The following is a 50,876-nucleotide window of genomic DNA, read 5'->3' on the forward strand; positions in this document are numbered from 1 at the left end:
CAATTTAAATTAGTAGAAATTAAAACAAGAAGTAGTAAATATCAAGTAGTTGCTGAAGAATTAATTAGTGGTAAAAGATACAAATTCACAAAAACTAGTGTATTAAATGCATTGAGAGGTGAAAGATAATGATGAAAATAAATTATCAAGTAATGACTGAAGACATGAAAAATGAAAATGGTAAATACATTCCTAATTGGAAAGAATTAAAAGCTAAAGTTACTTCAGCTGATGAATTTAATTACATAGTAGAATGTGAACAAAGATTTAAAGATTGGGAAGATGATGAATTCATGAAAGATTGCATTGGTTTTATATTCAATATGGTTTATATAACTCAACAAAAATGTGGACATTACGAAATGTTTCAAATACCAATGAATGAGAATTTTATCTTAGAAGAAAAATTAGAACAAGCAAAAGAATATGCTTACAAAAGCTTATGCACACATTGTTCATGCAGAACAATATAATTAATAAAATACAATTTAGAAAGCTAGAGAACCTAATCTGAGAATTAGGCTTTTCTAGTTTTTAGATGCACTATATAGATAACATAAAATTTAAAATAAAAAGGTCCAGCCTCACCTAGAGCTGGTCAAATAAAAAGGAGAAAACAAAATGAAATTTATAAAAATAATTCCAATTATATGTAATTCATTTATTATAATAAAGGAAAGAGGTAAAAGAGATTTAAAAGGTTTTATACAAACAGATTCAAATAAATATATTGTGGTAAATTCATATTTCTCAGATGAAGTGAAAGTTCAAATCACTGATCTCTTAAATCATGACATAATAAGTGTAAAAGCTAAAGCTTATGACTTGGTTATTGAAATAGCTAAACCTATCGAGTATGAAGAGATTGAATTTGAGGTCTAATTGAATTTAGATGTAATATCATACAGCCAATCATACAAACGATCACTAGGGGATACAGAGAACATAAGAAATGCATATTTAACGTAATAGAATAGGATAATCTAAACCAATATATAATATAGCATAAAGTGACGTACCTGAAGTCTTGGTTATATTGTGTATTGGTTTAGATTATCGTATCAAAAAGGTCCAGCCTCACTTGGAGCTGGTCAACCAAAAAGGTCCAGCCTCACTTGGAGCTGGTCAACCAAAAAGGTCCAGCCTCACTTGGAGCTGGTCAACCAAAAAGGTCCAGCCTCACTTGGAGCTGGTCAACAGCTAAACAAAAATAAAACTAAAATAAAAACTTAAAATAAAAACTTAAAACCTTAAAAAACCAATAGTTTATAGTGTAAAAGAAATTAAGGAGGTAGGTATAATATGATAAGAACTAATAAAGTAAAAGCAAAACAAAAAACTAAATCTGATCCTAATAAATATAAGACAGAAAGACTATTAAGTCTATTAGAAGAGTATACAGAATCAAATGATATACCTATCCTAAAAGAGTTCTGTTATATCAACAGATTGAGCTACCAGTACCTAGTCAATCTTAGGAATAAGCAGGCAGATGCTGGAGACAATAGGCTGAGTTTATCTATAAGTCAATTAATGATGAAAAAAGAATCTCAGATAGAGAGAAAAGGTTATAGGAATGAAATAAATACTTCTATGGCAGTGTTCAGTTTAAAACAATTAGGATGGAAAGATAAGCAAGAACTAGAGTTAGGAATAAACAAAATAAACAACCTAAAAATAACTTTAGTTAAAGCAGAGTAACATATTATGGTAAATGAACAAACAGAAGTTACTACAGAGGTAAAGTTAAAAGTAAATAATCACTTTATGGAATTTGTTAATGACTGGGATTATAGAACCTATCTATTAATAGGAGCTTATGGTAGCTCAAAGAGTTATGAAGCTGCTACAAAGATAATATTAAAGCTATTAAATGAAAAAAGGAAATGTCTAGTAGTTAGAAATACATATGAACAGATCAAAGAGAGTTGTTATGACCTAATGTATGAGATTATGGATGGTATAGGAATAATAACAGAAGACAGAACAGCTGGAAATGATACAAGATATGTAATAGCTTATAAATCACCATTAGAGTTTAGGTTTCCTAATGGAAGCAGAATCATATTTAAAGGTATGGATAGACCAAGTAAAGTAAAATCAATAAATGGTGTTACATTAGTTTGGATAGAAGAAGCTGCTGAAGTTAGTTATCCAGCATTTAAAGAGTTAAATCTTAGATTAAGAAACCCTAACTTAGCAATATATTACATCTTGACAAGTAATCCTATTGAAAGAAGCAATTGGGTATTTACCTATTATTTCGAAAGAATAGAAATTACATCTAGTGGTAAAGAGAAAAGAGTAGAGATAATTAATGAAGAAGATTTCTATAATAATAGAGTAATAAAGAACAAGAAGAATAATACTTATTATCATCATTCAATACCTGAAGATAATGCATTTATAACAAACGAGTATATACAAGAATTAGATGATTTAAAGAAATACGATCCAGATTTATGGAGAGTTGCTAGATTAGGTAGATTTGGAGTAAATGGAACCAAGGTTTTGCCTCAATTGGTTATTGCTAAGAATGCTACAAAGTTTAGAGAAGCTGTTAGTCGCAGTAATATTAAAAGAAATGGTATGGACTTTGGTTTTGAAACATCATTTAATGCTATTATAAGATGTGCAGTTGACCTTGACAAGAGTTATCTATTTATATATGATGAGTACTACAGAAATAAGATGACAGATAAAGAGACTGCAGAGAAACTTCCTGATTGGAACACAGATGTTAGGAATATGTTAGTCAAATGTGATTCAGCAGAACCTAAGACAATAAAGTTTTATAGAGATGAAGGTTTCATGTTCAAAGCTACAAAGAAAGTATCAAGAATACAGCAGATCAAAAAGATAAAACGATTTAAGCGAATCATAGTTAGTCCTAAATGTAAAAATGTTATTAGAGAGTTAAAAGATTTAGTATATAAAGAAGACTCTAATGGCAATAAGATATATGATGAATTCAATATTGACCCTCATACATTCTCAGCTATATGGTATGCTTTAGATGATATCTCAGTAGCTAATGTTAAAGAACGTAAGAGTAATAGTATTAAAGGAGGATAAGATATGGCAACAACAATTCAAAAGTTTAAATTCATAAGCTTAGAGTTCCCACAGTGGTTTAAAGAGCTATTACTACAAAAAAGGATAGAGATAACTGTAATAAAGTATGGAACACAGTTAGTCAGAATAGAAATTGGAAGAAAAGATGAGAAGAAAAAAGTAGTAAACATAAATGACTACATTATCTTAGCTGATGATAACATTATAGTGGTAAAAGATAGCAAGATAGAAGAATTCTTAGGAGGAAATAGTTAAATGGTAGCTTTAGAAGATACAAACTTAATAGTTTATTCAGCATATGCAAACCTTCCTTATAGTGTGATAAGTGAAGACCTAGAGAATGCATTAAAAACAGATTTCATGAATGAGTTAGACAAGATACAAGAAAGATATATAATATATCATCAAGGAATGAAATTTACAGCTGAAGGTGCTAACACAGATTATGTGCCCGCTGAACTAAGATATAAGAAAGCTAAAAAATTAATTAATAAGGAAGCTAGATTCATGTTCTCAGTAACACCTGATATATTGATAAATAATAATGTTACAGATAAGACAAGTAAAAGCTCAGACTATCAAGAGTTCATTAATGAAGTGTTAGATGCAAACAGCTTTAGTAAAAAGTTATTGCAGTCGACAAGAGATTGTTTGATAGCTGGTAGAGTATTAGCATTAGTTAATTTTGATGAAGATTCAGGAATTGAATTAATGTTTCTAAATGCTAAAGAGTTCTATTATGAAATGTCAGGTTCAGAAACATTAGAAAGATTAATCGTTTTCTATATAATTACTGATAGTACAAACACAGCAGAAAAAAGAGTAAAGAAAAAAGTATATACAATGCAAAATGGCTATTGTCATATCAAAGAAATTATATATGATGGAGCTGGTAGAGAAATAGAGATCCTAAATGAAGATTTAAAAACATTATTAACAGTTATACCTGCTAAAGTTATATTCAATGATGGATTATCTAATGATATTGTAGGTGAATCAGAGATTGATGACTTAAAAGATTATGAAGCTTATTATAGTAAGTTAGCAAATGCAGATATGGATGCTGAAAGAAAAGGAATGAATGCAATAAGATATACAATTGATGCTTCAACTGGATCGACTCAGAGTTTGAGTTCTGCTCCTGGTGCTTATTGGGATCTACAGTCAGATGATAATGGTGTCGAACAAAAATCAGCAAGTGTTGGCTTAGTCGAAAGCACAATGGGATATTCAAGTCCATTAAAAGTTACATTGGATAGAGTTGAAACAGCAATGCACGACCAAGTGTCAGTTCCAAACATCAGTAATGAAAAATTGCAAGGAATAATAACATCTGGAAAGACATTAAAAGCTATATATTGGGACTTAGTGGTAAGATGTGATGAGAAAATGCTAACTTGGAAGCCAGCAATCAAATTTTTATCAAAACTAATTATAGATGGAAGTTTCTTATATCCTAAAACTCAAAAGATGTATATACCTAAACCATTAACTAAAATGGACTATAGAATAGATGTAGTAAACAATTATCCATTGTTAGAAGATGAAACTGAAGAAAAAGGAACAGATCTTTCTGAAGTTGCAGCAAATACAATGAGTAAGAAAGCATATATGAAAAAATGGAGAGGTTTAACTGAAGACGAAGTATCTGAAGAGTTAAAACAAATCTTATTAGAGAAGAATATGTTTGAAGATTCATATTTATCAAGCATGGGTTCACCAGTGAGTAAGTCTGAAGATTAGATTAAATATAGTGACTCTCAGGTTCACTCTAAGAAATATATATATAATTGACAATAAAATATATAGGTAAAAGATAAAGAATCATTAGAATCACATATCATTAACTTATGAAAGGAGTATATATGACTGATTTAAAGTTTGCTAAAGCAGAAATGGCTAGAGAAGCTATCACTGCAGTTCAACAAAACGAAATAAGAGACTTATATACTGACTTACATAAAACAATGGCTAACAAAATATTTAAAATAGATGAAACAAAAAATATATCTTCACTTATGAAGAAAACTTATTTAAGAGATTTTGAAGATGTACTTAAATCAGAGATAAAGAAGATGGATATAAAAGTTGAGTCAATTATATCTGGAAGTGTTAAAGAGATGTGTGATGAAGTCGATTTAGATGCAATGAAGCTATTATCTCCAGCTGGGGTAAAAGCAGCAATGGCAACTGCTACCTCATCGATAAATACAGATGCAATAGAGACTATAATGTCAGGTCAATTGTACGGAAAAGATTGGTCATTAACTAAGTCAATATGGACGGGATCTCAAAAGACTCAAAAAGATATTCAATCAGTTGTAGCTAAAGGAATACTAGAGCAAAAGTCTACACTTGATATAGCTAAAGATTTAGAGAAGTATGTTGACCCATCAGCAGCTAAACCTTGGGATTGGGGTAAAGTTTACCCAGGCACAAATAAAACAGTTGATTATAATGCTCAAAGATTAGCTAGAACAATGGTTAATCATGCTTATCAGGAATCATTTCAGAGAGCGGCAGAGAAGAACCCATTTGCTGATGGAATTAGATGGTTAACTACTAACTCTCATGCAGGAGCTTGTGAAATATGTGCTGGAAGAGCTTCGGCTGATCAGTTCCTTCTAGGAGCTGGAGTATTTCCAGCAAACGAAGTTCCACTTGACCATCCTAATGGCAAATGTACATTCTCAGCTGTAATACATAAGAGTTTAGAGGATGTAGCAAAAGAAGTTAAACAATGGGGAGAAGATCCATTTGGAATGAACCCACCTTTAGATGATTATGCTGCAAGTTTAGGGTTTGATTTGAGAAAGTTAAAACCTTTAATGGACAAAGCAGCAAAAGCAGCTGAAGCAGCAGCATCTAAAACTTCTATATGGGATAAAGCAGTAGCTAAATCTTTGGAAAGTGTAGACGATGTAGACAATATAGCAAAAGCAGCAACTAAAAAAGTTAAAGTGCCTAAATGGACGAAAGACCAAGAGAAGTTATTTGGTAAAACAGCATTAAAACCTGGTGATATAATATCATATGATGATTGGCATGCATTAAGTTCTGTAGATGATAATAGTTTATTCTGCAAAAGATGGGTAGAACATAATAAGTATTTATCCGGTAAAGGTAAACCTAGATTGGCTATAAGAGATTTTTTTGACGATCATTATGCTAAGATTAAATATACTACAATGGATGCAGATGATGCAGCTAAATTAGGGGCTAAAATGGCTTCTGATGCAGCAGATAAAGCGATCATGTCTAAAGCAATTCCTATAGCTGGCTATACAGATGATTATGTGGATGATGCTCTTGCTAAATTAGTAACTAGGCCAACTAAAACAGTTAAAATTCCTAAATGGACAGCTGAACAAAAAGAATTGTTTACAGGATCTAGTCTTAAGCCTGGTGATACAGTTACCTATGATTTATGGGAAAGATTAAGTACATCAAAAGCTTATAGCAAATTTAATAAAGATTATTTGGATTATGCTAAGAGTAGAATGAGTGCTGGTAAAGATTTTTTAAGTACAGATGGCTATTTTAAGAAGATGTATGGAAAAATTAAATATGAGTCAGTTGTAGTCGATAAGATTACTGGAAAAGCAGCTGTTGCTTCATTAGATGATATTGCAACTGGTGCAGTTAAAACCTACAAACTTAGAACTCCAACTTGGTCAAAAGCTCAAGAGAAAATGTTCACAGGAACTAAGTTCAAACCTGGAGAATATGTTACATATGATGAATGGATGGCTGTCGTTTCTAGGGAAGATGACAAACTTGTCCATGCATTATGGGAAACAGCTAATAAGAAACTAATAGCTAAAGGAAAACCTTCAACAACCTTTGGACAATACTTTGCTAAAAATTATTCTGAGGTTAAGGTTAAAATTACAACTGTTAAAGATTTAAGAGGAGCAATCAGTCATGGAATAGATGATATCACTCAAGTTCCTCAGAACTTAGAAGGAATGTTTGGTAAAATTAAGCAAGCTTTAGCAAAAGCTCAAGACGATCTTCTAAAAGGTGCCGGTGGCCAACGTAGATTAACTGAAAGTTTAGAAAAGACACAAGGATCAGTGCAGAAAGCATTTGATAAAGTTGAAGATTTTTGGAAACATAAAATTGATGAATCAGATGTTGGTGTTAGAATAACAAACACTAATTTCAAAAGTGTTCTTAGAGATGGTCGATTTAAAAATCAATATGAATCAGGAAGTTCAAAAGGAATGTTCGATCCAACTTACAGAAAACAAGCCGAAAATGCAATGTTTAAAACAAGTAGTTTAGACAATAAACAAAGAGCAATCTATGGAACTATCTTCGATGATGAAAATGCACTTGATAAAATTGCAACTCAGTATGGAGATATAGTAGTTAAGCTAAAGAAAGAAAATGTAATCAACAGATCAACATTTACTGCAATGGACAGCTTAAATGATAATCGACAATCCGCAAGTTTGCTAACTAATCCTAAATTCTCGGGAGATGGCAAGATGAGAGAAGTTTTAACAAACAAAGCTTCACTTGGAAAAGATGTAAAACTAACAGATATCTATACTTATGGAGGTGAATACCCAGAGGTTCAAATATATAATGGAGTAAGCGTTGGAGACATAAAAGAAGTTATATTCTCTAACCCAGATGATATGAGAGGATTAGCTGCCCAATTGGATGATTTAGGAATCGCTTATCGAACTAAGTACTAAATAAACTGTTTACATTTTTAATAAAACATGATATAATTAAATTAGAAATAGAGGTGAACAACATGAGTGCAAAGTATTTAGATTTAAGTAAGACTACGAGAATCATTGCAAAAGATGATAATCTAATTTTAATGACAAACTATCAAAAAGATGATTATGCAAATGACACCGAGGTTGCTATAGCTAACACAAGAAGTAAAGTGATGTTCTATATAGTAAAGATGGGAGCTGTTCTTAGAAGAGGCCAATGGGTTAACTTGGAAGATACAGATACAGTTACTATTGATGAAGTCAAAGAATATGATAAACGCTAATAAAAAGAATTTACAAAAACTGTTTACATTAATTGAAAAGTATGATAATATATAAATGTAATTAAGATATGCTACGGAGAATGATAAGCTAAGAAAGGAGGAAATTAATATGAAAATTGTAGAACATCATATTACTAAATATGGTTTATTTGATAATAAAGGAACTGATGACAAATTTATTGTTGAAGCTTGGACACAATTAAATATTTTTGGGCACGACTATTGCTTTAACAAAAGAAAAGTAGAAATCACAAAAGGTTTATATGAACATGTGGTAAAAGAATTACAAGATGGAAGAGAATACTTGTCAAAAGAACGTGGCAAAGCTTTTTTCAAAACTCAAAATGTTTATTTAGATTTGTAACATTATAAATAAAATTAGTCGAAACTCTCATTAATTTGAGAGTCCTGGGTAGAGTGGTAATCTTCCAGCTGAAAATGACAAACCTAGATATAGAGGAAAATTCATGATTAAATTACATGATCCGAAAGTATTGGCACCAACAAAATTGAAATATAAAGTAGGTTCAAGAGTTAGGGTAAAATCACTTAACACAATGCCAAAAGAATATTTCGAAAGTGCATTCCTTTATCCCATGTTTAAATATGCTGGGACAATTGTAACTATTGCAGAAACAGATGAAAGAATGAAAACGTATCATATTGAAAATGATGAAGCTAAATTTGTTTATGATGACAACATGTTGGAGGATATTTACTCACATGAAATTATCAAAAATGTAAGAGCCCATCTTGATTTAAAAGAAGGTGAAGACCCATTTAATATTCAGATCAGTGAAATGACTAAAAGCGAAGTTCTCGAATGTGTATTATGTTGGGAAGGATTAATCCATTATAGTGATTATGTTATAGATTGGATTAAAGACATTTACGAAGTAGATTTAAATGAACATGAAAATAAAAATAAAAAGGAAGAGGTAAACTCAAATGAATAAGGAAACTGAAGTAGCTCTAAGACTTAAACTAAAATTAAGTGATGATACTATTATAGAAAAGGTTAAGAACGTATACGATCTTGGAATGAATGATGATTTTAAGATAGGAATAGTAATTTGTGAATCAGGTTATTGGGTAGAAAATGGAAAGCAAAAGTATAGTGAGATTGAGAGAACATATACATTCAGTAGCAATAATAAACACTTCATTCATGGAATGGGTGGAAACTCAATATTCAGCCAATGCTTAGGAGATGAAAATGATCGCCCAAGATTGGATTGGTATGTCTATGGAATGGGTGGCAAAGACTGGGGTATTGTTGAACTATTCAGAATTGTAGAAATTAAATAAAAATAAGAGCAGAAGCTATCCGAAATGGATGGCTTTTCTTATCTTCATAAAAAAAAACTAAAAGAATTTACATTTACTGTTTACAAACTCTAAAAATTGGTGTACAATATAATTAGTTAAAGAACAACATTAACTGAAAATGTCTAGGAGGACAACCATATGAAATTAGAAACAGTAATCTCAAGAATAGAAAATCAAAACAAAACAATCAAAAGAACTTCAAACATTATCTCAAAAGTAACATTGAAAATTCAAAAGTTAGAAAACAATTTACAAAATGAAACTGATGAACATGAAATATATTATATTGAATGTGATATCAGATCAGCAAAAGACCAAATCAAAGATAATCAAAAAAAATATGAAATTGCAAAACTTAAATTAAAAGAATATCAAGCAGCATTTGAAATTGAAGCAGCAAAACAAAAAGAATTAGAAATTGATTGTGAAGTCATAGAACAATTCTTAGAAGATTGGAAAACTTCAGCTAGAAGATATTATACAGAACAACATGATTTATATATTGCTTGTGATAGAAAACATTATGAAATAGTTAATCAAGTTGGATATTTTGGAAAATCAAATGCTGAAAAAAGAGAACTTAGCAGAGAATATCGTGAAGAGATGGAAAAATTCCCAAGATTATTTGAAAATGGTGGTTTCCATGATTTAGAAAAACATTTAGAAAATGAAGTTGCTAGAAAAAAAGAAGATTTATTAATTAGAATAACTAAAGTAATTGGTAAAATTACAGATGCAAGTTATTTATATATAGCAAATGATGCAAACTTAAATGGAACAATTATTGGAGAGACTGGAAAAGCTGAAATAAGAACAATCTTAGCTGGTGGTTACAATATCCAATGCTTACATTATAGAGTATTAGTTAATAAGCTATCTTAATCGATAGCTTTTCTAAAAGATCTTATAAAGTAAAGTCGAGGAGGACTAACCGCATGCAGAGAAAATTAAAATTACGAATAAAAATATTGCTTTTTTTAATATCTATATTAGTTATAGCTTTAATTAATATAAACACAAATCTAAAAATCGAAGAAGTAATAAATAGCTATGAATCTAAAATAGAAGTTCTAGCTCAAAATGAATTACAAAATTCTGAAGACCAAAAAAATTTAACAATAAAAAATAACAAACTTGAAAGAAGTATAATTGATGAAAGTTTGCAAGAGATAAAAATTACATCATATTATCCAGGAGATCCTTGTGGTTCTTCAAACCTCACATATTCTGGATTAACAACAGCTGACTTCGAAATTAATGAAAATGGTTGGTATACATATGATGGTAAAATAGTAATAGCTGCAAGTATTAGAAGATTTGAAAATGACACTCAGGAAGACTATAAGATATATAATATATTCGATGAAGTATCAATCATCATTAATGCAACTGTTTACCAGGGCATTATTCTAGATGTATGTGGAGCATCTTATAGACTAAATGAGAAACAAATTTACGATATCTATGTTTCAGATGAATTTAGTATGGTTACAGGTTCTGCAGTTGTAATATCTATCCAATAAATTAAAACTTAAAAATTAAAATTAAAACAAAACAGTCAGAGAACGATAATTAAAAAGATACTTCCTATTTACTTAATTCTCGTAGCAAAAGTTCTCTGATTGTTTTGTTTTAATTTTTTGGCATTACACCAATAAGCCATAAAAAACTTGGATATAGTTACCAAACTTTAAATGGAGTAAAAGGAGAAATAAAATGGAAAAAGATAACAAACTGAAGTTAGATTTACAAATGTTTGCTGAACCAGATGCAGACCCAAAACCAAACCCAGATGCAGATCCAAAGAGTGGGGACACTGATCCCAAACCTAATGCAGATCCAAATGGGGATGATGATAAGGACGGCAAAAAGTTTACACAAGCCGAATTAAATGCTCATCTAGCTAAAGAAAAGAAACAAGGCAAAAAGTCTGCTCTTGCAAGTTTAGGTTTTAAAACTGAAGCCGAAGCTAAGGAAGAATTAGACAAGTACAATGCTTGGAAAACATCACAATTAACTGATGCTGAAAAAGCAACTGCAGCTACAAAAGCTACAAATGAAGCAGTTGATTCTGCTAATAAAAGAGCTGCTATAGCTGAGATGAAGTTATCTGCAATCAATATTGGGGTAAAAGCAGACAGCATTGATGATGCAATTGCTATTGCTAATTTAAAAATTACAGATGACAAAGATTTAGATACAATATTGGCAGAAATGGAAAAAGATGACAAGTACTCTAGTTTTTTTACAGATTCTAAAAGCTCTACAGGAGGCTCAAATTCTCATGGAACTAAAGCTGATGTAAAAGCTGTTAATTTTGGTAAAAGATTAGCAGAGTCTGCACCGCAGACTAAGACAGCAAAATCATCATTTTTCAAGTAAACAGAAGGAGGAATAAAGAATGTTAAATCAAACAGTAGTAACTACAACAGTAGGAGCAACTCGTAAAACTATATTAGCTGAAACTAATTTAGCTTATTCAATGGGTTGTAAATTAAATGCAACAAGTTTTGGAGCTGATGCAGTTGTATTAGCGGGAACTCCAGTAGCCGGAAATTTAGGGGCTAGAGAAACAGAGTTCACAAAAGCAAATGTAACAGGAGCAGATGTAGTTGGAATATTATTACATGATGTAGACATGAGTAAAGGAAACAACGCAGCAGTCTTAGTATTTGGTTTTATAGATGAAACAAAATTAGACGCAACTGTTGTGACTTTATTAGTTGCAGCAATTAGAACAGCATTAACAAAGATTACGTTTGTAAAGTAATAGAGGAGGATAAATAATGAATATATTTGAATTAGTAACTGCAGATTCGATTTCTGCATATTGGACTACACTATCGCAAAATTTAGCCCCATTCTTAGGAGCTGAATTATTTCCATCACAACAAAAATTAGGATTAGACATCAAATGGATTAAAGGAGCTTCTGGATTACCAGTAGTCTTAAAACCATCTGCTTATGATGTTGCATCTCAAAAAAGAGATCGTATTGGTTTTGAAAAATTATCAATGGAAATGCCTTTCTTCAAAGAAGCAACTTATATTGATGAAGAATTAAGACAACAATTGAATATGGTAATTGAGACTGGTAACCAATCTTATATCGATTCAATCATGAATAGAGTTTTCAATGATGAAACTCAATTATTAGAAGGTGCATCTGCACAACGCGAAAGAATCAGAATGTCAGTGTTAACAACTGGAGCTGTTTCGATCTCAGCAAATGGACAAGATTATGATTATGATTATGGGTTAAAAACCGATCAAAAATCTACAGTTACTGTTTCATGGTCTACAGTAACAGCCGATATTATAGGTGATATCCAAGCACAGCAAGATTTATTAGAAGATCAGACTGGTGTTAGACCAACACGTTCAATCTGCTCTCGTAAAACATTTGGTTATTTAAGAGCTAATACAGCTATTAGAAACTCTATCTTAGGAAATGATACTTCAGCTCCAGTTAGTGATTTAAAAATTCACCAATTTATACTTGATACTTTAGATTTAGATGTAGTAATCTATGCTAAAAAATTCAAGAATGAATTGAACCAAACTAAAGCTTATGTTGCCGATGATATATTTGTAATATTCCCAACTGGAATATTAGGAACTGGATGGTTTGGTACTACTCCAGAGCAATCAGATTTAATGGCTGGAACTACAGCTAATGTCTCAATTACAGATGTTGGTGTTGCAGTTACAACTACTAAAAAAGTTGACCCAGTTAATGTTGAAACTAAGGTTTCAATGATTTACTTGCCTTCATTCGAAGCTGCTTCTAAAATTCATATCTTCGATATAATCGCATAATTAAATGTTAACTAAAATAACAAAGAATAAACAAGTCCTAATAATTCCGTTCAGCACTTATAAGAATTTTTATAAGGCTGCGGGATGGGCTTTAGTTGAGGAACCAAAACCGGTCGAACCTGAAACTGAAATATTAGAAGATGAAGACGAATGGGACGAGGAAGAAACTGAGTTTGAAAAACCAGAGGAAGAAGACTTAGCAAACATGAAACTTGAAGACTTAAAACTTTTGGCGGTAAAATTAGAAATTGACGTTGAAAAATTTAAGACAGTTGCAAAGTTGAGAGCAGAGATTAAAAAAGTTAGAGGTGAATAATTATGGATTATTTGCAAGAGATAAAAATGATACTGAGAGAAAAAGATTGTCCGTTCTTTGATGATGATGAGATTGATTATTATTATGAGAAAAATAATTATGAAATTAATGCAACCGTATTCCAATGTTTTATTATTAAAGCTGAAGATACAACAGTTGCATTAAGCGGATTAAATTTACAAGATACTAGCAAATATTTTAGGAGATTAGCTCAAAACTATCGACCAAATAATTCTGGAACATTGTCATAATGGCATCAGCAGAATTCTTAAAAGCTAGGATCAGTAAACAAATCAAATCTCGAGGTTCAAAATTTACATTTTATATAGTTGAATATGATATATATCACAAAGTAATTACTCCCGCAACGGAGGTTATCCTAAGTGGTATTTACCATGAGACAAGTTCATATGTTACTGAATCAGTTTCAGATGCAACGAAGTCTTATAGCAAAAAGATACCTATGATTTTGTGTTTAACAGAGGACGTAGGGGTCATATCAAATGATGACTATATAAGCATTAATGAAATTCGTTATCGTGTCACAGGAGTCACAGATATTAACAATCTTAAGGCAATTACAGACATCTCGTTAGAGGTGGTTCAAAATGTCTAAATCATTTGAAGTAGATACAGTAATTTTGTCTTCCGCAATTCTAAAGCTTGATTTATTAAAAGATGCAGAATTGTCAATGTATTTGAAAACATGCGCAGCTAAGCTTGAATCAGATGCAAAGGAGAATAGAAAGTGGGTTGATCGTACATCTGCAGCAAGAAACAGGATGACCGCAAAAAGTGAGAAAAAAGCTTTTGGTTATCGGTTAACTTTAGCACATGGGGTTGATTATGGCTTATGGCTAGAATTAGCAAATGAAGGAAATTATGCAATATTAGATGAAACAATTAAGAAAAATACGAACGATATCATCAATGGAATAAAGATACTAAGTGGAGGGTAAAATATGTTTAAAAAGATATTTGATTTTTTAATAGGAAAAGCAGTGAATGTGTTTATTCCTGGAACTCATGAAGGTGATTGCACTCAAAAATATTGTGTGCTAAAGACCGGAACGACTGTCCAGCTACAAAACTTCAGTTCACAGCGAAAATTCTACCTTATTTATGTCTATGTTCCAGCTGGTGAATATATCGATTTAGAGGATTATGTAAATGAAATTAAGACTTACTTGGATGAATTATATCCAATGTTAATGTTTACCGGAAATGAGACGTCACCATTCTTGGAAACAGGAATAAAAGCATATATGATAAGCTTAGAGTATCGGGTAAATATACGTAGAGAAAGACTATAATAAAGGAGGAATAAAACATGGAGAAAGCTACTGAAAGAGCAACAATTGATGTAGTTGCAGTTACAATTACAACTAAAATTGATGATGTTGTCGATCAAGAGATATACATTGATACTGCAAACAAAATTGGAGTTGAAGTTGCATCAGAAACTACAGATGCAGTTAAGCTAATTATTAAAGGAGTTTTAAAAGCTCAAAAGAAAGCTCTTGTTACAGTTACTGGGCATACAATCACGTTAACTGATAATGTTATGAATTTTAAATTAGCTAAGATTTTACAAGGTGGAACTATTACTTATGATACATTAGAGCCAACATTAGAAATAGGGTATACACCACCAATCGTTGGAAGTGTAGTTGCTAGTACAGAATTTGAATTAGCTGCTTATTCTGCAGTTTATGATACAGGTGGAGATATTATTGAATATGAAAAAATTGTATATCCAAACTGTACAGGTAATCCATTCTCAATGTCATCAGAAGATGGAGCATTTAGAGCACAAGAATTAGTAATTAATTCGGCTCCGAATACTGGAGAAGCACCATATACAATTTCAATTGTAGCAGTATTGCCAGCATTAATTTAATTGAGGTAAAATAAAATAAAGGAGAAAACTAAAATGAAAGAAAAAGATTTGAAGGTAACGAGTATTGAGAGCTTAATAAGTTTCTCAGAAGGAACAATAATTGAATTACCAGATTTTGCAGACGGACAAAAGTTTGTAGCTAAGTTAAAAAGACCTAGTTTACTAATGCTAATTAAGCAAGGAAAAATTCCAAATGCTTTATTAAATACTGCAAATGATTTGTTTACTGACGGAGTACAAGCAGCAGCTAAGTCGAAAGACACTGGATCAGAAAAACAGCTAGCAGATTTATTTGATTTGTTTGATGTTTTATGTGAAGCTACATTTGTAAGTCCAACATATAAAGAGATTAAAGATGCTGGAATTGATTTAACCGATGAGCAGTTATTATTTATTTTTAGCTACACTCAACAGGGGATTAAAGCGATAGAAAACTTTCGTTAGTTCTGGGGAGATATTAAATACAATCAGTATTGCTCAACTATACAAAAAATTACCGAGTGAAATTCTATTTATCAATGACGAATATACTGCTTATTGTTTAAATGAATGTTGCTCGGTTATTACTTATAGACTTCAAAATGGTGAAAAACCGATTCTGAAACGTAAAGAAAAAGGAGTCCATAAACCTTCTGATCTTTATAAAAAGTATGGCAGTTAGGAGGTACTAAAGCAATGAATAATGTTGGTTCAGCAATGGCCCATCTTGACCTGGATACGACGAGATTTACCGCCGGCCTAGGGAAAGCAGCGGCCGCATTAAAAGTATTTAAAAATAGTTCTGAAACGTCTATGAGCAAAATGGCAGCAGCTTCTGCACTAGCAAAATCTACTGGGACAGCTTTAACTCTTGGTGTTACTGTTCCTTTATTGGGAATGGCAGCAGCAGCTGTAGCAACTGCAACTTCATTTGAAACTTCATTAGCTAAAGTTAGTACTATAGCTGATACAACAGTTATGTCAATGGATGATATATCACAAGGAATTTTAGATATGTCAGCAGATGTTCACGCATCTGGAAATGATTTAAATGAAGGATTATACCAAGTAATTTCAGCGACTGGAGATACAGCTAATGCTCTTGGATATTTAAAGATCTCTGCTAAATTAGCTAAAGGTGGTTTTACAGATGTAACTTCTGCAGTAGACGGAGCAACATCAGTAATGAATGCCTATGGTTTTGAAGGAGAAGATGCTTTCCAAAAAGTAGCTGATATGATGATAATGACTCAGAATTTGGGTAAAACAACAGTTGATGAATTAGCTAGTAGCTTATCAAATGTAATTCCTACAGCTTCGGCTATGGGAGTTGGTTTCGATCAAGTTTCAGCAGCAATGGCAACTATGACAGCACAAGGTACTCCAACTTCAAAAGCAACAACTGGTTTAAATCAGTTATTAGCTGAACTTGGAAAACAAGGAACTCAAGCTGCAGTTTCATTAGAAGCAGCACTTAAGAACACTGAATATGAGGGTAAAGGTTTTCAACAATTAATTGCTGAAGGCATGAACTTAAATGAAGTCTTAATGTTAATGGATGCAAGTACTGAAGGAACAGATAAAACATTATTAGATTTATTTAGTAGTATTGATTCTGGTAAAGCAGCACTGCAATTAACTGGAAATGGAACTGAAAAATTTATTTCAGCTTTAGATGGAATGCAAACAGCATCTGGAGCAACTGAAGAAGCATTCGAAAAAATGTCTGCAACCTCAGGAACTTCATTCACAGATCTTAAAATTTCATTAACAAATTTAGCGATAACATTTGGAGAATTAATTCTTCCATATGTGAAACAGTTTGTAGAGTGGTTAACAGAATTAGCCACCAAAGTTAAAGGAATGGATGAAAAAACTAAGAAAATGATAATTACGATTGGAGCGGTGTTAGCTGTTCTTGGTCCAGTATTATTAATTACTAGTAAGCTCATTTCTGCATTTATGAATGTTAGAAAAGCTATAGCAATCTTTACAAAATTTGGAGGGGTATTAAAAGTTCTTAAGATAGCATTTGCTGCCTTAACTTCTGTTCCCGGGCTTATAATTATTGGGATTATTGCTTTAGTCTTAGCATTCAAATATTTATGGGATAATTGTGAGGCATTTAGAAACTTTTGGATAAATTTAATTGATTCTTTAGTCACAACATTTAGTGCTTTACCTGGACAAATATTAGGAGCTGTTGAAGCTATTAAAAATTTCTTTATGGTTAGCATCCCTGAAGCACTTGACAGTTTTAAAGAAAAATTCTTTGAATTAGTTGCATCAGTAAAAAATAAGTTTATAGAGTTTAAAACTAACTTTATAGATTTAATCGTCTCGTTAATTGATGGAATTAAAAACATAGTTAATAATTTCCCATATTATGTTGGGTTTATTCTTGGCTATATTCTTGAATTAATTTTAGAACTTCCAGGAAAGATATGGACAATTTTGTGTGATGTCTTTAGTAGAATATACGAATTTGGGGTAAGTGCAAAAGATGCAGCAATAGATATTGGAACTTCATTTGTTGATAATATAGTAACCTTTTTTACTGAATTACCAGGTAAAGTCTGGAATTTGCTTTGTAAAGTTGTTTCAGCAGTCTTCGATTTTGGAGCTGATTTAAAAGTTGCAGCAACAAATACAATAACAGCATTTATTGATGAAGTTGTAAGAATTGCCACAGAATTACCTGGCAAATTTGCAAAATTTCTTGATGAGCTACCTAAAAAAGTTGATGACATAAAAAGTGATTTATATGATGCTGGTAAAAATATTATTAATGGATTATGGGATGGATTAAAATCAGCATGGGAAGATGTATCGAATTGGTTTGGAGGAGTCATGTCTTCAGTTGGAGATTTCGTCAGTGGAATAAAAGATGGAATGGACTCAGCTAAGGACAAAACTTCAGGTTTCTCAGACGGATCGCATGCAGATGGACTAAACTATGTTCCATATGATGGATATAGAGCAACATTGCACAAAGGTGAAGCAGTTATAACAGCTAAAGAAAATGAAAGAGGATATTCCTCAAATAGTGGACTAAATGTTACAATTAACTCGCCAAAAGCTCTTGATGAGAGAGTAGCAAACAAAATATTTAAGAAGACATTAATTCAAATTGATAAAGGTCTTCTAGGAGGTTAAAAAATGATCGAAAGTTTAGAGCTAAAAAACTTAACGACAAACGTTTCGTTATTATTTGATCGGGTTGGACGTACAAATTATGTGATTGATGATGATGGCTTATTTATTGAACCAGTATCAGCTTCACATAGTTTGTCTTCTAACATAAATCAAGTTGGTTCTGATATTGTGGTAACAAGACTTGAAGAGAGATCAGTGATTATTACTGGTTATGTATGGGACTATGATTTGAATGGAATTGAAGCAGCAAAGAAAACGTTAAGTAAATTGGTTAATCCAATGAATTATATTGAAGTTATACTCGGTGATTATTATTTGAAGGGTAAACCTGAAGAGAGTGTAAACTTCAGCACAAATTGGAGAGAAAATAATGAAATACTTTGCAAGTTTATGATTAGTTTAAACTGCAATTATCCGATGTTTAAAGCATATAGTCAGCAACAAAAGTTGCTAGCTGAAACTGCACCAAAGTTTAGATTTCCACTTGTTTTTCTACCAACTGTAGGAATAATAATGGGAGTAAATGTTTTTCTTAGATTGTTATTAATTGACAACCCAGGTGATATTGAAACTGGATTGGTTATAACTATTAAGGCAATTGGAGAAGTTATAAACCCAGTAATTTCGAACATAAACGAAAATGAGTCATTGACTATATTAAAAACAATGACTACGGGTGAAACAATTGTAATAAATACTAAAGCTCTTGAAAGAAATGTTGAAGGCGGATTCGGTGATGATTTAGTCAAATATTTTGAATATTGGGACTATAACAATGTATGGCTACAAATGCCTGTTGGACCATCATTAATTGGGTTTAGTGCTGAAGGTGAAAGCTATAAATACCTAAAAGTTACAATCGAATTTGGAGAAGAATTATTCTCTCTAGGAGCGATGTAAAATGGGTAAAATAATTTTAGATGTTTTTGATTCAGACTTCAAAAGAGTTGGTGCAATCAATAAGTACTCATCCCTAATTTATACTGAAAAGTTTAATGGGGTTGGGACTTTCCAACTTCAAGCTTCAAAAGAGAATATGGATGTTATTGAAAATGGAAGATACATTCTTATTGAACAAGAAATATTAGCGGAAATTCTTACTCTAGAAACTGATTCTAGTGTTGGAATTGTTTCATTATCAGGAAAATTTATTGAGCATATTCTTGACTCGAGAGTTATCCTTGAAATGGAATCATTCTCAGATACAAGCACAAATATTTGCAGAAGTCTTGTCAATTCGAATTTTATTAATCCGACGAGTTTAGATCGAACGATTGACAAGATAAAATTAAGTACAAACACTGATTATATTCCAGTGAATAGTGTTATAAGTAAACAAATATCTCAAGGATCTGTTGAAGGTAAAATTCAATCAATTTTAAGTCCAATAAATTGTGGCTATTCTTTAGTTCCAACAATTACTGCTTATGTTGATGGTTCAAACATTAGTGATTTGAATTTTAGGATATTAGAAGGGCTTGACAGAACAATTAACAATATAAGTGGTAATAATCATGTTGAGTTTAGTTTTGAACTCCTGAACATCCTAGAATCACAATACACATTTGATAAAACTGTTTATAAAACAGACTTCATAGTTCTTGGTGAAGGTGAAGGAACAGCAAAAAAGAGATACATTTCAGAATCAGGAGTTTCTGGGTTTGATCGAAAAGAATTATCAGTTGAAGATTCTGGGATTGTTGCAACAGATGCCAATGGAAACCCTATCTCTGATGCAGCATATTTGCAGCTATTAAAAACAGCTGGAGAAGAAAGAATGGAAGACTATAAAATCTTTGAATCATTTGAGGTTACAATTAACCCAGATAGTTCATTATTTACTTATGAAGAAGATTATTCTTTAGGAGATATAGTAACAATTGAAGATATAATAACAGGATTAAAGTATGATGTAGTTGTAAATGAAGTCCAAAAATCTAATGGTAAAAATGGTTTTTACATTGATATTGTATTAGGTTATGAGAGACCATTAACAATTCAAGTACTAAAAAAGGAAGGTGATTTATAATGACAATTAAAAGCGGATTTTTTAACTCAGAAGAAATTGACGATGGCTTAGGAAATATAACATATTCGAAAGAATATTTTGCTGCTGATTATGCAAATTATTTTGGGTTATTTGTTACTGATGGAATATTTATTAATCCGGCTGATCAGTTACGAATTTCAGTTTATTCTGGGCTAACAATTAAAGTTTCAAAAGGATGGGCTTTTATCAAAGGATATTGGTTTCACAATGATAGTGATTATTATTTAACAATAAGTGCAAATATGGGTTCTGTAGTACGAAAAGATTCAATTGTAATTAAATTGGATACTGGTACTGAGGAATTCACTCTTGAAGTTAAAGAAGATAATATATCTTATGACCGAGTTTCTCCAATATATGAGCTACAATTAGGCATAATAAATGTTGGGGTAGCAGCACCAGAAATATTAGGCTCAATGATTATTGATAATCGTGGATTAGCTGCAGAATGTCCATTTATTACGGGACTTATGGAAGTGGCAGATATCGACAATATTTGGACTCAATATCAAGCAAGCTTAGATGAATTTTTAGCTCTTGTAGCAACAGCTGTTGATGAGACTTTAGCTGGTAACTTGCAAACACAAATTGATAATTTATTAAATGGAACAGTATTAGCTGGAGATAGTTCAAGGCTTGGTGGAGTATTACCAAGTGGATATGCAACTGCAGCTCAAGGAACAAAAGCAGATGCAGCTCTTCCAAGTGGTTCAAATGCAGTTTCTGCTACCAAACTAGCAACTGCTAGAACAATTAGTTTAAGTGGAGATGCTGATGGATCTGTTAGTTTTGATGGAACTGCAGATGCAGCTATAAATATAACTGTAGCTAATGATTCTCATACCCATGACACACGATATTATACAGAAACTGAATCAAATGCAAAATATGCTACAGCAGCTCAAGGAACAAAAGCAGATGGAGCTCTTCCAAGTGGTTCAAATGCAGTTTCTGCTACAAAATTAGCAACTGCTCGAACTATAGATATTACAGGAGATATTACAGCAGCTGCAGTTAGTTTTAATGGTACTGCAAATGTATCAATTTCAGCTACAGTAAACAATGATTCTCATACTCATGATACACAATATTCAAAACTATCACATTCTTATAACCTAACATTATCATCAGGTAGTTGGAGCTCAGGAGTTTACTCGTTGGCAGTAACAGGAGTTACAACAACTTCAAATCAAGAGGTAATACTTAGAACGACAGTTACGGATGCAGAAAGGATTGCATTTAAAAACGCAGGGATTGTTGGAACAGGTCAATCTGCAGGGCATATAACTTTAAAAGCCTTCGAGGATGTGCCTACAATTTCGATACCAATCACAGTAATAGTAAGAGGTGATGCATAATGTCAACTGTAGTATTAGCAAGTACTGGTAAAGGCAGTGAAGGTATTACTGGAAAAATGGCAGTTTGTTCTTCCAGAATCTATCCTGCAAATATAAAAAAGGCTGACGGAAGTATTGTATATATGCATGCTGAAGTTATGGGTTATGGGTTAAATGCTGCTGGTATTTGTAGATTATATTTTTATTGTGATGGAGTCTTAAAGTCTGAACAAGAGGTACTTTTAAACTATAACAATGGTATTCAGAAGAAATCACGTTCTTATATGTTTACAAACAATAATTATAGTAGTTTTCAAATAACTGCTTCATTTGATAATGAACGTCCTGGATATTCGCATTTTGTACCATTCTTTGTTTATACGGAGGTGATAGGATAATGGCAACATTAATAAAAGCAAGTGACGGAAAAGGTGGAGAAGGAGTATCTGGAAAATATGCAATGTGCTCGTCTAGAGTTTATCCCGCAAACGTAAAAACAGGGCCAGGAGCCAATATATATATGTACTGTGGTTGGCAAGGATATGGGCTAAATATGGCAGGAACTGCTACAGTAAAATTCTATGGTGGTGGTGTTTTATTAAAAACAGAATCAATAGCTATGGGTTACGATTATGGGGTATTGCACAAATCTTTTTATCATACAATTACAGATAATCCATACACAGATTTTCAAATAGTTTGTGCATATAGTAGTTCAAGAGTCGAATATCAACATGATGTTTCGATGGTTGCTTACACAGAAGATGCTTAAAAAATAAAGGAGGATAAAATATGAGAAGAGGAGAAACTTCAACAGTTACAATTAACACTGGCTTAATTTTAGATGGAGCTGAGCTTATTGTTACAACATTTAAGCAAGGTGACACAATTATAAATTTTACTGGTGAACAATTAACTATTGATGGTAGTTATATCCAGCTTGATTTAGCTCAAGCTGACACACTTCAATTTGATAGTAAAAATACAGTTGAAGTTCAAGTTAAAATTAAAGCCTTTGGAAAAGTAACTTTAAGTAAAATAACAAGATTTAGGGTTGAAGAAGCTTTGAATGAGGAGGTGATTTAGGTGGCTGATGAAATTGATGTTGTATTTGGAACTTCTGCCTTTTCATTAGATACCACTTTTGAAAATACTGGACTTGATGTTGCAACTGAGATTAAGCCTTTAATTGTCACTCAAGATTATATGGCATTAACTAGCAAGCCTAAATTAAATGGGGTAGAATTAATTGGAAATTTAAGCAATGATGATATTGGAATTCTTCAATCAGATTTTGAAGAAATTGATAGTTCAAAAAGTAGTTTTATAAAAAATAAACTAGAGTCAATAACAAATATTGATATTCTAAGTTTATTTTAAGAGGAGGATAAAATATGGCAAAGTTTTTAGATTTAGATCAGCTAGCTTTATTTGCGGATAAAATTAAAGTTTTAATAGGAAATAAAGTTGATAAAGATGGAACTAAAGTTTTATCAGATAAGAATTTTAGTTTAGCTCAGGAAACAAAATTAACGAATATTGAAGCTGAAGCAAATAAGTTTGCTGAAGCTGTTGATGTAGTTCATGATATTAATTATGTTGCTACTCAAGAAAATTATACAACTGTTGAAAAAACTAAATTAGGTAATTTAGATAGTAGTTTGGTTGGAATTACTGCTGGTGATTTAGGACAAGTAATGGATGTTACTGTTGGTGGAATTTCAGTTATTAATGCAAGTAAAATTGCAGTAGTTCCTGCTATCCCAACTAAAACAAGTGATATCTCAAATGATTCAACTTTTCAAACAAAAGTATATATTGATGGTGCTGATGATATTATTGATGGTAAAATCACAGATTTAACAACACAGGTAAATAATACAAACTCTGAGAAGATTATGAATCTTGGAATTATTAACATATTATCTTCAACAGATATTCAAATAGCTTTAAATGATTATATGATGACAAATTATACTAGAGCACCATTGTCATATGAGGCGTTAATTGTTACAATTACAGACAATGCAAATGACAAGATAAAGTATCTATACAGTCCTAATTCTAGTACTTGGATAGATGTAGGTAAAGCTGCTGCAGAAATTGCAACTGCAACTTCAACTGTTAAAGGTATTGCCAAATTATATACAATCTCAGGAGCAAATACAGATGGAGCAATGAGTCAAGCAATAGTTACTTCGTTGTTAGGCGGAAAGCAGCCAACAATGGCAGCAATAACAAATGCAGAAATAGATGCATTATTTGTATAAGAATTAAGGAGGTAATACAATGGCATATTTAGATAGCACTGGATTGACAAGAATTTATGATAAAATGAAGACCTTGTTTGCGGCAACAGTTCATACTCACGTAATAGAAAACGTGACTGATTTAACAGATGTCTTAGCTAATCATTGGACTGCTATTAGTGGCAAAGCACCAACAGTTCATACTCACGACGATAGATATTATACAGAAACTGAAATAAATACATCATTATCTGGTAAATTAGGTTCGACCGCTACTGCTGCAGATAGTGATAAATTAGACGGAAAACATGCAAGTGAGTTTGCAACTTCTGCTCAAGGAACTCTAGCAACAAATGCTTTACCAAAAACTTCGAATGCAGTAAGTGCTACGAAATTAAATAGTATTCAAACTACTTTTAATGGAGTTTATCCAATGACTGTTAATGTTGGTGGTGTTATTTATAGTCATACAGGTATAAATTATACAGGTTCAACTAGTTCTTTAGTTGTAAATGGTAATGTTACTGCATATTCAGATATAAGGGTAAAAGAGAATTTAGAAATAATACCGAACGCATTAGATAAAGTGAAAGCTATTAATGGATATACGTTTGACAGAACGGATATGAAAGTACCAAGACAAACGGGAGTAATAGCACAAGAATTATTAGAAGTATTACCAGAAGCGGTTGTAACAGATGAAAAAGGTATGTATTCAGTTGCTTATGGTAATGTTGTGGGGCTATTAATCGAAGCAATAAAAGAGCAACAAATACAAATAGATAATCAACAGAAACAAATAGATTATATTCTTGCTCAATTAGGTAATAGATAATGGCTTTACAAGCAAGCGGAGCAATTAGCATGGCTAATATAAATACAGAATTAGATAAAACTCTTACAGGTACTATTAGCTTAAATGATGCAGATGCTAGAGGTTTAGCAGAAGTATTATCTGGGTCTATATCTCTTATTGATTTTTATGGAAAAGCTAAATGGGAAGCTATGGTCGCAACTGGTGGTGTAATTACTTATAGTGGTGATTATAAAATACATACATTTAACTCTTCGGGTTCATTTGCAATATCTTCTTTAGGTGTTGGAGCTGGTGCTAATTATATGGAATATCTGATTGTTGCTGGAGGCGGTGGCGGAGGTACTTCCAATACTGAAGGAAGAGCTGGCGGTGGTGGAGCAGGCGGATTAATACCTGGAACTAAACCTATCACTGCAACAGGGAGTAATCTTGTTATCGTTGGACGCGGAGGTGCAGGCGGTTCTACAGGAGGAACTAGGAGAGGCTCTAATGGAACTTCTTCTAGTGTATTTGGTGTTTCTACAGTTGGTGGAGGTGGTGGAGGTGCAGCTGGTTCTCTAAACGGTGCTTCAGGTGGTTCTGGAGGTGGTGGTGGAGAGTACTATGGTGTTGGTTCTGGTGGTGCCGGAACTCCAGGGCAAGGATATGCTGGAGGTGCAGGCAGCTCTTACGGAGGTGGCGGAGGTGGCCATAATGGTCCTGGGTCCAATCTTTATTGTGGCTCATATTATCCCTCATATATTACCGGAGCTGGTGTAGCTTATGCAAGAGGAGGTTATGGCTCTCTTGTGGATGTTAATCAAAGCAATGCTTACTATTCAGCTAATTGTGGCTACGGCGGTAGTGCACAAGACTCAGTAAATGGAGGTGCAGGTAGCCCCGGAGTTGTAATAATTAGATATAAAGTAGTTCAATAAAAGGAGGTAAAGAAATATGATTAAAATAGCAATCTCTGCAGGACATGGATTAACTACTGCAGGCAAAAGAACAATTCAAACTCCAACTACTCATGAGTGGGAAATGAATAGCAAAATAGCTACAAATTTAGAGAATTTATTAGCCCAATTTAGTGAGGTAAAAGCACTAAGATTTGATGACCCAACTGGAGCAATTGATATCCCATATCAAGATAGAATTGAAGCTGCAGTAATTTGGGAAGCTGACTTATTCATTGATATTCATAATAATGCTGGAGGTGGTTCAGGATCAGAAGTTTATACACCAGTAAATGGGACAATGGACACATGGGGAACTGAACTAGTTCGGAAGATGTCAGAATATAGTGGACTACCAAATAGAGGGTTAAAGCATAAAACTTTAGATAGTGGAAAAGACCATTATTATACAATCAGATTTGCTGTAGCTCATAATATAGAATCAGTATTATGTGAATGTGGTTTTATGGACACATGGTCAGATTTAGAGGTTATTACAACTCCAAAAGGCCAAGCTGCATTTGCATTAGCTATCTTTGATTCTTTGGTAGAAAAATTTAATTTAAAAGGTGGAGTTGAACAAAACTTAAAAGAAGGATTAAATACTATTAAAGCAAGTGGAACTGATTTAAAACTTGTCATTAATAAAGAAGATGAAGTTATTGATACAATGCCATTAAGTTGGAAAGAAGTTGCAACAATTGACACTTTCTTAGGAGATGGAGTTGTAGCTGCAATTAATGCAAATAATTTTGTTAACAAACCACTTCTTAATGCATATGGCCAAATACTTGGAAGATATCAATCGCAAATAAAACAAGTCGATCAGAAAAATGATGCAGATGGATTAATTGATGTTGTAGTTGATAAAACAGATCAAGTTTTAACAAAAGATTATATGTCATGGGACTTATATTTAGCTAACATTAAATGCGGAATGAGTTGTACTTATTGTATTGTTGATAAAGGTGAAAATGTTCACTATGAGTCAACTAGCAATCCTAATGGAATTGATGTAAAGAACAACCAAACGTTTATGGTAAAATTTAAAGATGGAAAATTTGGAATAGGAGTCTCAACTGGAGATCTTTACTCTATTGAAGTCAAAAATGCTTTAAATATCTATAACGGAGGAATTGAACATTTATCATTCTACGATCGTGGAGATTCGACTCAGTTAGTTATGCTAGATAATGATGGAAATATCATTAAAGTTGTGTACACTGGCCGAAAACTTCCAATGACTATAATTTTAAGAAAAATGACTGAACTTGAATTAGCCGCTAAAACGGACAAAGAGCCAGAATCTCCTATAGTGGGCAATGGCGAAAGTAATGACCAGGACTGCACTTCATCCGCCTCACAAGATGAAGAAAATGAAGGTGAGCTGCAGGCGGATGAATATCCATATAAAGTTAAATTTAAAGTGAATTTAGGTTCATTTAGATTTGAGAAAAATGCTATAGATTATGCAGATTTAATGAAGAGAAAAGGAATTGCTGCATATGTACATTTTGAAGGCAAGAAACTGTAGTAAAAGGTCCAGCCATCACTGGGAGCTGGTCCATTAAAAAGGTCCAGCCATCGCTGGGAGCTGGTCCATTAAAAAGGTCCAGCCATCACTGGGAGCTGGTCCATTAAAAAGGTCCAGCCAAAGCTGGGAGCTGGTCCATTAAAAAGGTCCAGCCATCACTGGGAGCTGGTCCATTAAAAAGGTCCAGCCATCGTTGGGAGCTGGTCCATTAAAAAGGTCCAGCCAAAGCTGGGAGCTGGTCCATTAAAAAGGTCCAGCCATCACTGGGAGCTGGTCCATTAAAAAGGTCCAGCCATCACTGGGAGCTGGTCAAATAAAAAAAAGGAGGAACAAAGTTATGAATGAGATCCTACAACAAGTTTTACCGGTAATATTTTTTGCAATCATTGTCTACATGCTAATGCCATTAATCAAATTAGCATTTAAAAAAATTGATGATTTCCAAGAACAAAAAGTAAAAAATAGGTTAGTAAATAAAGCAATTGATACAATACAAGATGTTGTGCTAACTGTTACACAAACCTATGTAGATGCAGTTAAAAAAAATGAAAACTGGAATGACGAAACTCAAAAAGAAGCTTTTGAGCTAGCTAAAGGAACTGCAAATAGAGTAATTCCTGAGAAAACTAAATTAATTATCACAGAAGAATATAATAATTTAGATGCATGGCTAGCTATCCAAATACAATTAGCTGTAAAAGAAAGCAAAAAAGAGGTTAGTTAAAAATGCTATATAGTTATATACAACCTATTCTTTTATTTCTAATTACTACACTTTTAGCTCTAGCAATTAATGGAATCTTAGGGTTTAGAAAAGAGCAAGAGAAAGTTGTAGAAGATAGAATTCAAAAAGAAGTAGAAAAAGATAAAAAAGTAGCCAAAACAAATGATTTGATTATAGAAGGTTTAAAAGCTTTGCTTCATGCTCAAATTATTAAAGATGGTGAACAAATATTAGCGAAGGATATAATCACAGAAAATGATATACATGAATTAAAATTATTATTTAAACCGTACAGTTCTTTTAATGGAAATGGGACTGCTAAAGCAATTGTAGCTCGAGCAGAACAAAGATATATTGAACGTTGTGCTGCTAACTAAATGAATATTTTAAGAAGATAGTCTAATCACTATCTTTTTATTATGTTAATTCTTGGACAGCTCTAAGAACTTTTATATATACTGCTAATAAAATATACATAGTATTTGCTAATGTTTCCTAGAGTGACTTATTTTAAACAATAAACTTTTAAAAACAACTGTTTACAATTTAACCTCTTTATGATATTATAATCTTATAAAATTAATATATTGGTAAAAAAAAAAGAATTAAAAAGAATTTACATTTACTGTTTACATCTACTAAATACTAGTATATAATATAATTATACTTAAACAAGAAACAAAACAAACGTCTAGGAGGACAAACATATGAAAACAAAATTCTATTTAAACTACAACAAAACAACTAAAGCAAATGTAATCGAAATCGTTGGAACTAAAAGATTTAACCAAATGATTAAAGAAGCCAAAGAAGATTATTCAAATGATTCTAATATTCAAATAGAATATTCAACTTCAAAAGGACAATTAGTTATAGAATTTAATTAAGATTTTAAAAACAGAGGGAATGAAAGTTCCCTTTCTATATATACTTAAATAATCTAGGAGGATTAAAAAAAATGATATTTATAAGATAAGCATCAAGCCAGATAAAAATGATGTTTTCTTATTGATATAAATGTACAGGAGGAATAAAAATGGACAAAGTAAAAGAAAAGTACATTGAGAATATGACAGCTGGAATGCTGGTCTGTTTTCGAGAAGACTCAGGAAAAATGCAAACAGCAGCATTCTCATCAAGAAATTTGATCGATCGGATGCTAACAGTCGAAACACAATATGGAAGAGTTTATATTGTAAGTTATGACAAAGTTATTTGGGTAAAAGCTCCAAATAAGCAATGGCCATCATTTGTTTACAAAGAATTAAAAGGTGAAAAGGTGGATGATGAAAATGTTGGATAAAGATACAATGGTCAAACAATTAAATCGAAATTCATTTAAACTTTATGAATTAAATTTAGCTCATAAAATGTATGAAGACAATTACAAAGCTGAAAAAGATGATTTGACCAAAAAGATTTTAAAAAGTTTAGGAAAAAAGACAGAAGTCAAGTGCTTAGATGTAGCAGAAGATGGGGAAGAAACGAGGCTAAAAGTTTTAAGAATTGAGCCAGAAAGAATTACATTTAATGCTAAGGAATTTGCAAAGTATTTTGAGAAAGAATTATGTAACGAGATTATAGAAAAAGAATATGAAATAGGGGATATGAAAGATTTAGTGAAATATTTAAAATCATGTCATGTCAATCCTAAAAAGTTCAAAAAGTATTTAAATGTCAAAGAAAGTGTCAATGTTAAAAAAATAGACCAGATGATCGAATTAGGAGATTTAGATGAAGCACAGATCAACAATTTAAAATATTGTTATACGTCAGTAAAATCTAAGCCTTATCTAAAACTAAGTTTAACTGAAGATGACGAATAGTGGCAGTGTATTATTAAAAGTATTATGGTATTATAATTTAATTCCAAACAATAATCAAGCTGAATATAAAATTGTTTGCCCATTCCATGATGATGTTAATCCGTCAATGGCGTGTGACATTTTAAATAATTTTTATTTATGCTTTGGGTGTAATGCATCTGGAAATGCACAAAAGTTTGTGATTGATTTTGAGAAAAAATATAATGGCTTAAGTGATTTAAAAGCTCTGGTAAAATATCATGAGATCCTAAAATCAGATAAGTGCTCGGATATAAAATTATCAAAGAATTATAAAACCAAAGTTAAAGACACACAATTGTATGCAGAGGCATATGATTATTACCACGGGTTAAAGAATATTGATTGGATGATAGATTATACATTCGATGAAGTTCAACACTCTCGTGGGTATATGGAAGCACGAGGCTTTAGCAAAAAGACATTGAACAGATGTAAAGCTAAGGTAACATTTAACAAAAAATATCCAATAATATTTCCAATGATGGATAACGGTAAATTTAAAGGATGGGTTTGCAGAACTGATAGCCCTACAATTGAAAAGAAACGAAAATATTTATATAATACGGGTTTCTCAAGAGCCACAACTTTAGTTGGCAATTATAAAAATGCTAAGATTCTTTATATAGTTGAAGGTTATATGGACAGATTAAAGTTAAAACAGTTTGGATGTAAAAATGTCGTAGCAATTCTTGGTTGGAAAGTTTCACAACAGCAAATTAACAAGATTAATGAGGCAAATGTTGAGATTATTATTTCAGCTTTAGACAACGATATTTCTGGTAAAAAAGGTAATAAATATTTAAAAGAAATGTTCGGAGATAAAGTGATCAGATTTAGTTTTTTATCGGGAATAAAAGACCCAGGAGATATGACTAAAATTAACTTTAAAAAGATGAACGAAAAGACACTAAAAAAAATAGAGGAGAAAAAATAAAATGAGCTTATTAGACCAAATTAAAAAGGAATCACAGAAATCTGGAGCAAGTAAAGGTAAATTTATTTATTTTAGAGCAGATGAGAAAAAAAGAGTAAGATTTTTGACAGATGTAGAAGATGGAATGGAAATAGTTTTTCATGATTCATTTGATAGAGGAATTAATGTTCCATGTCAGGAAATATTTGGAAAAAGCTGCCCACTTTGTGGAGATGATACACTAAGAACGAGATCCTTATATGCTTGGACTGTTTATGATTATGAAGCAAATGAAGTTAAAATTTTGATGCAAGCTGTTAACAATTGTACTGCAGTTCCTAACTTGATTGCAATGTATGACACATATGGTACATTAAAAGATCGTGATTATGTTATTCAAAAAACTGGAAAGCAACAAAGTACTAATTATACAGTTATTCCAATGGATAAAGAGAAATTTAGAAATTCGAAAGTAAAACCATTAAGCAGCAAATCAATTTTAAAATATTTAGAAAAAGCATGGCCAGCAGATGACACTGATGAAAATGATGAAGATGGTTTTGAAGCTGAAGAATCAAAATATGAAGAAATGTCAGCAAAAGAATTATATAAATTATGTAAAGAAAGAGAACTTGAAGCAGAACCTAGAAAAACAAAACCATTTTATATTGGAATTTTAGAAGAAGATGACAAAGCTCATGATGACTGGGATGAAGAAGATGATGCTCCAGCAGATGAAGAAGAAGATGATTGGGATGATGAGGAAGATGATGAATAATTTTAATAAACTTTATAAAACTCAAGTTGACTTCCAGCAGTTAATTGTATATAAAGGAAGTTATAAATTTGAGGTAGAAGCTATTTTGCCAGCAGATAATATTGATGGGTTTAGTTATCATATTCAGCAGCTTATTTCGGAGATTGGTGAGGTATTAAGTTCTGATAAAAGATGGAAAAGCCATAGAAATAAAAAGTTAGATGTTGAGAATAAAAAAGAAGAGATCGCAGATTGCTTTATTGTATTAATGAATGTAGCTATCTTCTCAGGTTTTGAAGCAGAAGAAATATATAATATGATTGAAACAAAGCAAAAAGAGAATGTTAATAGATTGAATAAGTAATGTCTTATTAACTTAATTGGATAGCTGAAAATGCTATCCTTTTCTTGCAATTAAAAAGGTCCAGCCCCAGGTGAGGCTGGTTCACAGCCAATCAATAAAAAGGTCCAGCTCCCAGAGTGAGCTGGCCCATTCTCAATCAATAAAAAGGTCCAGCCCCAGGTGAGGCTGGTTCACAGTTATTCAGCTTCTAACTGTCCAGCCCCAGCTGAAGCTGGTACATGGCTAATTAAAAAGAATTAACAATATTCACAGAAACTGTTTACATTTGCCAGAAAACAGTGTATTATATAAATGTAAAGAGAGACAAATGTCTAGGAGGACAATAACATGAATAAATTACAACAACAGTTTTTAGAAGATTATGGAAACAAAGCAGTTAAGAAAAATCAAGAATTATTCACAGTATTAGGAACTATTGAAAATGAATTTACAGTAACATTTAGAAATGGAACAAAACATGCATTCACAATTGATAATTCAATGGATATGGAAAAAGGATTAATTGATTATAAGCATTTAGTTCCAAATTTAAAGTTATGGTTATCAAGAGATTTAGAAATTGAGGTAAAATAATGAAAAACGAAGAAAAGACTTGTCCAATTTGTGGAAACAAATATTACGGATATCCAGCAATAAGCAGAATTGATAATGAAACTGAAATTTGCCCAAACTGTGGCACAAAGCAAGGAATTGAAGCAATGCAGAATTATTACAGCAAAAAACCAGAGAAAAAAGTAAAATGATAATAATAGTTGAAGGAATAGATCGGGTAGGTAAAACTACCCTTTGTAATAAATTGCAAAAAGAATTACAACTTCAAATCTTTAAGCATAAAAACAAAGATTTTGACTATAAGAAAATGGATAATGAAAATGAAACAGATAAAATGCTTCAGCTTCTACAGTTAAATTCTTATTGTAAAGAAACAGCTATAATTTTTGATAGGTTTTGTTGGAGTGATATTGTTTATGGGACTCTTGAAAGAAATTATGATATGGCTGAAGCAATGAGGAATCTTGATAAAATTGAAATTGAATTAGTGAAACAAAATGCACTAATAATTCTTATGGAATCAGAGGATCTCATAAGATCGTCTTTAGAGCATGGAGCTAATCTAAAACAATATGATATTTTATTTGAAAAAATATATAAAATTAGTAGGGTAAAAAGAGTTAAATGCTCATATACTAAAATAAATGAAATAGCAAATGCTATTGCTAGAGGAGAACTATAAAATGAAAATTGAAACTAAAAAATTAGGAATTAACTACTATATTCATGATGGAAAAGCTGTTGATAAAAATGGTGGTTTATATGAATATGGCTTGATTAAAAATGCTTTAATAGATTTAGAACCAAGATTGTCTAACAATGTGTATATTTTAGTTAATGGATTAGTTGAAAGTCAAGAAGATGAAATTGAAATAATCAATCAGAAAAAAGCTGAAGGAGCAAAGGTCTTTTTTATCATGACAGATACAATGGCTTTAGAAACATCAGCAGATATTATAAACAATTGTGATATATTATTACACCAGATGCCAATGAATTCATTTAAGCAATTTATACACATTCCACAATTTTATAGCTATGTTCCAGAATTATTTTATAAGAGAAAGTTAGAATTTTGTGAGAAAGAAAAGAAATTGATTTTTGGAGGTAATAACAATGGTAGAGATGGAAAACTTAAAAAAGTTCTAGTTGGAGATGGTTCAGAAAAATTAATTGATTTGTTTGTTAAATCTTATGATGTTGATGGACAAGTCATTAGTGATAATAGGTTACCCTATGATGAGTACATGCATCAATTGGAAACACATGAATATACATATGTTGTTGCTAGGGAATTGTATAATAAGATTGGCTGGGTAACTCCTCGATTCATTGAAGCAATAATGAATGGTGTTTATCCATTAGTTGACTCAGAATATGATAAAACTAATCATTTTGCTTATGGTTTTGAAAGGGTAGAAGATTATCAAGACATTCAATATTTTATTGAAAATGATTTAGCCAATGCTAAAGCAAGTATAAAATTAATGGCTGAAACATGCAAAGATATTGAGAGAAGAAAAGATTATTTTAGAGAATTAATTGCAGTATTAAATATCAAGTAAAAGGTCCAGCCAAAACTGAGAGCTGGTCCATTGAAAAGGTCCAGCCAAAACTGAGAGCTGGTCCATTGAAAAGGTCCAGCCAAAACTGAGAGCTGGTCCATTGAAAAGGTCCAGCCAAAACTGAGAGCTGGTCCATTAAAAAGAAAAGGAGCAATTTAAAATGGCTATAAAATTTAATGAATTTATTAAGGTAAAAAATATTGACAATGCTTGGAGATATTGGTATAAAATGCTAACTGAAAATTGTGTAGCAGAAACAAGCAGAGATGGCGAAATAATTGGAGAAGTTATAAATGCAATAACAGTTATTGAAGATCCCACTAGATGTATTTTAAAAGAACCAATTAGAAATTTGCCAATGCGATATTTAATTGGCGAATTATTATGGTATGAAGCAGGATCTCCAACATTAAAATCAATGCAAATGATAACTCATAATTGGGATAGAATGTCTGATGATGGAGTCACATTAAATAGTAATTATGGTTATTGCATAAAATATAAATATGGGTTTGACCAATGGGAACAAATTAAAACAATTTTAAGAGATAATCCAAATAGTAGGCAAGCTGTTATCCATATAAAAGAAGCACGAAATTTAATTGAAAAACCAACAAAAGATTTGAATTGCACAGTAAGTTTACAATTTTTTATTCGTGATGAAAAGTTATATATGACAACTTACATGAGATCGAATGATTTATGGATGGGTTTTCCAAATGATGTGTTTCAATTTACTGCTATGCAAATTAAATTAGCAATGGAATTAAATGTTGAAATTGGGACTTACACACATATTGCTGGATCGTTACATTTATATACACGTGATTATGAAAAAGCTCAAAGAAATGATGCAGGTAATCACTAATGATAGACTTACACAGGCATGATGAGTTCAGTACATTTGATGGCTTTGGTAAAGCAAAAGAGCTAGCAGAATTAGCCAAAGAATTAGGGCATACAAGTTTAGGAACTTCAAATCATGGAAACTCAAATGGATTAATCCAAACTTATTATGCATGCCAAGAAGTTGGAATAAAACCAGTCCTTGGAATTGAAGGATATTTCCTTCCAAAACATAAACCTCAAACTAGAGGTTTTCATCTATGCTTATTTGCTAAGAATTTAAAAGGTTATGGCAACTTAAATAAAATTCAGTATGCTGGAGATGCTCAAAAATATTATAATCCGATTTGGGACTTCAAGATTTTAGAAGAATTTAAAGAAGGATTAATTTGTACTTCAGCTTGTGTTGCAAGTTATTCAAGCCAATGTATAATTAAAGACAGAGTTGATTTAGCTGAAAAATATTTGATAGAAATGAAACGAATATTTGGAGATGATTTTTATTTGGAGATTCAACCATATAAAATCTCTGAGCCAGAAGTACAAGAAAAAGTGAATTTAGCTTTAATAAAACTTGGTAAAAAATTAAGTATAAAATGTATTTTAACATCAGATTCTCACAGAGGTCGAAAAGATGATTTAGATACTTATATGAAAATGCATGAAGTTGCAAATCATAATTTTTTCGATGTAAAAGAGACATATGGAGAAAGATATATGCCTACTGAATCAGAATTAACTGAACGATTTGTTTTAATGCATCAAAATGATTTACCACATCTTAAGAAAAACAAGTTAAGCCGATATGATTTTGCCTGTAAAATGTCAGATGAAATGATGGAGAACCTAGAAGAAATTGAAGCCAAAGTTGAGGACAATATCCTAGACGCCTTACCGTTAGAATTACCAATAATTGAAGGGGTAAAAGATTCGACTAAAAAGATGATGGATGATATAAAACAAGGTTTAAAAGATAGAGGAAAATATAATAAAGAATATTTAGCAAGATGCAAAAAAGAATTTGGTGTAATTCATTACCATGGTTTTGAAGACTATTTCTTAATTGTTGCAGATTATGTTAAATGGGCAAAAAATGAAGGAATAGTCGTTGGCCCAGGAAGAGGATCAGTGTGCAATAGTTTAGTTGCTTATGCATTAAAAATAACCGAAGTTGATAGTTTATTATTCGAATTAGATTTTAGAAGATTCTTAAGAAAAGATAAAACTAAATTCCCAGATATTGATTTAGACTTTGAAACATCAAGACGATATGAAGTTATAGAATATATGTGTGAAAAATATAAAGGTCAATCCGCAAGAATTGCATCATATGGACTTTACAAAGTTGATAATTTAGTCAATGATTTAGCAAAGGTTTGTGGATTAGAAACTATAGGAAAAACTTTAGACGATGATAGAAAAAATCAGCATAAACGAGTAATTGTCGATATTAAGGGTTTAGTTAGAGAGTTCATTGCAGATGGAGTGCTAGATAAAGGTATTTTGAATGATAGAAGAGCTCTAGATTACAATGATAGATATGATAATATTATCAAACACTTTTCGAAACTATATCTTAAAATGAGATTTATGGGAACACATGCTGCAGGAGTAGCAATTACTTCTGGGAATTTATTAGATTATGTGGCATTGAGATCAGATAAAAATGGAGACATGTTCACTAATTATAATTTAGAAGATTTAGAAGATATTAATGTTATTAAGTTTGATGTTCTTGGATTAAAAACAATGGAATCAATTGGAGATTTAAGAAGTTCAACTGGAATTACTTGTGATTATGATTCTATTGTTCAGGATAAAAAAATAATGGAAAACTTCAAAGATGGTAATTGTGATGGTATATTCCAATTTGAAAAAGCAACAGCTAGAAGAATTTTAAACAATATAAATTGTGATTGTTTTGCTGATGTTGTAGCTGCTTCTTCAATGAATCGTCCAGGGCCATTAAGTTTGCATATGCCAGAACAATATGCTGAAAATAAATATAATCCTACTGAAGCAAGAGAAAGTGATTATTGGGATTACACAAAAGAGTCATATGGGACAATCATTTACCAAGAACAGATACAGCAAATTTGTGTAAACATTGGCCAAATGTCTTGGGGTGAAACAGATAAAATCATGAAAAGTTTAAAAGGTTTTGATGCAACAGACCCACTAATAGTTGGATTAATGGAAACATTTACAGCTGGAGCAATTCAAAATGGAATGACTAAAACTGGAGCAATTGATTTGTTTCAAAAATTGTTAGCTTATTCATTTAATAAAGGACACGCAGTTGGGTATTCTCTAATTTCAGTTGAAGAAATGTTTTACAAAGTTTATCACCCAAATGAATATTGGTTTTCTAAAATTAAATATGCTAAAAACGAAGGAGAATATTATAGGTTTTGCACAAAAGCTTCAACTGATAAAGCAGTCATCTTTTTGCCTCACGTAAATTATTCTGAGCCAATGACAACTTTAAGGGAAGTTGATGGAGAACGTGTAATTCAGCAAGGATTATCTGATATCAAAAATATTGGAGATAAAGCAGCTGCATTCATTTACAAAGAAAAAATAGATAATGGAATATTTATAAGTTACGATGATTTTTATGATCGCTGTAAAAATAGAGCAGTTACATCTAGAGTTATTGATGAGCTAATGGAAAGTGGAGCATTGGAGTTTAGCAAACATATCTATATTAAGAGGATAATAAAATATAATTCTGCTTTATGTGCTCGAGGTGCTAATGGATAAAAAAGTTGATATTAAGAAAGTTGGAGACCATTATGAAATTTATGTTGATGGAGAGTTATATTGCACTTGTAAAATAAGTGAACTTACAGAAACCTTAGAAAAGATTTAAAAAGAATTTACAATAACTGTTTACATTCTCCAGAAAATAATGTATTATATAAATGTAATAGAAATACATTACAAAGACAAATGTCTAGGAGGACAAATATATGAACCAGAAACAAATAGATTTAATCTTCAATAGAATGTTATCAAATGGAAAAGCAATAATTATAACTGATGGTAAAGGAAAAGAGATTACAGGAAAAGAAATTCCAACTTATATTGATAAAAGAAAAGTTGACATTGTAAGAACTTATAAAGATACATTAATGATTTATATAGAAAAATAAAATAAAGGGTTAATCAAAAACCCTTTTTTAAATTAATTAAAAAGATTTACAAAAACTGTTTACATTCATCAAAAAATAGTGTATTATTTAAATGTAAATAGATACAGCAATAGAAAAAATATTCTAGGAGGAATAAAATCATGACAAAAACATTTAAAGAAGTAGTAGAAATTATCAACAGTAAAGAACAACTAGTAACTGGAAGCATTCAAAGAACTTGGATTGATATGGGAGCTAAATGGGCTGAAGATACAATTATCATTACATCAGCATTTGACAATTCAGACAGTTATCAAGTTTCATTACCATCATCATCTTACAAAACTCAAACAGTAACTGATGAAAAAGCAGAACAAATTATTAATGAAGCATTAAACTTCAAATGGTGCAACCAAAGTACAAATGTTAGATTAGTTCAGAAAAAAGGAAATAGCATAACAATTGGACATACAAGTTATACATTAGAAGAAGCTAAAAAAATTCAAGCAAGAGCAAAAGAACTTCATTTCAAATTTAAAATTATGACAGAAGTTGAATTATTTAGCTAAAAGAATTAATCACAAAATGTGACTCTAGTAAATATTAAAAAACCTCAATATAAACATATATGTTGGGGTAAAATATTTCTCTAGAGTTCACTTTATTATTATAATTTAAAACTAAAAGGAGAAGCAAATGGCTAAAACAAACAAGCAAAAGATTATTGACTTATGTGGCGAAATCACAAAGTCAGAAGGAAAAGGATCGGTTTTTACAATTGATAGCGAAAATGCGAATTTAAAGATTAAAAGATGGTCAACAGGAATTGAAGATTTAGACCACATTTTAGGTGGCGGAATGCCTGAAGGAAGAGTTGTTGAAATTTTTGGACCAGAAGGATCTGGAAAAACTACAATGCTTTATCATTTATGTGGACTTCATTCTTTGTGTCTAGACATTCCAATTGAAGGAACTTTTGATGCTCAAAGAGCCGCTGTATTTGGGAATAAACCAAAACAAATGTTAGTTTACAGAGCTAACTTTGGAGAAGATGCAATGAACAGAGCAATTCAGTTTGCTCGTGCTGGAATTCCAATGATTGGGATTGACTCAGTTCCAAGCTTAATTCCTAGAGATGATGTAGAAAAAGTTTTAAAGTCAGCAAATAAAAATACAGTTGAGGAGCAAAGAATTGGAGGAACTGCTAGACTGTTAAATAAGTATTTGCCTCCAATTGAAGGAATAATGGAGGTATCTGGAACTACACTGATCTTCACAAATCAAGTCCGAGATAAAATGAATGCAATGATGTTTGGTGAAAAAACTGATACTCCTGGTGGGAGAAGATTAAAGCATAGTTGCTCAATCAGACTCCAAGTTGCACGAAGAGCTTGGATAAAAATACCGAATAAAGACCCATATAATTCAGCTAAAGAGGAAACAATTGGTTTCGTAATGAAGTGTAAAGTTGTTAAATCTAAAATCTGTAATCCATTAGGAGAATGTGAAGTCCCATGTATATTTGATAGAGGTTTTGTAAGTTTCGATGATGTTAAAAAGATCAGAAAAGAATTGATGGATGCTAGAGCTAAAGAATATGGAAAACGTGTTTCAAAAGATGATAATTGGGATGAATAATATATCATTTAGTTTAGGATTATTAGTAGTTGTTATTTTTGTATTTGACGTATATATATTTATTAAAATAAAGAAGGAGATAAAAGAAAAATGGAAAACAAAAAAGTAAATGTCGATGGAGTCGTATTATTTGTAGTTAGAGGTGGAAAGTTATATCCAACTTTAATCCCAGCAAAAGTTGCAAGATTTTGGTCAGATAAAGTAATGGCCGTATCAAAAATGTTTGGGATGAAAGTGATTGATGTTCCAATCATGAGCTTGGATAGAGTTAATGAAATATTAAAGAAGCAAGAAAAGATTGAGGGTAAAAAAGATGGCAAGGATTAGCAAAGATAATTATTATTTAGGAATAGCTTTAGCAGTCAGTAAAAGATCGACTTGCTTAAAAAGGCATTATGGATGTGTAATCGTTAATCATGATGAAATTGTAGCTACCGGATATAATGGAAGCCCAAGAGGTGAAAGTAATTGTTGTGATATTGGAATTTGTAAACGAGAAGACTCAGAGAGATATTCAAATTATACTGAATGTAGATCTGTTCATGCGGAACAAAATGCATTAATTTCTGCAAGCAGAAAAGAAGTTTATGGTGGCACAGCTTATTTGGCTTGTGAATCATTTAATCAAACTTCTCAGGATCCATGGGACAAATACTATTTCACTAAGTGGTTAGTAGATGACAAGCCAGTTCCTTGTCCAATATGTGAGCGAATGTTACGAAATGCTGGCATAAAGAGAGTTGTAAATAGTAATGGAGAAACGATATGGGAATAGTAGCAGAGATTAAAGCAAATGCAAAAAAATCAAATGCAAAAATTCAATCATCTGAAGCTGATAAATTTGAGAAATTATTGAACAGAACATTTTTTATGGATAAGAATATTGAGGAAGAAACAAAGTTCGTAAATATGGTAATGACGAGAGGCTTAGAGACTCAAGAGCGTAAAGGTTTACATGCTTCAGCAATGATTTGCCCTGAGCCACAATGGTGTACTCGTCAGCAAGTTTTAAGTTTGGTTTATAAAATGTCTCAAGGTGAGGATATTCCAGTTGGTTTAATGAGAATATTTGAAGAAGGAAATGCTATTCATGAGAAGTGGCAAAGACTGTTTATTCGTGGAGGATATGGAGTTGCTAAAACGATGGATAGAACTAGAATGAATAAAGAATATATGATTTCATATTCACCTGATATTATCTGTAAAATACCTGAATTATTTGGAGATGAACCAATAGTTGGTGAGGTAAAATCAGTTAACACATTTAGTTTTAAAAAGATGACAAGTCATGCTTCGGGACATAAACAATTACAGTTCTATTTATATTTAACTGGATATAAAAAAGGGTTTGTATTATGTGATGATAAAAATTGTCAAGAGTTTAAATTGTATATATATGATTATGAACCAGAAACAGTTGCTCCATTTATTGATAGATGCGAAGATGTGAAATATCATTATGAGAAATTTATTGATGAAGGGATCTTAATAGATCGCTGTGATAATTGTGATTCTGCAAATTGTAAAAAAGCTAAAAATTGTGGAATGAGAAATGCATGTTGGGACATTGGTTTTGGAAAGATTAAATTGAGTTAATTTTAAGATAAGGTCAATTCAAAACTGATCTTATTTTTTAGTTAAAGAAATAAAACAAAAAGAATTTACAATAACTGTTTACATCCTCCAGAAATTGGTGTATTATATAAATGTAATAGAAACATGCAACAACTAAAAAAGTCTTGGAGGACAAACACATGAAAACAAATTTAATTAGAAATGAAAAATCAAAAAGTTATATCACAACAGAATTTGAAAGTTTAAAACCTTATCAATACAACATTACATTTTATTATGATATCGAAGAAGAAAAAGCATTCACAATTGAAGGTTCATTAGGAGAAATTAATATTCGCTCAACAAATGAATTTGTACCAAATATTAGCTGGAACAAATATGATAGAGAATTCCAAATTCAAACTACAGCTTATGGTTCTGGAAATATTGAATTTATTAAAAAAATAATCGCTGGTTTTGAAGAAGCAACTGAAGCAGTTGAAGTATTAAATGACTTAGTATTAGCTCACTCATTTATAACAATTAAGAAATAAAAAACAATTTAGAGGGATTAACTTCCCTCTTCAATTTTAAAAAAATAGAAAAAAAGAGGAAAACAAAATGGGATTAAAAGCAAGCAAACAAGATTTAGCAATTAGAGAAACAATTGACAAAATCAAAGCAGATTTACAGAATGAAAAAAATGATATGGAAAGACGTTTTGCAAGTGGAGAGATTAATGCAGAAAATGCTGCAAAAACCATCTTCGAAAAAGCAAAATTATTAAGCCTGCATTATGGTTTTAATTTAGTTGACTTTGCACTAACAGAATTAAGTCAAGAAGAAGAAAAAGAGATCGCAATAATTGAAAAAATAAAAGCTGATAAAACTTTAGCTGACTACAATCGAAGCAAAACTGTTCAAGTAATGACTGAAATGGCACAAGTTCCAAAAGTACCAAACATGCAAAAAAACGAGATTCCCAGGGATACAAATGCTGTTGTAGTTGATGATATAGATGTTGATAATATCGCCATTAATCTTGCTGCTGAAGCTAAGCCTATTGCCGATGCCGCTGCCAGTGTTGCCAGATTTGAAGAAATTGCTGCAACAATCACTACAGTTATAGCCAAAGCTAATGAAGGTAAAATGTGTAAAGATCGTGTTGATGAGTTATTAAAAGCTGAAGCTGAGAATGTAGTTTTAAAAGCTCAAGTTAAAGTTATGAGATTAATCAATGACTCATATAAAGAAAAAGTTAATCTGATCGAAGAGCAACTTGAAAAGATGATTTATCATATTAATAACGATTAAGCACTCTGATCTTCTAAATATTATTAGTGTCACTAGATGTGATTGTAGTAAATATCATATCCATAGCTGTATATTATCATATGTATTAACTTAATGTTAGCCATTGTCATCCTCGTGTATCATAAATTAAATATAAAAGGAGAATTATAAAATGAAAAAATCAAATAAAGGTTTTAAAATAGAAGTTGGAATGTATGTAAGAACAATTGATTCTGATCAGTATCCATGTAAAATAGATTATGTTGACGGATGGACTGAAGATGAACCATGGTTTCACTTGGAATCAGAACAACATAATTGTATCACTAATGCTGAGGTGATTGCTGAAGCTGGTTGGAATTTAGCTGAAGTTGTCCATATTGGCGATCAAGTAAATGGGCTAGAAGTCACTGATATTGCCATGAATTATATATATGTTAATACACCAATTATCGATGTCGATAACCGTATAATTCGCAATCGTCATGCATTACTTCCTGGTGATGTAAAAGACATTATAACTGGTGAGATGCTACAACGTAAAAAGTTCACATTATCTCATGGTAAAAAAAGTTGTTAATCACAATGTTAGTAATTGGAGTTGTTGTTGGCTTCATATTTGGAATTATATTTTGGCATTGGTTTCTAAGCACAACAAATCGACTTAACAGAAAGAGGTGAATAAAATGAAAAGGAAGCATAAAGCAACTATCAGATCAGATAAGGAAGCTCAACATATTATCGATCTTAGAAATAAAGGTTATTCTGTAATTGAAATTGCTGAACGTAAGCATGTAACTAGGCAAGCAATCTATCGCTACATTTGGCGTCATGAACGTAAATTAAAAGAGCAAGAACTAGCTGAGCAAGCAAATGAATCAAGAAGTTAAAATAAAGCTCCTAATGAATAGTAAGTTATCTCATGGAGCTTTTAATTTAATTGATGATGGAATACATTAGATGAGTCGAATATGTCCCTTAACTCATTCTCATGTCCTTTACTTAGATTGCTTAGAATGTGATGAGAGATCAGCTTGTCGGAAAGGTAAATTAAATATGAAGCATAAAAATAAGATTGTAATTGGAATTGACCAATCATATAAAGACACTGGTATTTCAGTAGTCCATAATAATAAATTAAGAATTATCACGAATATTCGACTTGATGCATTTGATAATAATTCAGAACGTCGAATTGCTCTACGCAAACGCTTAATCAAAGTTTTTACCAAAATAAAGTTGACAGCTTCAAAGCTTCCTAATTGTGAGGTAATAGTTATTATTGAAAGAATACGCTTGCAATCATCTGGCTTTATAAATATAGATTATATTAAATCAATGGGTGCTATCAATGCCCTAATTGTAGACACTGCTGCTGAGTTTGAGATTAATGTCTATTCAGTAGACACACGTGCTTGGAAGTGCCAAACTGTAGGTCACAGTAAGCCTGAATCTAACCCATTTGGATTGGATCCTAAGAAATGGCCAACTATTAAATTTATTATTGCTAAAGGTTATGAGGACAGCCTTTTAGATGAAGTATCTCATCGCAAAAAGAAAGGAGTAGTTAAAGAAGTTGTTGGGGTAAAATATACGTATAATGACAATAAAGCTGATTCGGCTTGTATTGCTCTATATGGTTTTATACATGAGACTAAGCAAAACTTGGTTTTGGAACATTAATTAATTATAAGGAGATAATATATTATGGATATTCATGGAAATATAAGCTGTTGTAAGGGTTGCCTAGATCGATTTGTAGGCTGTCATGCTAATTGTGAAATATATATCAAAGAAAAGAAAGCTCATGATGAAATTGTAGAAGGCAAACAAGCTAGAAAGAAAACTTTTATTGATTTTGAATTGAGTAAGTTTAGATTTCGTAAACGTTATGAGAAATAATAGCTGATCTGCTATTTTGTGATGTGCATTGGGCTTCTGAGGATTATTAATCACAAAGCAATATAGACAATCATCAATGCCATCGCTGCTCCTAGATTAACATTTTATTCTTTTACCTAAAATTAGTAATTTGTTGTGATTTGCTGTTTACAAATCAATGTAGATAATATATAATATCTATAACAATTGAGGAACAACACAACTCAATACAACTAATATATAACAACTAATATAACTAATATAACTAATATAACTTAATAAAAACTATTATACTTGTTGTGGTAAAAGAATATAATATATATAGATTAATATATAGAGTAAATGGTCCAGCCTCAAGTGAAGCTGGTATGCAATTAAATAATTAGCAACTGTCCAGCCCCAAGAGAGGCTGGTTCACAGTTATTCAGCTTCTAGCTGTCCAGCCCCCGCTGAAGCTGGTACAATTAAAAAGGTCCAGCCCCAAGAGAGGCTGGTACAATTAAAATAAAAAATAAAAGGAGAATAAACTATGGGAAGCAATAATCAGAAACGAACATTTAAATTTTATCGGAAGAATGAAATTGAAGTAATGGAGTCTCTTGGAATGAAGGGAACTATTAATTCTGGAAGTGGTTGGATTGAAAAGGAAGATGGCCAAAATGATTTTGTGATCTGCCAATTAAAATCAACAGATGCAACATCTATAAAAATTAGCCAAAAAGATATTCGAATTTTGGAGTACAATGCAAGAGTTACTCATAAAGTACCAATGTTTGCAATTCAATTCTTAAATGTAGATGAGACGTTCATCATAATGAAGCCGAGTGATATCGAAGCTATTAATGAATATATAAATACAGGTGGAATTGAAAACATTGACATGGGATTAGATTTATCATCTGAAGATTCAACTTCAGTGACAGTAACAAAGAAAATTGGTGGAGCCTCAAGTAGTAGAAGCAAATTCTATTCTGAGAAAAATAAAAAGTTTGATAAAACCACAAAGGCAAATGGAGATCTATTTAAATAAAACTTAAAAGGAGGAAAATTAAAATGGAGAAAATTAAAGTAAAAGAATTAGTAAGGTATGGTGGCCACAATATTCGCGCAAATGGAACGATTGACTTAACTCTAAAATGTAACTATTCAGAATTGCCTAACAGCATGTTATTGTTACAAATGTTAAATAATGATGTTGAGCTTGGATGCAAAATAGTTGAGGTAAAACCATTTAAATTAGGAACATTCAGAATTAAAGAAATAAAATTTGACCATGATGGAGAATCAGTGTTGAAATTTACAAGCTTAACTGATTATGTTGAAATTGATAAATTGAACTGGTTAATTCAAAAAGAAGAATTTACGATCCAATTTAAAGCAGAAGTTGAAATTGAAACTGATGAAACTGATGAAAATGATGAAATAGTTGTAAAATAGTAAAGTAACTGTTTACATATACTAAAAAATGATGTATAATTTAATTAGTTAAAAGAGACGTTGACTATTGAAAATGTCTAGAAGGACAAAGTTAAAATTAGAAGGGAAAAATAAAAACATGTTCTTTAAAAAATTAGCGGAAATAGAATTAGAAGATAATAAAAATTTAGTTATCAGTGAAACTGAAACTGGTTTTACAATAGCTCAAAAAGTTGTGTATATGGCAAATGACCAACCAAAAGAATTATTCTTAAAAGGAGCAATCCATATAAATTCAACTGAAAAAATTATTGAATTACGAGATGCTTTAAATGAAGCAATCGAATTAATAACTTAAATCAGGAGTTACTCTTATCCATAAAAAATCAAGAGTTAATATATTTTAAGCAAAAACCTAAAAGGAGGAAAAATTAAAATGGCAAAAAATTGGACAATGACCGAAGCAACACAAGCAATAATCGAAAACTCAGATACAGAAGCACTATTGGACTTAGGGAGACGATTCCCACTTACTTCACTAGCATTAGCTAGAATGGGTAGAAATGTAGGAGCTGAAATGATTATCAACGCACTTCCAGAGCATGTAACTGTAAGAAAAATTGAAGCAGTTCTTAAATCTGGTGTAGATGCAAATAGTTCTGAATCTGATGATGATGAAGATGATGAAGAAGCTGTAGCTGAAGCTCCAAAAGTCGAAGCAAAAGCTGAAAAACCAGCCAAAAAAGAAAAACCAGCAAAAGCTGCTAAGCCTGCAAAAACAGCTAAAGCCGCAGTTAAAGTAGCTGAAGAAGATGAAGAAGATTTAGGTACATATGCTGGTGACACTGCTCAAGTTTTATATAAAGAGTGCAAAAAACGTGGCATCAAAGTTAAAACAAAACAAGTAGCTAAATTCTATGCAGATTTATTAATTGCAGATGATGCTAAAACTGCTGTAGAACCTGCAGAAGAAGCTGAAGCTGATGAAGACGAATGGGATATTTAAAAAATAATATCTAACTAAAATGAATAAATTTAAGAGGTGACACTGGCGGAGGTAAAATACCACTGGAATAACTCTTAATTTTATAAAGATAAAGCTGGAATTAATACTAGTGGAGGTAACAACATTCCCAGAGAGAGTTCCAGCTTTATTCATATTAAAAAGGTCCAGCTCCAAGTGAGGCTGGCACAATAAAATAAAAATTAAAAGGAGAAAATTAAGATGAAAGTCCCAAAAGAAATAACATTTGAAGACTACATTTTCTTAAAAGTCGGTCAACCTGGCTGTGAAGAAAAATTACAAGAAAAACTAAAGGAATACAAACCGTTTAAAGACAAAAAAGCTAATGTAAAACAAGAGGATATGGAAAGATTATTAAGAATTTTATTAAGGAAATATCAATTTAGAATTCAATATATTAATGTTGATCGTGGAGGATCTCTATATAACGCTTCATTTCAATGTCCTATTACTGGCAAATGGTTAGGATCGATTAGTGAAAACAACTTCTACATTTTGTTGGTAAAATCACTAATCAAAATTAAATTTTTAATTGATGAAGGAGAGGTATTGAGAAATGAGTAACAGCCAAAAAAGTGGTAGCAGATTTAGCATAAAACATGGGGCAAGTGGTAAACATTTTATCGTTGGCCAAGATTTATATAATGAATTATTTGAGATTAGAGAATACAAATATTGGATTACAATGTTATTTATGTATGACTTTAAAAAAGACAGAGATTATTTTACATTTAAGAGTTGGAAACCTGGAACTAAAATAGAAAAAATTGATTATGCTTTCACTTTAGAAATGTGTTCAATGGTATGTTTTTTACAAAAATCGCCTATTGGAACTAGCTGTAAAAAAATAATCGATAAATTAATTCAAGAATATGATTTAAAGAAGTCAGAAGAATTTAAGTCAGCAGCTGATCAGATTGAATCTTTAGAAAATACAATTAGTTCTTATGCAAAATCAGTGCATTTCTTAAAGTACCAAAATGAGTCTCTAGAAGCCAGAATTAAAGAGATGAATGATTCTATTAAGAAAGTTGCTATTGACCACACGGGAGTCGATTGTATTGAATATGCTGATTCTGATGAAGCATTGTTTACAACTACTGAAGTTGCTAGAAAATTTGGACTTTCAGCAGTAAAATTAAATCAGATCTTAAGAGATTTAGGAGTTCAATATAAAGTTTTTAAAATTTGGAGATTAGATAAAAAATATGCTGGTCTTGGATATTTAAAAATAGAAAAAGCTATGTATTTAGCTGCAGACGGAACAGAAAAAGTTAAAACACTTCAAAAATGGACTACTAATGGAAAGTATTTTGTTTATGATATTTTAGAAAAAAATCACATAGAAATGAGAAAATAATATGAAATTAAAAATATATACGGATGGCTCATGTTCTGGCAATCCTGGCCCAGGAGGTTGGGGATGCATAATTATTTATGAAGATGACCAAATCTTAAAATTAAGTGGTGGAGATATTCATACTACTAATAATAGAATGGAGTTACAAGCCATTAACGAAGCATTGATTTATTGCTTATATTCGAAAGAAGATATCGAAGGAATTACAATTTATTCTGATTCAAATTATTGTGTAAATTCAATAACGAATTGGTTAAAAAATTGGAAGCGAAATGGTTGGGTAACCAAAGCTAGAGCACCTATCAAAAACAAAGATATATTTCAATCAGTTGATATGGTTTTAAATATGATAAGAGTTAAAATGAAAGTTGATTTTGTGCTGGTAAAAGGGCATGATGGAAACATGTATAATGAAATGGCAGATGTTGCGGCTGTTGAAGCAACTCAAAGGATGAAGAGATAATGGAGATATTGAAGCAATGGATTACGGAATTCGTTTATTCATTAAAATGTAATTTAGGAATAATCTTCAGAATATTCTCAGTAATAAATATTTACTTTGGTATTTATTTAGCAATTAGAGCATATCAGTTTAGAGGATCTTTCCAACTTGGTTTTGAGTTATTAATTCCAATGTTAGTTTATATATTGATAGCATTTTATAAGAAAAAACTAAGACAATATAATTTTGGGGTAGAAATTCCAATCCCAAGAAAACGATATACAACTAAGACAGATACATTAATTCAGATCAATGAAGAAGATTTAAAAGAGATTATATTATATTTGGCAAATGTCGAAGATTACTTAAGAGACAATGGCAAACTATAATCATTCAATTAGTGATAAATAAGAGTTGACAGGGAACACCTAATAAAGTTAATATATATTTATAAAGCGATCACAGCAAGTTTACCTGATTCACTCTATTTAATTCTTAGGTCATTCCAACTATTGTTTCATAGTTTTTAATAACAAGTTTAAATGTTCTCATGCTTTTAATCTCATTGGCAATGACCTAATTATAATAAATAAAAAAATAAACGAAAAGAATTTACACTTACTGTTTACATTTACTATAAATTAGTGTATAATTTAATTAGATAAAGAACAAACGTCTAGGAGGACAATTAAAATGAATAAAAGAAGCACATACACAAACGAATTAATAGAAGTTAAAAGAATTGATATCGAAATTGAAAAAATCGAAACTGGGTTTGTAGTACTTATTAATTATTATGATATTGAAAGTGATTATATTAATTATAAAGTTGCAGCTAATTGTACTAAAGAAAAAACAGCTATTAAAAATGCTGAAAAAACATTAGAAGAAATACAAACAAAATATGGTAGAGATATTTTAGTAAATGAAGAAGTAATTAATCAGATTTAAAAAAAGTCTAGGAGGACAATTAAAATGAAGAAGAACAAACAAAAAGTAACAAACATCTTATATGTAACAGAATTTGACAAAGAAGCTAACAAAGTTATTAGAATTTACAGACAATATTATAGAGGTAAAGTATTTCTTGACCAAGATTTATTCTATACAGCTGAAGAGTTAACAACTCTTGATGAAGCTAACAAAAGAATTGATGATAATATATATGGAATTATACATTTCTCAAATGAATTTAAAATGATATTTGATACTACAATAATTAATACTAAACAAAGTACAAGGATGGTAATTTAAAATGAAAAAAGAATATTTTGAGAATTATATGACGGTAACCCATGAATCTATGGGTTATCAAATCATAAGATATTTTGAAAAGCAAAATGAAGATGCAGATGAATTATACTTAATTAGTGATGTGCAAGTCAATGCAATGAATAGAGATCTACCAGAAATATATTTTAGCAAATGTAGTGGAATATTCGAAGTAAGAGTTCCTTCTTCTGGAGGAATGGACACAGAAAATGTTAAAGATTTAAGAAATAATTTAGGAGATGCAATAGTTTTAATTGTTCAACTTAGAGAATTAACTGGTTTAGATAATGAATAAACGAAAATAACTGTTTACATTCTCAAGAATCATGATATAATTTAATTAGAAATAAAGAGAATACTCTTGGAGGAGAATTAAGATGATTACAAAAACAATGCTAAAAGAATTTAGATCAGATTTTAAAACAATGACAATGGAACAAATCGAAGCAAAATATGATGTTACAATTAATCTTGGAAATATTAGTTACCAACCTGGAAAAAGCTTTACATCAAAAATTGAAGTTAAACAAAATGAAGTAAATGGTGAATCATTTGAACAAAATGCTTGGAAAAACATGTGTAACCGCATAGGATTAGAAGAAACTGATTTTAATAAAGTCTTCACTTCAAATGGCAATCAATTTAAATTAGTAGAAATTAAAACAAGAAGTAGTAAATATCAAGTAGTTGCTGAAGAATTAATTAGTGGTAAAAGATACAAATTCACAAAAACTAGTGTATTAAATGCATTGAGAGGTGAAAGATAATGATGAAAATAA

At 31.3% G+C, this 50,876-nt stretch carries 73 protein-coding genes; all 73 read left to right on the forward strand.

Translation table 11 applies throughout. The features are described 5' to 3' along the window. Positions 1–128: 128 nt before the first annotated feature. The 73 genes from JJE11_RS00005 (at position 129) to JJE11_RS00365 (ending at position 50,864) form a co-directional block, all read left to right on the forward strand. Positions 129–473 (forward strand): hypothetical protein, encoded by a 345-nt coding sequence (locus tag JJE11_RS00005; protein WP_291632187.1) that lies wholly within the window; start codon positions 129–131, stop codon positions 471–473. A 148-nt stretch (positions 474–621) separates the two neighbouring features. Continuing rightward, positions 622–882, forward strand: a complete 261-nt coding sequence (locus JJE11_RS00010; protein ID WP_291632188.1) for a hypothetical protein — start codon at positions 622–624, stop codon at positions 880–882. A gap of 420 nt (positions 883–1,302) precedes the next feature. Continuing rightward, a complete protein-coding gene (locus JJE11_RS00015) occupies positions 1,303–1,701 on the forward strand; it encodes a hypothetical protein (protein WP_291632189.1) in 399 nt (132 codons plus the stop codon). 6 nt (positions 1,702–1,707) lie between these two features. Then, positions 1,708–3,075, forward strand: coding sequence for a PBSX family phage terminase large subunit (locus tag JJE11_RS00020; protein WP_291632190.1), 1,368 nt, complete (start codon positions 1,708–1,710; stop codon positions 3,073–3,075). Positions 3,076–3,078: 3 nt separating this feature from the next. Then, the gene (locus JJE11_RS00025; protein ID WP_291632191.1) at positions 3,079–3,330 is read left to right on the forward strand and encodes a hypothetical protein; all 252 of its coding nucleotides are present in this window, start codon (positions 3,079–3,081) and stop codon (positions 3,328–3,330) included. Continuing rightward, positions 3,331–4,818: a phage portal protein gene (locus JJE11_RS00030; RefSeq protein WP_291632192.1), complete on the forward strand. Its 1,488-nt coding sequence runs from the start codon at positions 3,331–3,333 to the stop codon at positions 4,816–4,818. It begins immediately after the preceding gene. Between the two features lie 122 nt (positions 4,819–4,940). Continuing rightward, the gene (locus tag JJE11_RS00035; protein WP_291632193.1) at positions 4,941–7,781 is read left to right on the forward strand and encodes a DUF3626 domain-containing protein; all 2,841 of its coding nucleotides are present in this window, start codon (positions 4,941–4,943) and stop codon (positions 7,779–7,781) included. Positions 7,782–7,843: 62 nt separating this feature from the next. Next, entirely contained in the window at positions 7,844–8,095 is a 252-nt protein-coding gene (locus JJE11_RS00040) for a hypothetical protein (RefSeq protein WP_291632194.1), read from the forward strand. Between the two features lie 109 nt (positions 8,096–8,204). Next, positions 8,205–8,459, forward strand: a complete 255-nt coding sequence (locus JJE11_RS00045) for a hypothetical protein (RefSeq protein WP_291632195.1) — start codon at positions 8,205–8,207, stop codon at positions 8,457–8,459. A gap of 103 nt (positions 8,460–8,562) precedes the next feature. Then, a complete protein-coding gene (locus JJE11_RS00050) occupies positions 8,563–9,051 on the forward strand; it encodes a hypothetical protein (protein WP_291632196.1) in 489 nt (162 codons plus the stop codon). Further along, complete coding sequence (locus tag JJE11_RS00055) at positions 9,044–9,403, forward strand: hypothetical protein (RefSeq protein WP_291632197.1); 360 nt, start codon at positions 9,044–9,046, stop codon at positions 9,401–9,403. Before JJE11_RS00050 ends, JJE11_RS00055 begins: the two co-directional genes overlap by 8 nt. A 159-nt stretch (positions 9,404–9,562) precedes the next feature. Further along, positions 9,563–10,306, forward strand: coding sequence for a hypothetical protein (locus JJE11_RS00060; RefSeq protein WP_291632198.1), 744 nt, complete (start codon positions 9,563–9,565; stop codon positions 10,304–10,306). Between the two features lie 53 nt (positions 10,307–10,359). Then, positions 10,360–10,947: a hypothetical protein gene (locus JJE11_RS00065; protein ID WP_291632199.1), complete on the forward strand. Its 588-nt coding sequence runs from the start codon at positions 10,360–10,362 to the stop codon at positions 10,945–10,947. A 193-nt stretch (positions 10,948–11,140) separates the two neighbouring features. After that, positions 11,141–11,806 (forward strand): hypothetical protein, encoded by a 666-nt coding sequence (locus JJE11_RS00070; RefSeq protein ID WP_291632200.1) that lies wholly within the window; start codon positions 11,141–11,143, stop codon positions 11,804–11,806. Between the two features lie 19 nt (positions 11,807–11,825). Then, positions 11,826–12,194 carry a hypothetical protein gene (locus JJE11_RS00075; protein ID WP_291632201.1) on the forward strand — a complete coding sequence of 123 codons (369 nt, stop codon included), beginning with the start codon at positions 11,826–11,828 and terminating at the stop codon, positions 12,192–12,194. Between the two features lie 16 nt (positions 12,195–12,210). Next, a complete protein-coding gene (locus JJE11_RS00080; RefSeq protein ID WP_291632202.1) occupies positions 12,211–13,242 on the forward strand; it encodes a major capsid protein in 1,032 nt (343 codons plus the stop codon). A gap of 4 nt (positions 13,243–13,246) precedes the next feature. Then, the gene (locus JJE11_RS00085; protein ID WP_291632203.1) at positions 13,247–13,558 is read left to right on the forward strand and encodes a hypothetical protein; all 312 of its coding nucleotides are present in this window, start codon (positions 13,247–13,249) and stop codon (positions 13,556–13,558) included. A gap of 26 nt (positions 13,559–13,584) precedes the next feature. Beyond that, positions 13,585–13,809, forward strand: coding sequence for a hypothetical protein (locus tag JJE11_RS00090; RefSeq protein ID WP_291632204.1), 225 nt, complete (start codon positions 13,585–13,587; stop codon positions 13,807–13,809). Then, a complete protein-coding gene (locus JJE11_RS00095; RefSeq protein WP_291632205.1) occupies positions 13,809–14,174 on the forward strand; it encodes a hypothetical protein in 366 nt (121 codons plus the stop codon). Before JJE11_RS00090 ends, JJE11_RS00095 begins: the two co-directional genes overlap by 1 nt. Further along, positions 14,167–14,517 carry a hypothetical protein gene (locus tag JJE11_RS00100; protein ID WP_291632206.1) on the forward strand — a complete coding sequence of 117 codons (351 nt, stop codon included), beginning with the start codon at positions 14,167–14,169 and terminating at the stop codon, positions 14,515–14,517. The genes JJE11_RS00095 and JJE11_RS00100 overlap by 8 nt, the downstream gene beginning before the upstream one ends. A 3-nt stretch (positions 14,518–14,520) precedes the next feature. Beyond that, positions 14,521–14,871: a hypothetical protein gene (locus tag JJE11_RS00105; RefSeq protein ID WP_291632207.1), complete on the forward strand. Its 351-nt coding sequence runs from the start codon at positions 14,521–14,523 to the stop codon at positions 14,869–14,871. 17 nt (positions 14,872–14,888) lie between these two features. Further along, positions 14,889–15,458 (forward strand): hypothetical protein, encoded by a 570-nt coding sequence (locus tag JJE11_RS00110; RefSeq protein WP_291632208.1) that lies wholly within the window; start codon positions 14,889–14,891, stop codon positions 15,456–15,458. Positions 15,459–15,506: 48 nt separating this feature from the next. Further along, positions 15,507–15,902 carry an esterase gene (locus JJE11_RS00115; protein WP_291632209.1) on the forward strand — a complete coding sequence of 132 codons (396 nt, stop codon included), beginning with the start codon at positions 15,507–15,509 and terminating at the stop codon, positions 15,900–15,902. Positions 15,903–16,133: 231 nt separating this feature from the next. Further along, positions 16,134–18,593: a phage tail tape measure protein gene (locus tag JJE11_RS00120; RefSeq protein WP_291632210.1), complete on the forward strand. Its 2,460-nt coding sequence runs from the start codon at positions 16,134–16,136 to the stop codon at positions 18,591–18,593. Positions 18,594–18,596: 3 nt separating this feature from the next. Beyond that, positions 18,597–19,493, forward strand: a complete 897-nt coding sequence (locus JJE11_RS00125; protein WP_291632211.1) for a phage tail domain-containing protein — start codon at positions 18,597–18,599, stop codon at positions 19,491–19,493. A 1-nt stretch (position 19,494) separates the two neighbouring features. Next, a complete protein-coding gene (locus JJE11_RS00130; RefSeq protein ID WP_291632212.1) occupies positions 19,495–20,622 on the forward strand; it encodes a siphovirus ReqiPepy6 Gp37-like family protein in 1,128 nt (375 codons plus the stop codon). Next, positions 20,622–22,001 carry a hypothetical protein gene (locus tag JJE11_RS00135; protein ID WP_291632213.1) on the forward strand — a complete coding sequence of 460 codons (1,380 nt, stop codon included), beginning with the start codon at positions 20,622–20,624 and terminating at the stop codon, positions 21,999–22,001. Before JJE11_RS00130 ends, JJE11_RS00135 begins: the two co-directional genes overlap by 1 nt. Next, positions 22,001–22,378 carry a hypothetical protein gene (locus JJE11_RS00140; RefSeq protein ID WP_291632214.1) on the forward strand — a complete coding sequence of 126 codons (378 nt, stop codon included), beginning with the start codon at positions 22,001–22,003 and terminating at the stop codon, positions 22,376–22,378. Before JJE11_RS00135 ends, JJE11_RS00140 begins: the two co-directional genes overlap by 1 nt. Beyond that, positions 22,378–22,752, forward strand: coding sequence for a hypothetical protein (locus JJE11_RS00145; RefSeq protein WP_291632215.1), 375 nt, complete (start codon positions 22,378–22,380; stop codon positions 22,750–22,752). Before JJE11_RS00140 ends, JJE11_RS00145 begins: the two co-directional genes overlap by 1 nt. A gap of 20 nt (positions 22,753–22,772) precedes the next feature. Next, positions 22,773–23,066, forward strand: coding sequence for a hypothetical protein (locus JJE11_RS00150; protein WP_291632216.1), 294 nt, complete (start codon positions 22,773–22,775; stop codon positions 23,064–23,066). Then, positions 23,067–23,360: a hypothetical protein gene (locus JJE11_RS00155; protein ID WP_291632217.1), complete on the forward strand. Its 294-nt coding sequence runs from the start codon at positions 23,067–23,069 to the stop codon at positions 23,358–23,360. 14 nt (positions 23,361–23,374) lie between these two features. Continuing rightward, positions 23,375–24,250 (forward strand): hypothetical protein, encoded by an 876-nt coding sequence (locus JJE11_RS00160; RefSeq protein ID WP_291632218.1) that lies wholly within the window; start codon positions 23,375–23,377, stop codon positions 24,248–24,250. 19 nt (positions 24,251–24,269) lie between these two features. Further along, positions 24,270–25,064 (forward strand): tail fiber domain-containing protein, encoded by a 795-nt coding sequence (locus tag JJE11_RS00165; protein WP_291632219.1) that lies wholly within the window; start codon positions 24,270–24,272, stop codon positions 25,062–25,064. A 29-nt stretch (positions 25,065–25,093) separates the two neighbouring features. After that, on the forward strand, positions 25,094–25,963 hold the full coding sequence (locus JJE11_RS00170) for a glycine-rich domain-containing protein (protein WP_291632220.1): 870 nt from the start codon (positions 25,094–25,096) through the stop codon (positions 25,961–25,963). Between the two features lie 16 nt (positions 25,964–25,979). Beyond that, entirely contained in the window at positions 25,980–27,515 is a 1,536-nt protein-coding gene (locus JJE11_RS00175) for an N-acetylmuramoyl-L-alanine amidase (RefSeq protein ID WP_291632221.1), read from the forward strand. Between the two features lie 337 nt (positions 27,516–27,852). Beyond that, a complete protein-coding gene (locus tag JJE11_RS00180; protein WP_291632222.1) occupies positions 27,853–28,239 on the forward strand; it encodes a hypothetical protein in 387 nt (128 codons plus the stop codon). Positions 28,240–28,241: 2 nt separating this feature from the next. Next, positions 28,242–28,616 carry a hypothetical protein gene (locus tag JJE11_RS00185; RefSeq protein WP_291632223.1) on the forward strand — a complete coding sequence of 125 codons (375 nt, stop codon included), beginning with the start codon at positions 28,242–28,244 and terminating at the stop codon, positions 28,614–28,616. 330 nt (positions 28,617–28,946) lie between these two features. Next, positions 28,947–29,126 carry a hypothetical protein gene (locus tag JJE11_RS00190; protein ID WP_291632224.1) on the forward strand — a complete coding sequence of 60 codons (180 nt, stop codon included), beginning with the start codon at positions 28,947–28,949 and terminating at the stop codon, positions 29,124–29,126. A gap of 149 nt (positions 29,127–29,275) precedes the next feature. Continuing rightward, complete coding sequence (locus JJE11_RS00195; protein WP_291632225.1) at positions 29,276–29,542, forward strand: hypothetical protein; 267 nt, start codon at positions 29,276–29,278, stop codon at positions 29,540–29,542. Continuing rightward, a complete protein-coding gene (locus JJE11_RS00200; protein ID WP_291632226.1) occupies positions 29,523–30,065 on the forward strand; it encodes a hypothetical protein in 543 nt (180 codons plus the stop codon). The genes JJE11_RS00195 and JJE11_RS00200 overlap by 20 nt, the downstream gene beginning before the upstream one ends. Continuing rightward, positions 30,055–31,020, forward strand: coding sequence for a CHC2 zinc finger domain-containing protein (locus JJE11_RS00205; RefSeq protein ID WP_291632227.1), 966 nt, complete (start codon positions 30,055–30,057; stop codon positions 31,018–31,020). The genes JJE11_RS00200 and JJE11_RS00205 overlap by 11 nt, the downstream gene beginning before the upstream one ends. Before the next feature lies 1 nt (position 31,021). After that, positions 31,022–31,777, forward strand: coding sequence for a hypothetical protein (locus JJE11_RS00210; protein ID WP_291632228.1), 756 nt, complete (start codon positions 31,022–31,024; stop codon positions 31,775–31,777). Then, a complete protein-coding gene (locus JJE11_RS00215) occupies positions 31,770–32,120 on the forward strand; it encodes a hypothetical protein (protein WP_291632229.1) in 351 nt (116 codons plus the stop codon). The genes JJE11_RS00210 and JJE11_RS00215 overlap by 8 nt, the downstream gene beginning before the upstream one ends. Positions 32,121–32,447: 327 nt before the next feature. Then, complete coding sequence (locus JJE11_RS00220) at positions 32,448–32,693, forward strand: hypothetical protein (RefSeq protein ID WP_291632230.1); 246 nt, start codon at positions 32,448–32,450, stop codon at positions 32,691–32,693. Further along, entirely contained in the window at positions 32,693–32,863 is a 171-nt protein-coding gene (locus JJE11_RS00225) for a hypothetical protein (protein WP_291632231.1), read from the forward strand. The genes JJE11_RS00220 and JJE11_RS00225 overlap by 1 nt, the downstream gene beginning before the upstream one ends. Beyond that, positions 32,860–33,354 (forward strand): hypothetical protein, encoded by a 495-nt coding sequence (locus JJE11_RS00230; RefSeq protein ID WP_291632232.1) that lies wholly within the window; start codon positions 32,860–32,862, stop codon positions 33,352–33,354. The genes JJE11_RS00225 and JJE11_RS00230 overlap by 4 nt, the downstream gene beginning before the upstream one ends. 1 nt (position 33,355) lies before the next feature. Then, positions 33,356–34,237 (forward strand): hypothetical protein, encoded by an 882-nt coding sequence (locus JJE11_RS00235; protein ID WP_291632233.1) that lies wholly within the window; start codon positions 33,356–33,358, stop codon positions 34,235–34,237. A gap of 160 nt (positions 34,238–34,397) precedes the next feature. Then, positions 34,398–35,105 carry a thymidylate synthase gene (locus JJE11_RS00240; protein WP_291632234.1) on the forward strand — a complete coding sequence of 236 codons (708 nt, stop codon included), beginning with the start codon at positions 34,398–34,400 and terminating at the stop codon, positions 35,103–35,105. Next, a complete protein-coding gene (gene dnaE / locus JJE11_RS00245; protein WP_291632235.1) occupies positions 35,105–37,846 on the forward strand; it encodes a DNA polymerase III subunit alpha in 2,742 nt (913 codons plus the stop codon). The genes JJE11_RS00240 and dnaE overlap by 1 nt, the downstream gene beginning before the upstream one ends. 209 nt (positions 37,847–38,055) lie before the next feature. Then, positions 38,056–38,238 (forward strand): hypothetical protein, encoded by a 183-nt coding sequence (locus tag JJE11_RS00250; protein WP_291632236.1) that lies wholly within the window; start codon positions 38,056–38,058, stop codon positions 38,236–38,238. A 140-nt stretch (positions 38,239–38,378) separates the two neighbouring features. Beyond that, entirely contained in the window at positions 38,379–38,786 is a 408-nt protein-coding gene (locus tag JJE11_RS00255) for a hypothetical protein (protein ID WP_291632237.1), read from the forward strand. A 127-nt stretch (positions 38,787–38,913) separates the two neighbouring features. Beyond that, a complete protein-coding gene (locus JJE11_RS00260) occupies positions 38,914–39,855 on the forward strand; it encodes an ATPase domain-containing protein (RefSeq protein ID WP_291632238.1) in 942 nt (313 codons plus the stop codon). Positions 39,856–39,945: 90 nt separating this feature from the next. Beyond that, positions 39,946–40,182, forward strand: coding sequence for a hypothetical protein (locus JJE11_RS00265; protein ID WP_291632239.1), 237 nt, complete (start codon positions 39,946–39,948; stop codon positions 40,180–40,182). Then, positions 40,169–40,630 carry a cytidine deaminase gene (locus JJE11_RS00270; RefSeq protein WP_291632240.1) on the forward strand — a complete coding sequence of 154 codons (462 nt, stop codon included), beginning with the start codon at positions 40,169–40,171 and terminating at the stop codon, positions 40,628–40,630. The genes JJE11_RS00265 and JJE11_RS00270 overlap by 14 nt, the downstream gene beginning before the upstream one ends. Next, positions 40,621–41,451, forward strand: a complete 831-nt coding sequence (locus tag JJE11_RS00275; RefSeq protein ID WP_291632241.1) for a hypothetical protein — start codon at positions 40,621–40,623, stop codon at positions 41,449–41,451. The genes JJE11_RS00270 and JJE11_RS00275 overlap by 10 nt, the downstream gene beginning before the upstream one ends. Before the next feature lie 158 nt (positions 41,452–41,609). Continuing rightward, a complete protein-coding gene (locus JJE11_RS00280; RefSeq protein ID WP_291632242.1) occupies positions 41,610–41,963 on the forward strand; it encodes a hypothetical protein in 354 nt (117 codons plus the stop codon). Positions 41,964–42,030: 67 nt separating this feature from the next. Continuing rightward, positions 42,031–42,723, forward strand: a complete 693-nt coding sequence (locus tag JJE11_RS00285) for a hypothetical protein (protein WP_291632243.1) — start codon at positions 42,031–42,033, stop codon at positions 42,721–42,723. A 151-nt stretch (positions 42,724–42,874) separates the two neighbouring features. Beyond that, positions 42,875–43,282 carry a hypothetical protein gene (locus JJE11_RS00290; protein ID WP_291632244.1) on the forward strand — a complete coding sequence of 136 codons (408 nt, stop codon included), beginning with the start codon at positions 42,875–42,877 and terminating at the stop codon, positions 43,280–43,282. A 106-nt stretch (positions 43,283–43,388) separates the two neighbouring features. Then, a complete protein-coding gene (locus JJE11_RS00295) occupies positions 43,389–43,592 on the forward strand; it encodes a helix-turn-helix domain-containing protein (protein ID WP_291632245.1) in 204 nt (67 codons plus the stop codon). Positions 43,593–43,758: 166 nt separating this feature from the next. Further along, positions 43,759–44,385 (forward strand): hypothetical protein, encoded by a 627-nt coding sequence (locus JJE11_RS00300; protein ID WP_291632246.1) that lies wholly within the window; start codon positions 43,759–43,761, stop codon positions 44,383–44,385. Positions 44,386–44,409: 24 nt separating this feature from the next. Beyond that, positions 44,410–44,604 (forward strand): hypothetical protein, encoded by a 195-nt coding sequence (locus JJE11_RS00305; protein WP_291632247.1) that lies wholly within the window; start codon positions 44,410–44,412, stop codon positions 44,602–44,604. A gap of 508 nt (positions 44,605–45,112) precedes the next feature. Beyond that, on the forward strand, positions 45,113–45,613 hold the full coding sequence (locus tag JJE11_RS00310) for a hypothetical protein (RefSeq protein ID WP_291632248.1): 501 nt from the start codon (positions 45,113–45,115) through the stop codon (positions 45,611–45,613). A gap of 23 nt (positions 45,614–45,636) precedes the next feature. Next, positions 45,637–46,020, forward strand: a complete 384-nt coding sequence (locus tag JJE11_RS00315) for a hypothetical protein (protein ID WP_291632249.1) — start codon at positions 45,637–45,639, stop codon at positions 46,018–46,020. Positions 46,021–46,093: 73 nt separating this feature from the next. After that, the gene (locus JJE11_RS00320; RefSeq protein WP_291632250.1) at positions 46,094–46,357 is read left to right on the forward strand and encodes a hypothetical protein; all 264 of its coding nucleotides are present in this window, start codon (positions 46,094–46,096) and stop codon (positions 46,355–46,357) included. Between the two features lie 78 nt (positions 46,358–46,435). After that, on the forward strand, positions 46,436–47,005 hold the full coding sequence (locus tag JJE11_RS00325; protein WP_291632251.1) for a hypothetical protein: 570 nt from the start codon (positions 46,436–46,438) through the stop codon (positions 47,003–47,005). 219 nt (positions 47,006–47,224) lie between these two features. Next, positions 47,225–47,587, forward strand: a complete 363-nt coding sequence (locus JJE11_RS00330) for a hypothetical protein (protein ID WP_291632252.1) — start codon at positions 47,225–47,227, stop codon at positions 47,585–47,587. Beyond that, the gene (locus tag JJE11_RS00335) at positions 47,580–48,383 is read left to right on the forward strand and encodes a phage antirepressor KilAC domain-containing protein (RefSeq protein ID WP_291632253.1); all 804 of its coding nucleotides are present in this window, start codon (positions 47,580–47,582) and stop codon (positions 48,381–48,383) included. The genes JJE11_RS00330 and JJE11_RS00335 overlap by 8 nt, the downstream gene beginning before the upstream one ends. A gap of 1 nt (position 48,384) precedes the next feature. Continuing rightward, entirely contained in the window at positions 48,385–48,846 is a 462-nt protein-coding gene (locus JJE11_RS00340) for a ribonuclease H (protein ID WP_291632254.1), read from the forward strand. Next, positions 48,846–49,214: a hypothetical protein gene (locus JJE11_RS00345; protein WP_291632255.1), complete on the forward strand. Its 369-nt coding sequence runs from the start codon at positions 48,846–48,848 to the stop codon at positions 49,212–49,214. The genes JJE11_RS00340 and JJE11_RS00345 overlap by 1 nt, the downstream gene beginning before the upstream one ends. A gap of 304 nt (positions 49,215–49,518) precedes the next feature. Then, a complete protein-coding gene (locus JJE11_RS00350; RefSeq protein ID WP_291632256.1) occupies positions 49,519–49,776 on the forward strand; it encodes a hypothetical protein in 258 nt (85 codons plus the stop codon). 24 nt (positions 49,777–49,800) lie between these two features. After that, positions 49,801–50,079, forward strand: coding sequence for a hypothetical protein (locus JJE11_RS00355; protein WP_291632257.1), 279 nt, complete (start codon positions 49,801–49,803; stop codon positions 50,077–50,079). Position 50,080: 1 nt separating this feature from the next. Then, positions 50,081–50,392, forward strand: a complete 312-nt coding sequence (locus JJE11_RS00360) for a hypothetical protein (RefSeq protein ID WP_291632258.1) — start codon at positions 50,081–50,083, stop codon at positions 50,390–50,392. A gap of 82 nt (positions 50,393–50,474) precedes the next feature. Further along, a complete protein-coding gene (locus JJE11_RS00365) occupies positions 50,475–50,864 on the forward strand; it encodes a hypothetical protein (RefSeq protein WP_291632259.1) in 390 nt (129 codons plus the stop codon). Positions 50,865–50,876 lie beyond the last annotated feature (12 nt).

Origin of the sequence: Clostridium sp. (genome assembly GCF_016650095.1) — a bacterium.
GTDB lineage: Bacteria > Bacillota > Clostridia > Clostridiales > Clostridiaceae > Clostridium_AD.

What these genes read in the sequence shown, in the direction of transcription:
- JJE11_RS00005 (WP_291632187.1), top strand. Translation starts at nt 129, where the DNA reads ATGATGAAAATAAATTATCAAGTAATGACTGAAGACATGAAAAATGAA.
- JJE11_RS00010 (WP_291632188.1), top strand. Translation starts at nt 622, where the DNA reads ATGAAATTTATAAAAATAATTCCAATTATATGTAATTCATTTATTATA.
- JJE11_RS00015 (WP_291632189.1), top strand. Translation starts at nt 1,303, where the DNA reads ATGATAAGAACTAATAAAGTAAAAGCAAAACAAAAAACTAAATCTGAT.
- JJE11_RS00020 (WP_291632190.1), top strand. Translation starts at nt 1,708, where the DNA reads ATGGTAAATGAACAAACAGAAGTTACTACAGAGGTAAAGTTAAAAGTA.
- JJE11_RS00025 (WP_291632191.1), top strand. Translation starts at nt 3,079, where the DNA reads ATGGCAACAACAATTCAAAAGTTTAAATTCATAAGCTTAGAGTTCCCA.
- JJE11_RS00030 (WP_291632192.1), top strand. Translation starts at nt 3,331, where the DNA reads ATGGTAGCTTTAGAAGATACAAACTTAATAGTTTATTCAGCATATGCA.
- JJE11_RS00035 (WP_291632193.1), top strand. Translation starts at nt 4,941, where the DNA reads ATGACTGATTTAAAGTTTGCTAAAGCAGAAATGGCTAGAGAAGCTATC.
- JJE11_RS00040 (WP_291632194.1), top strand. Translation starts at nt 7,844, where the DNA reads ATGAGTGCAAAGTATTTAGATTTAAGTAAGACTACGAGAATCATTGCA.
- JJE11_RS00045 (WP_291632195.1), top strand. Translation starts at nt 8,205, where the DNA reads ATGAAAATTGTAGAACATCATATTACTAAATATGGTTTATTTGATAAT.
- JJE11_RS00050 (WP_291632196.1), top strand. Translation starts at nt 8,563, where the DNA reads ATGATTAAATTACATGATCCGAAAGTATTGGCACCAACAAAATTGAAA.
- JJE11_RS00055 (WP_291632197.1), top strand. Translation starts at nt 9,044, where the DNA reads ATGAATAAGGAAACTGAAGTAGCTCTAAGACTTAAACTAAAATTAAGT.
- JJE11_RS00060 (WP_291632198.1), top strand. Translation starts at nt 9,563, where the DNA reads ATGAAATTAGAAACAGTAATCTCAAGAATAGAAAATCAAAACAAAACA.
- JJE11_RS00065 (WP_291632199.1), top strand. Translation starts at nt 10,360, where the DNA reads ATGCAGAGAAAATTAAAATTACGAATAAAAATATTGCTTTTTTTAATA.
- JJE11_RS00070 (WP_291632200.1), top strand. Translation starts at nt 11,141, where the DNA reads ATGGAAAAAGATAACAAACTGAAGTTAGATTTACAAATGTTTGCTGAA.
- JJE11_RS00075 (WP_291632201.1), top strand. Translation starts at nt 11,826, where the DNA reads ATGTTAAATCAAACAGTAGTAACTACAACAGTAGGAGCAACTCGTAAA.
- JJE11_RS00080 (WP_291632202.1), top strand. Translation starts at nt 12,211, where the DNA reads ATGAATATATTTGAATTAGTAACTGCAGATTCGATTTCTGCATATTGG.
- JJE11_RS00085 (WP_291632203.1), top strand. Translation starts at nt 13,247, where the DNA reads ATGTTAACTAAAATAACAAAGAATAAACAAGTCCTAATAATTCCGTTC.
- JJE11_RS00090 (WP_291632204.1), top strand. Translation starts at nt 13,585, where the DNA reads ATGATACTGAGAGAAAAAGATTGTCCGTTCTTTGATGATGATGAGATT.
- JJE11_RS00095 (WP_291632205.1), top strand. Translation starts at nt 13,809, where the DNA reads ATGGCATCAGCAGAATTCTTAAAAGCTAGGATCAGTAAACAAATCAAA.
- JJE11_RS00100 (WP_291632206.1), top strand. Translation starts at nt 14,167, where the DNA reads ATGTCTAAATCATTTGAAGTAGATACAGTAATTTTGTCTTCCGCAATT.
- JJE11_RS00105 (WP_291632207.1), top strand. Translation starts at nt 14,521, where the DNA reads ATGTTTAAAAAGATATTTGATTTTTTAATAGGAAAAGCAGTGAATGTG.
- JJE11_RS00110 (WP_291632208.1), top strand. Translation starts at nt 14,889, where the DNA reads ATGGAGAAAGCTACTGAAAGAGCAACAATTGATGTAGTTGCAGTTACA.
- JJE11_RS00120 (WP_291632210.1), top strand. Translation starts at nt 16,134, where the DNA reads ATGAATAATGTTGGTTCAGCAATGGCCCATCTTGACCTGGATACGACG.
- JJE11_RS00125 (WP_291632211.1), top strand. Translation starts at nt 18,597, where the DNA reads ATGATCGAAAGTTTAGAGCTAAAAAACTTAACGACAAACGTTTCGTTA.
- JJE11_RS00130 (WP_291632212.1), top strand. Translation starts at nt 19,495, where the DNA reads ATGGGTAAAATAATTTTAGATGTTTTTGATTCAGACTTCAAAAGAGTT.
- JJE11_RS00135 (WP_291632213.1), top strand. Translation starts at nt 20,622, where the DNA reads ATGACAATTAAAAGCGGATTTTTTAACTCAGAAGAAATTGACGATGGC.
- JJE11_RS00140 (WP_291632214.1), top strand. Translation starts at nt 22,001, where the DNA reads ATGTCAACTGTAGTATTAGCAAGTACTGGTAAAGGCAGTGAAGGTATT.
- JJE11_RS00145 (WP_291632215.1), top strand. Translation starts at nt 22,378, where the DNA reads ATGGCAACATTAATAAAAGCAAGTGACGGAAAAGGTGGAGAAGGAGTA.
- JJE11_RS00150 (WP_291632216.1), top strand. Translation starts at nt 22,773, where the DNA reads ATGAGAAGAGGAGAAACTTCAACAGTTACAATTAACACTGGCTTAATT.
- JJE11_RS00160 (WP_291632218.1), top strand. Translation starts at nt 23,375, where the DNA reads ATGGCAAAGTTTTTAGATTTAGATCAGCTAGCTTTATTTGCGGATAAA.
- JJE11_RS00165 (WP_291632219.1), top strand. Translation starts at nt 24,270, where the DNA reads ATGGCATATTTAGATAGCACTGGATTGACAAGAATTTATGATAAAATG.
- JJE11_RS00170 (WP_291632220.1), top strand. Translation starts at nt 25,094, where the DNA reads ATGGCTAATATAAATACAGAATTAGATAAAACTCTTACAGGTACTATT.
- JJE11_RS00175 (WP_291632221.1), top strand. Translation starts at nt 25,980, where the DNA reads ATGATTAAAATAGCAATCTCTGCAGGACATGGATTAACTACTGCAGGC.
- JJE11_RS00180 (WP_291632222.1), top strand. Translation starts at nt 27,853, where the DNA reads ATGAATGAGATCCTACAACAAGTTTTACCGGTAATATTTTTTGCAATC.
- JJE11_RS00185 (WP_291632223.1), top strand. Translation starts at nt 28,242, where the DNA reads ATGCTATATAGTTATATACAACCTATTCTTTTATTTCTAATTACTACA.
- JJE11_RS00190 (WP_291632224.1), top strand. Translation starts at nt 28,947, where the DNA reads ATGAAAACAAAATTCTATTTAAACTACAACAAAACAACTAAAGCAAAT.
- JJE11_RS00195 (WP_291632225.1), top strand. Translation starts at nt 29,276, where the DNA reads ATGGACAAAGTAAAAGAAAAGTACATTGAGAATATGACAGCTGGAATG.
- JJE11_RS00200 (WP_291632226.1), top strand. Translation starts at nt 29,523, where the DNA reads ATGATGAAAATGTTGGATAAAGATACAATGGTCAAACAATTAAATCGA.
- JJE11_RS00205 (WP_291632227.1), top strand. Translation starts at nt 30,055, where the DNA reads ATGACGAATAGTGGCAGTGTATTATTAAAAGTATTATGGTATTATAAT.
- JJE11_RS00210 (WP_291632228.1), top strand. Translation starts at nt 31,022, where the DNA reads ATGAGCTTATTAGACCAAATTAAAAAGGAATCACAGAAATCTGGAGCA.
- JJE11_RS00215 (WP_291632229.1), top strand. Translation starts at nt 31,770, where the DNA reads ATGAATAATTTTAATAAACTTTATAAAACTCAAGTTGACTTCCAGCAG.
- JJE11_RS00220 (WP_291632230.1), top strand. Translation starts at nt 32,448, where the DNA reads ATGAATAAATTACAACAACAGTTTTTAGAAGATTATGGAAACAAAGCA.
- JJE11_RS00225 (WP_291632231.1), top strand. Translation starts at nt 32,693, where the DNA reads ATGAAAAACGAAGAAAAGACTTGTCCAATTTGTGGAAACAAATATTAC.
- JJE11_RS00230 (WP_291632232.1), top strand. Translation starts at nt 32,860, where the DNA reads ATGATAATAATAGTTGAAGGAATAGATCGGGTAGGTAAAACTACCCTT.
- JJE11_RS00235 (WP_291632233.1), top strand. Translation starts at nt 33,356, where the DNA reads ATGAAAATTGAAACTAAAAAATTAGGAATTAACTACTATATTCATGAT.
- JJE11_RS00240 (WP_291632234.1), top strand. Translation starts at nt 34,398, where the DNA reads ATGGCTATAAAATTTAATGAATTTATTAAGGTAAAAAATATTGACAAT.
- dnaE (WP_291632235.1), top strand. Translation starts at nt 35,105, where the DNA reads ATGATAGACTTACACAGGCATGATGAGTTCAGTACATTTGATGGCTTT.
- JJE11_RS00250 (WP_291632236.1), top strand. Translation starts at nt 38,056, where the DNA reads ATGAACCAGAAACAAATAGATTTAATCTTCAATAGAATGTTATCAAAT.
- JJE11_RS00255 (WP_291632237.1), top strand. Translation starts at nt 38,379, where the DNA reads ATGACAAAAACATTTAAAGAAGTAGTAGAAATTATCAACAGTAAAGAA.
- JJE11_RS00260 (WP_291632238.1), top strand. Translation starts at nt 38,914, where the DNA reads ATGGCTAAAACAAACAAGCAAAAGATTATTGACTTATGTGGCGAAATC.
- JJE11_RS00265 (WP_291632239.1), top strand. Translation starts at nt 39,946, where the DNA reads ATGGAAAACAAAAAAGTAAATGTCGATGGAGTCGTATTATTTGTAGTT.
- JJE11_RS00270 (WP_291632240.1), top strand. Translation starts at nt 40,169, where the DNA reads ATGGCAAGGATTAGCAAAGATAATTATTATTTAGGAATAGCTTTAGCA.
- JJE11_RS00275 (WP_291632241.1), top strand. Translation starts at nt 40,621, where the DNA reads ATGGGAATAGTAGCAGAGATTAAAGCAAATGCAAAAAAATCAAATGCA.
- JJE11_RS00280 (WP_291632242.1), top strand. Translation starts at nt 41,610, where the DNA reads ATGAAAACAAATTTAATTAGAAATGAAAAATCAAAAAGTTATATCACA.
- JJE11_RS00285 (WP_291632243.1), top strand. Translation starts at nt 42,031, where the DNA reads ATGGGATTAAAAGCAAGCAAACAAGATTTAGCAATTAGAGAAACAATT.
- JJE11_RS00290 (WP_291632244.1), top strand. Translation starts at nt 42,875, where the DNA reads ATGAAAAAATCAAATAAAGGTTTTAAAATAGAAGTTGGAATGTATGTA.
- JJE11_RS00295 (WP_291632245.1), top strand. Translation starts at nt 43,389, where the DNA reads ATGAAAAGGAAGCATAAAGCAACTATCAGATCAGATAAGGAAGCTCAA.
- JJE11_RS00300 (WP_291632246.1), top strand. Translation starts at nt 43,759, where the DNA reads ATGAAGCATAAAAATAAGATTGTAATTGGAATTGACCAATCATATAAA.
- JJE11_RS00305 (WP_291632247.1), top strand. Translation starts at nt 44,410, where the DNA reads ATGGATATTCATGGAAATATAAGCTGTTGTAAGGGTTGCCTAGATCGA.
- JJE11_RS00310 (WP_291632248.1), top strand. Translation starts at nt 45,113, where the DNA reads ATGGGAAGCAATAATCAGAAACGAACATTTAAATTTTATCGGAAGAAT.
- JJE11_RS00315 (WP_291632249.1), top strand. Translation starts at nt 45,637, where the DNA reads ATGGAGAAAATTAAAGTAAAAGAATTAGTAAGGTATGGTGGCCACAAT.
- JJE11_RS00320 (WP_291632250.1), top strand. Translation starts at nt 46,094, where the DNA reads ATGTCTAGAAGGACAAAGTTAAAATTAGAAGGGAAAAATAAAAACATG.
- JJE11_RS00325 (WP_291632251.1), top strand. Translation starts at nt 46,436, where the DNA reads ATGGCAAAAAATTGGACAATGACCGAAGCAACACAAGCAATAATCGAA.
- JJE11_RS00330 (WP_291632252.1), top strand. Translation starts at nt 47,225, where the DNA reads ATGAAAGTCCCAAAAGAAATAACATTTGAAGACTACATTTTCTTAAAA.
- JJE11_RS00335 (WP_291632253.1), top strand. Translation starts at nt 47,580, where the DNA reads ATGAGTAACAGCCAAAAAAGTGGTAGCAGATTTAGCATAAAACATGGG.
- JJE11_RS00340 (WP_291632254.1), top strand. Translation starts at nt 48,385, where the DNA reads ATGAAATTAAAAATATATACGGATGGCTCATGTTCTGGCAATCCTGGC.
- JJE11_RS00345 (WP_291632255.1), top strand. Translation starts at nt 48,846, where the DNA reads ATGGAGATATTGAAGCAATGGATTACGGAATTCGTTTATTCATTAAAA.
- JJE11_RS00350 (WP_291632256.1), top strand. Translation starts at nt 49,519, where the DNA reads ATGAATAAAAGAAGCACATACACAAACGAATTAATAGAAGTTAAAAGA.
- JJE11_RS00355 (WP_291632257.1), top strand. Translation starts at nt 49,801, where the DNA reads ATGAAGAAGAACAAACAAAAAGTAACAAACATCTTATATGTAACAGAA.
- JJE11_RS00360 (WP_291632258.1), top strand. Translation starts at nt 50,081, where the DNA reads ATGAAAAAAGAATATTTTGAGAATTATATGACGGTAACCCATGAATCT.
- JJE11_RS00365 (WP_291632259.1), top strand. Translation starts at nt 50,475, where the DNA reads ATGATTACAAAAACAATGCTAAAAGAATTTAGATCAGATTTTAAAACA.